The organism is Actinomycetota bacterium (assembly GCA_004297305.1).
In the GTDB taxonomy this organism is placed as follows: domain Bacteria; phylum Actinomycetota; class Actinomycetes; order S36-B12; family FW305-bin1; genus FW305-bin1.
This window is the reverse complement of record SCTR01000010.1, coordinates 1-57,671: the sequence shown is the minus strand read 5'-3', so window position 1 is coordinate 57,671 and position 57,671 is coordinate 1. Positions and strand designations below refer to the sequence as shown.

The following is a 57,671-nucleotide window of genomic DNA, read 5'->3' as shown; positions in this document are numbered from 1 at the left end:
GACACGGACGACCGGGGTCGTGCCGGTGGCACGGACGTACAGCCGCGCAAATCTATTGAGGGAGACCAGTGAGCGAGCATGATGCCCGGGCCTACGGCCCGTACCACGTCGGTTTCAGCGTGCCGTCGTTGGAGGAGTCGATGGCCGAACTCACCACGGCGCTCGGCGTGCAGTGGCGGCCGATCGTGAACGCGAGCTTCCGGTTCCCGGACCTGGACGGCGTCGTCACCACCGTGACGCAGCGGGTTGCCTACTCGTCCGGTCCGGCGCCGGCCATCGAGTTGTTCGAAGGCGCCCCGGGGACCCTGCTCGAGGCCGGCGACCGTCCGCGTTTCCACCACCTCGGCTACTGGGTGGATCACCTCGGCCGGCGGTCCGCCGAGATCGCCGGGTCGGACTGGGCCCTGCTGCGGGGTGCCGACGACGAGACCGACGACATCGCGACGGTACGAGCGGCCTTCCACGAGTTCTCGTTCGGATTCGTCGAAATCGTCGACATGCCACAGGCGAAGATGCCGGAGTTGCTGCCGGAGTGGTACACCCAGCCGAGGTGACCGAACCTGCCCGCGGGACGTCCGGGATCGAGCCGTTCCGCCTCGAGGTCCCCGAGGCGGAACTGGCCGAGCTGCGCGCCCGCATCGCCGCCACGCGCTGGCCCGACGAGATCCCCGGCGTCGGATGGCGCTACGGCGTCCCGGGTGCCTACTTGCGCGAGCTGGCCGACTACTGGCGCGACGGATACGACTGGCGCCGGTTCGAGTCACGCCTCAACGAACTCGGCCAGCACACGACGACGATCGACGGCGCGCGGGTTCATTTCCTGCATCACCGCTCGCCGGAACCGGATGCGCTGCCGTTGATCCTGACCCACGGGTGGCCCGGCTCCGTCGTGGAGTTCCTCGACGTCGTCGAACCGTTGCGAGATCCCCGCGCCCACGGTGGCGACCCGCGCGACGCGTTCCACCTGGTGATCCCGTCGATCCCGGGCTACGGCCTATCCGGTCCGACTCACGAGATCGGCTGGGACGTACGGCGAATCGCCGCGGCGTGGGCCGTCCTGATGCAGCGGCTCGGCTATCCGGCGTACGGCGCGCAGGGTGGCGACTGGGGATCGTGGATCTCCTGGGAACTCGGTCTCACCGACCCCGGTCACGTCGTCGGCGTCCACGTCAACATGCTGGCCACCGGGCCGCTGGAGCCCGGGGAGGTCCCGACGCCGGCCGAACGCGCGGCGATGCAGCGTGCTGCCCACTTCCGCCGGGAGCTGTCCGGCTACCTCAAGGTGCAGGCGACCCGGCCGCAGACGCTGGCCTACGGCCTGGCCGATTCCCCGGTGGGCCAGTTGGCGTGGATCGTCGACCAGTTCCGCGAGTGGACCGACGCCGCCGAAGTCCCGGAGGAGGCCGTCGACCGGGACCTCATGCTGACCAACGTGATGCTCTACTGGCTGACCGGGACGGTCGCGTCGTCGGCGCGGCTCTACCACGAGGTGCGCGGTGCGGGCGGGTTCCGGGCCCATCCGCCGACGACCGTCCCCACCGGTGTCGCGGTCTTCCCGGCCGATGTCGTACAGCCGCTGCGGCGGGTGGCCGAGCGCACCGCCAACATCGTGCGGTGGTCGCAGCTGGACCGCGGCGGTCATTTCGCCGCGATGGAGGAGCCGGACCTGTTCGTCGCGGAGGTCCGCGCGTTCTTCCGACTCGTGCGATCGGGCATTCCAGGGAACGAACCGCGGCGATCAGGTGACCCCGGCCGGTAAGGAAGGTAGCCTCCGGTACGTACGTCGGCGGCCGCGGCCGCGGCGGTACGGGGGTCCGTCGCGACCCCGGCCACCGCCCGGGCCTGCTGCCGACGACACCTGCCGGCAACCGACCGGCCCGGTCGGCGCAGTTCGTCAGCGCTCGTCGAGCGCCCGCTGGTGGCGGGCCCCCAGGCGCGCCAGCCGTTCGTTGTACGCCGCCAACTCCGCGTCCCCGTCCCGGTCGGCCGCCCGATCCAGCCGTCGTGCCAGTCGTTCCTCGCTGCGAGCCCACTGCACGGCGATCGTCACCAGCACGATCATGGTGGGAATCTCGCCGAAACCCCACGCGATCCCGCCGCCGAGGTACGTGTCGGCCAACGGATCGACGAGCCAGTCCGGCCGTACCTGGGCGAACCAGGTATCGCCCAGCGGGGTACTGGACATCATGATCGCGATGGCGAAGAACCCGTGGAACACCATCGCCACCAGGACCAGGATCAGCCTGCCCCAGTAAGGGATATCCCGGGGCCCGGGGTCCACGCCGAGGACGATCCAGTAGAACAGCAGGCCCACCAGCAGGAAATGGCCCTGCATGAGGACGTGGGTGACATGGCCCTGCATCAGCTGGGCGAACAGCGGCGAGAAATACAGCGCGTACAGGCCGGCGGTGAACAGCAACAGCGCCACCACCGGATGCGCCAGCGCCTTGGCCACCGGAGTGTGCACCGCCCACACGATCCACTCCCGGGGACCGCGATCACCCTCCGGTGAGGGCGCTATCGCGCGCAGCGCCAGAGAGATCGGCGCAGCCAGGACCAGCAGGATCGGGACGGCCATCGACAGCACCATGTGCTGCAACATGTGGTAGCCGAGCGACACCTCGGCGTACGTCGCCAGCCCAGAGTTGGTGGCCCACAGCAGCAGGCCCGCCCCCAGCAGCCACGAGACCAGCCGGCCGACCGGCCAGTGGTCGCCACGCAGCCGCAGCCGCAGCCAGCCCCAGCCGTACCCGGCCAGCAACACCGCGGCCACGGCCAGCCAGAGGACCTGCGGCGACCAGCCCAGTGTCACCGACCCGATGGTCGGCGGGCCGGGCATGGCGAAGCCGAGAAGGTTCTCCGCCGGTGTGGCCAGCGGCTCCTCGATCCGGGGGAAAGCAGTGCGGGTCAACGCTTCACCGACGCCGACCGCCGTCGCCAGCAGGACGATCTCCAACGTCGCCCAGCGCAGGAAGTCGCGCCGTGGGGCGCCCGTCGCCAGCGTCGGGGCGATCCGGGTTCGTACCGTGGCTGCCACCAGGACGAGACAGAGCAGCAGGGCCGTCTTCACCACGACCAGCCGGCCGTAGCCGGTGCTCAGCAGTTGACCGGGATCGTCCAGCCGGGTCCAGGCGTTCCCGAGCCCGCTCAGTGCCAGGGCCAGCACGCACCCGGTGGCGAGCCGGCCGAAGCGGCGTACCGACGCGGGCAGGCCCGGATCGCCTCGCCACCCGTGCAGCAGCATCGCCGCGAGCCCCCCGACCCACACGGCCGCGGCCGCGGCGTGGACCACCCCGGACGTCAGCGCCAGGTCGTGCGACCCGTAGCTGGCGGCGTGACCGGCCAGGCCCGTCCCGGCCACACCGAGGAGCGCCAACACCGCCCAGACACCGGCCAGGCCGACCGTCGACGTGGTGACCGCGCCGACGAGGACGATCAGCGCGATGACGGCTCCGGCGGCGCTGGCGACGTTCTCGGTCACCGACCAGCCGTAGGTGGCGAAGGTGTCGCGCGCCAACGCGTCGGACAACCCGACGCCGAGGGCGTCGGCGAGGGTGAGCGGGATGCTGATCACCGCGGCCAGTGCCCAGACGCCGGCGGCCACCGCCGCGCGCACCAGGTCGGCGCGCCCCTGCGGGGAAACCACGCCGTGCCGGCCCTGCGGGGTCAGGACCGCGGCCGACACCAACCAGCCGACGCAGAGCACCGCCGCCAGCAGTGCGATCGCGTCGACCACCGGCAGCGCCCAGCCGACCGCCGCGCCGGCGTCCGGCAGTCCGCCCGGTAATGGGGTGTAGCGACCGCCGCCGACCAGCAGCGCCGCGACCAGGGCCAGCAGCGCGACCGCGCCCAGGCCGAGCGCGAGCCGCGCTCCCGACGGGGGCGTTCCCCCCGAGGCGGGAGTTCCGTCCCGTGGCACCGTCCCGCTCTGGCCGGAGTTTGCGGTCGCTCCGGAACTCGCGCTGGTCACGGGCGGTCCGGCCGGCTCGCAGTACGGCGCCGGGTCCACAGCAGCGCCACGACGACGGCGACCGCCACCACGACCGCGGCCACCGTGACGACGACCCCGCCGGTGTCCGCGCGCAGCGTGCCGCCCGGATCCGACGGGCCTCCCACCGTGAAGCTGATGGCCCCGGTCACCGGATGCCCGTCGGCCGACACCACCCGGTAGGTGATCTGGAAGGTGCCCGTCCCGGCCGTCGCCGGCCACTGCGCGGTGAGGTCGTGGTCGGTGACGCCGACCGCCGTCACCGGGACCGCCCCGGTCGGCCCGGCGGCCACCAGCGAACTGCCTTCCGCGATGAGTCTGTCGGTGAAGGAGAGGGTCAGCGTTTCCGGCGCGGTGGCGAGGACGGCGCCGTCGCCGGGCCGGGAATCGAGCAGCTGGGTATGGGCCGCCGCCGGTGCCGCGGCGAGCACCGTCAGCAGGCCTGTCACGCCGGCCAGCGCGACGCCACCGACCACCGTTGCCCGCATGCCGGCCAGGGTACGTCGGCCCGCCGTACGCCCTGGTCGCCGGTCAGACCCAGGTGGGCAGCCACATCCGCAGGTTCCACTGCGCGTAGGGCAGCAGCTCGCCGGTCCAGATCGGATAGAACCACCAGCCGGCAGCGACCGCGGCCAGCACCACGATCCCGGCCACGAGCGCACCCCAGGTCCGCCGCCGCGGCGTGCCGTCGGCCCGGCCCAGCACCGAGCCGAGCGACATGGTCAGGGCGGCCACGACGAACGGGACGTAGACGACCGCGTAGAACGTGAAGATCGTCCGGTCGGGAAAGATGAGCCACGGCACCCAGCCGGCGAGGACGGCCAGCACGATCGCGCCGGAGCGCCAGTCCCGGTGCGCGAACCAGCGCCAGACCTGGTGCAGCAGGGCTAGCAGGCCCGCCCACCAGATGACCGGGTTCCCCAGGGCAAGGACCTCCGCGGAGCACTTGTCGTCGGTGCAGCCGCCCTGTCCGCGGTCGAAGCCTTCGTAGTAGAACGACGTCGGCCGGCTCTGGAACGGCCAGCTGAACGCGCTGGACTGGTACGAGTGGGCCGAGCTCAACGTGGTGTGGAAGCGCCACGCCTCGGCGTGGTAGTGCCACAGCGAGCGCAAGGCGGCCGGGATGACCGACGAGTCGTCCCCCCACTGCCGGCTGTAGGCGTCATCGGACAGGAACCACCCCGTCCACGACACCAGATACACCGCGACCGCGACCGCCACGAACGACACCGCCGCCGGCACGACGTCGCGTAACGCGGTGGCCCACCAGGGATTCCGTACGCCGACCGCCTTACGGGAACCGATGTCCCAACACAGGCTCAGCAGGGCGAACGCCGCGAGGAACCACAGCCCGCTCCATTTCACGGCGCAGGCCGCGCCCAGGCACGCTCCCGCGGCGATGCGCCACGGCCGCCAGCCCAGGTGCGGTCCGAGGCCGGCACCGATGGCGGCCCCGCGACGTTCGACCAGATCCGCCAGCCGGGACCGGGTACGGTCGCGGTCCAGCAGCAGGCAGCCGAAGGCGGCGAGCACCCAGAACGTCAGGACCATGTCCAGGATTGCGGTGCGGCTCATCACGATCGACAGGCCCTCGACGGCCAGCAGCAACCCGGCGACGGTGCCGAGCAGGTCCGACCGGGTCAGCCGCCGGACGATCCGCGCCGTCATCAGGACCGTCAGCGTGCCGAGCACCGCGACAGCCCATCGCCAACCGAACGGGGTCGCTCCGAACAGCCACTCGCCCACCGCGATCGTCCACTTGCCCAGCGGCGGATGGACGACGTACTCGGGCGTGGTCTGGAAGATGTCCAGCGAGGCGATGTTGCCGTTGCTGCCCAGCAGGATGTCGTTGGCGCCGTCGACGAGGTTGCGCTCGTAGCCGAAGCGCAGCAACGACAGCGCGTCCTTGGCGTAGTAGGTCTCGTCGAAAACCAGGGCGTGCGGTCGGCCGAGATCGACCCACCGCAGGATGCCCCCGATCAGCGTGACGACCAGCGGCCCGAGCCAGCCGATCCACCACCGCGACGGCATCGGGGGCACCAGCCGGGCCCGGATGGTGGCCAACGTGCGCTGCGGGGCGGCCGACGTGGCGGGCACCGGCACCGGGACGGCGACGTCGGGCGCGGCGGACACCGGCACATGGTAGGTGGGGCGGGCGCGCGAAGATGGCCGGCGTGACCGGGGTTGTCGTGCTCGCCGCGACGCCCATCGGCGACCCTGCGGACGCGCCGGCCCGACTGGTCACGCTGCTGCGGACGGCCGACGTCGTCGCGGCCGAAGACACCCGGCGGCTGCGCCGGCTCGCCGATGCGCTCGGGGTGAGTGTCGGCGGCCGGGTCGTGTCGTTCTACGACGCGGTGGAACGAGAGCGGACCGCCGGGCTGGTGGCGCAGGCCGCCGCCGGAGCCACGGTGCTGCTGGTCAGCGACGCCGGCACGCCGGGCGTGTCCGACCCGGGATACCGGCTGGTGACCGCGTGCATCGCCGCCGGTGTACGGGTGACCGCGGTGCCCGGGCCGTCCGCGGTCCTGACCGCCTTGGCCGTGTCCGGCCTGCCGACCGACCGCTTCTGCTTCGAAGGATTCCTGCCACGCACCAGCGGGCCGCGGCGCGCCCGGCTGGCCGAACTGGTCACTGAGCGGCGCACGGTCGTGTACTTCGAGGCCCCGCATCGGCTGGCCGCGATGCTCGGTGACGCCGCCGCGGTGCTCGGCGCGGATCGGTCCGCCGCGGTCTGTCGCGAACTGACCAAGACCTACGAAGAGGTACGACGCGGCCCGCTCGGCGAGCTCGCGGCCTGGGCGGCGACCGGCGTACGCGGTGAGATCACCGTCGTGGTCGCCGGGGCGTCGTCCGACGCTGCCTCCCGCACGCCGGCAGAGCTCGCCGCGGCCGTCGAGGAGCGCGTGGCGGCCGGGGAGGACCGGAAGGCCGCGACCGCGGCCGTCGCGGCGGAAACCGGCGTACCCAAGCGGCAGGTCTTCGACGCGGTGGTGGCCGCCAAGCATGCGCGAGAACCGGAACCCGGCCGACCGTAGGATCACCGCATGCCCGCCCCGGTTCTCACCGCTGTCGCATGGCCGTATGCCAACGGCCCGCGGCACATCGGCCACGTGTCCGGTTTCGGCGTGCCGTCGGACGTGTTCAGCCGCTACCAGCGGATGGTCGGACACGACGTGCTCATGGTCAGCGGTACCGACGAGCACGGCACCCCGATCCAGGTGCAGGCCGACGCCGAGGGCGTCACCGCCCGGGAGCTGGTCGACCGCTACAACCGGGTGATCGTCGAGGACCTGCAGGGCCTCGGGCTGTCGTACGACCTGTTCACCCGGACGTCGACGGTGAACCACCGGGCAGTGGTGCAGGAGATGTTCCGTACCTTGCACCGCAACGGATATGTCGTCCCGCGCACCACGCTCGGCGCGATCTCGCCGTCCACCGGACGGACCCTGCCGGACCGCTACATCGAAGGCACGTGCCCGATCTGCGGGTACGACGGCGCCCGCGGCGACCAGTGTGACAACTGCGGCAATCAGCTCGACCCGACCGATCTGATCAATCCGCGCAGCCGGATCAACGGTGAAGTGCCGGCGTTCGTGGAGGCCGAGCACTTCTTCCTCGACCTGCCGGCCTTCTCCGAGGCGCTCGGTTCGTGGCTGCAGTCGCGGCAGGACTGGCGTCCCAACGTGCTCAAGTTCTCGATGAACCTGCTGGACGACCTGCAGCCGCGCGCGATCACCCGCGACCTGGACTGGGGCGTCCCGGTCCCGCTGGAGGGCTGGCAGGATCGGCCGGACAAGCGGATCTACGTGTGGTTCGACGCCGTCATCGGGTATCTGTCGGCGTCGGTGGAATGGGCCAGGCGCAGCGGCGACCCGGACGCCTGGCGACGCTGGTGGCAGGACCCCGCGGGTGGCGCGTACTACTTCATGGGCAAGGACAACATCGTCTTCCATTCGGTGATCTGGCCGTCGATCCTGCTGGGCTACAACGGAAGCGGCGCGCGAGGCGGCGATCCCGGCAGCCTCGGCACGCTCAGCCTGCCCACCGAGGTCGTCTCCAGCGAGTTCCTCACCATGGAAGGCCGGAAGTTCTCGTCGTCGCGTGGCGTCGTCATCTACGTGCGGGACTTCCTGTCCCGCTACGACGCCGACGCGCTGCGCTACTTCATCGCCGTGGCCGGCCCCGAGAGTCAGGACACCGATTTCACCTGGGCGGAGTTCGTCCGCCGCAACAACGACGAACTGGTGGCCGGCTGGGGGAATCTGGTCAACCGCTCGTTGTCCATGGCGGCCAAGAACATCGGGGCCATCCCGGCGGCCGGGGAGCTGACCGACGCCGACCACGGGCTGCTGCACACGACCCGCGCCGCGTTCGGCACCGTCGGCGAGCTGATCGCCAAGGCGCGGCAGAAGGCCGCGATCAACGAGGCGATGCGGGTAGTGGGGGAGGCCAACAAGTATCTGTCGGACCAGGCGCCGTGGCGGTTGAAGGCAGCCGATCCGCAGCGTATGGCGACGGTGCTGCACGTGGCGCTGCAGGCGGTCAGCGACTGCAACACCCTGCTGGCGCCGTTCCTGCCCAAGGCGGCGCAGGCAGTGCACGAACAACTCGGTGGCGACGGGGTCTTTTCCGCTGCGCCGCAGATCGTCGAGGTGGACGACCTCGACGGCGGCCCGGGCTACCCGGTCATCACCGGCGACTACGCCACCGGCGCCACGTGGGCGTCCAGGCCGCTGACGGCCGGCACTCCATTGGCGGCGCCGAGCCTGGTCTTCCGCAAGCTGGACCCCGACATCGTCGACGACGAGCTCGCCCGGCTGGAGAGCCGCGCGTGACCGAGCACGCCGGCCGCGCTGCCCCACGGGCAGCACAGCAGCCGGCGGTGCACGAGCCGGCAGCGCAGCAGCCGGCTGGGCAGCGGTCAGCGGTCCTGCGGGACCAGGTGCGCCCGGCGCCGCCGGAACCATTGCGCCGGCCCGTGGTGGATACCCACTGCCACTTGGACATCCGCGTCGGTGAGGACTGGTTGCCGGTGCCCGACGCGCTGGCGGCCGCAGCCGCGGTCGGGGTCACGCGGGTGGTACAGGTCGGATGCGACGTGGCCAGTTCGCGGTGGTCGGCGCAGGTGGCGGCCGATCACCCGGCGGTCCGTGCCGCGGTCGCCTTGCACCCCAACGAAACGCCCGGGTTGGTGGCCGACGGGCAACTCGATGCCGCGTTGCAGCAGATCGCCGCACTCGCTGCGCTGCCGCAGGTCGCGGCGGTCGGCGAGACCGGTCTGGACCTCTACCGCACCCCGCCGGAGGGCCTGGCGGCTCAGGAGGAATCGCTACGGGCCCATGCGGAGTTGGCCCGCTCGGTCGGCAAGCCGCTGGTCGTCCACGACCGGGATGCCCACGCGGAGATCCTGCGGGTGCTGGGCGACGCCGCGGCGCCACCGACGGTGGTGTTCCACTGCTTCAGCGGGGACGCGGAGCTGGCCCGGATCGTCGCGGACAATGGGTGGTACCTGTCGTTCGCGGGCGTGGTGACCTTCAAGAACGCCCAGGGTCTGCGTGACGCGCTGGCCGCCGTACCGCTGGATCGGGTCCTGGTCGAGACCGACGCACCGTTCCTCACCCCGACGCCGTTCCGCGGCAAACCCAACGCCTCGTACCTGGTCCCGCTCACCGTGCGCACCATGGCCACCGTCCGCGGCCTGTCGGAAGAGGACATGGCGACTGCGTTGTGGGACAACGCCCAACGGGTCTTCGGGCCGTGGTGAGGATGCACCGGGCGTGAGTGAGGACGGCCTGCTGGGGGCTGCCGACATCCGCCGCATCGCCGAGCGCCTCGGCGTACGGCCGACGAAGACCCTCGGGCAGAACTTCGTCGTCGACGGCAACACGGTCCGGCGGATCGTGCGGGCCGCCGGGATCGGCGCCGACGACGTCGTGGTCGAAGTCGGTCCGGGACTGGGTTCGCTGACCCTCGGGCTGCTGCCGGCGGCGCGCCGCGTCGTCGCGGTCGAGATCGACCCCGTGCTGGGCGAAGCACTCGCCGGCACTGTCGCCGAGCGGATCCCGTCGTACGCCGAACGGCTTGAGGTGATCGTCGCGGACGCCCTGCGGCTGCGAGGACTGCCGGTCGAACCGACCGCGGTCGTGGCGAACCTGCCCTACAACGTCGCGGTGCCCGTGCTGTTGCACCTGCTCGCCACGTTCCCGACGTTGCGTCGCGGACTGGTGATGGTGCAGGCCGAGGTGGCCGACCGGCTCGCCGCCCCTCCCGGCTCGCGGGTGTACGGCGTCCCCAGCGTGAAGGCCCGCTGGTACGGCGAGGTCACTCGCGCCGGCGCCGTCGGCCGGACGGTGTTCTGGCCGCAGCCACGGGTCGACTCCGGCCTGGTCCGGTGGGAACGGCGCCCGCCGCCGGCCTCGCGCGCCGGCCGGGAGGCGGTCTTCGCCGTCGTCGACGCGGCATTCGCGCAGCGCCGCAAGACACTGCGGGCGGCGCTGGCCGGGCTGGCCGGAGGCGCCGACCGGGCCGAGCGGGCCTTGCGAACGGCCGGGGTGGACCCCTCCTCGAGGGGCGAACAGCTGTCGGTGACGGACTTCGCGGCAGTCGCCGACGCCCTAGGCTCAACGGCGTGAGACCACCGGCCTCCATCACGGTGCGGGTGCCCGCCAAGGTCAACCTGCAGCTGTCCGTCGGGCCGGCCGGGCCGGACGGCTATCACGACCTGGTCACCGTGTTCCACGCCGTCTCGCTGTACGACGAGATCACCGCTACGGCGGCGCCGGACGGGGCCGGGATCAGCGTGACCGTGGAGGGCGAGGGCGCCGGAGAACTCCCGGCCGACGACGGCAACCTGGCCGTCGTGGCCGCCCGGTTGCTCGCCGACACGCTGTCCCGGCGTTCCAGTACCTCGCCGGGAGTTCACCTGCACCTGCGCAAGGCCATCCCTGTCGCGGGCGGCATGGCCGGCGGCAGCGCTGACGCCGCAGCCGCACTGGTCGCCTGTGATGCCCTGTGGCAGCTGGGAATGCCCCGCAGCCAGCTGCACACGATGGCAGCCGCGCTCGGCTCCGACGTCCCGTTCGCGTTGCACGGCGGCACCGCAGTCGGCACCGGCCGCGGCGACCGGTTGACCCCGGCCTTGGCTCGGGGGGACTTCCATTGGGTGTTCGCGCTGGCCGCCGGTGGCCTATCGACCCCGGCGGTGTACGACGAACACGACCGGCTCTGCGACAACCGCCCTGCGGCTGGTCCGGAGGTGTCCGAAGAACTCATGCACGCCCTGCGATCCGGGGACGCCGAGGCACTCGGCCGGTCGCTGCGCAACGACCTGCAGCCGGCCGCCCTGTCGCTGCGCCCGTCGTTGCGGCAGGCCCTCGAAGTCGGCATGGACTACGGCGCACTCGGCGGCGTGGTGTCCGGCAGCGGCCCGACCTGCGCCTTCCTGGTCCGCGACGACGCAGCGGCACTCGATCTGGCCGTCACGTTGTCGGCCGCCGGTGTCTGCCGCACCGTGAAACGCGCCCACGGTCCGGTCCCTGGAGCGCGGATCATCGACGGCGGGCATACCGCCGTACCGCACTGACGCCGTACCAGGTGAGCCGCTGGGCGGGGACGGTGACCGGAGAGGCGCCGTACCTCGACCGCCTACCCTGATCCGGCCATGGCACATCTGCTCGGGGCCGAAGCCCTGCACCTGCAATATCCGACCCGCGTGGTCTTCGACGCGGTGACCCTCGGGGTCAACGACGGTGACCGGATCGGCATCGTGGGTCGCAACGGGGACGGCAAGTCGTCGCTGCTGGGAATGCTGGCCGGCACGATCGCACCGGACGCCGGGCGGGTGACCCGACGCGGCGGCGTACGGATGGGTGTGCTCGATCAGTCAGACACCCTCGACGGCGCCACAACGGTCGGTGCCGCGATCGTCGGTGACCGCCCCGAGCACGAGTGGGCCGGCGACCCGAAAACGCGCGACGTCATCGCCGGCCTGGTGCCGGAACTGGCCTGGGATGCGCGGATCGGTTCGCTCAGCGGCGGCCAGCGGCGCCGGGTGGCGTTGGCGGTCCTGCTCGTCGGCGACTGGGACGTGATCGCGCTCGACGAGCCGACCAACCACCTCGACGTCGAGGGCATCACGTGGCTGGCGGCGCACCTGCGGGCACGTTGGGCGAGAAACTCCGGCGGACTGCTGGTCGTCACCCACGATCGCTGGTTCCTCGACGAGGTCGCCACGACGACCTGGGAGGTGCACGACCGGACGGTCGAACCGTTCGACGGCGGGTACGCCGCCTACATCCTGCAGCGCGTCGAGCGGGACCGGCAGGCCGCGGCCAGCGAAGCCAAGCGCCAGAACCTGATGCGCAAGGAGCTCGCCTGGCTGCGGCGGGGCGCTCCGGCGCGGACCTCGAAGCCGAAGTTCCGCATCGACGCGGCGAATCAGCTGATCGCCGACGTGCCACCGCCTCGTGACCGGGTGGAACTGGCGCGGTTGGCCACGGCGCGCCTGGGCAAGGACGTGGTCGACCTGCTCGACGCCGGCGTCAGTTTCGACGGCCGGGAGGTGTTGCGCGACATCGAATGGCGGATCGCGCCGGGGGAGCGGACGGCGATCCTCGGCGCCAACGGGGCCGGCAAGTCCACGCTGCTCGGCCTCGTCGCCGGCACGGTGACGCCCACGGCGGGTCAGGTCAACCGCGGTAAGACCGTCCGAATCGCGGTGCTGGACCAGCAGTTCCGGGAACTGGCGCAGCTGACCGGTGATCGGGTCCGCGACGTACTGGCCCGCACCCGCACCAGCTACGTCGTCGACGGCCGGGAACTCACCCCGGCACAACTGCTGGAGCGGTTGGGCTTCGCCCGTGAACATCTCTCGGCGCGCGTCGGGGAACTGTCCGGCGGCCAGCAGCGGCGACTGCAACTGTTGTTGGTCCTGCTGTCCGAACCCAACGTCCTCATCCTCGACGAACCCTCCAACGACGTCGACACCGACATGCTCGCCGCGATGGAGGACCTGCTCGACAGCTGGCCCGGGACGCTCATCGTCGTCTCGCACGACCGCTACCTGGTCGAACGCGTCACCGACCAGCAGTACGCCATCGTCGACGGCCGGCTGCGGCATCTGCCCGGCGGCGTGGACGAGTATCTGACGCTTCGCGCTGCGGCGCAGCAGCTCGGTGGGGGGATTGCCCCAGGTTCGCCGCGCGAGCCGGATAGCGGGACCGCAATAGCGGTCACCCGTCCGTCAGGGGCAGCGGAGCGGGCCGCGCGCAAGGAACTCAGCGCGACCGAACGGAAACTCGACCGGGTCGGTCAACGGATCGCCGCGATCCACACCCGGATGGCTGAGCACGACCAGTCCGACTACCAGGGCCTCGCCGAGTTGCACGAGCAACTGCGGGAAGCCGAAGCCGAGACAGCCGCGCTGGAAGCTCGCTGGTTCGCCCTGTCCGAGGTTGCCGGCTAGCCGACGATCGCGCCGATCGGACCGCGTCGGCTGGGAACGTCGGACGGCCGGGATCTGACCGCGTCGGCTGGGAACGTTCGAACGGCCCGGATCTGATCGCGTCGGCTAGGAACGGTCGAACGGGCCGTTGAGGGTCCGGAGCGCGTCGGCAAGCTGCCCGTGCTGCTCCGGCGGGATTGCCGCGAGGATCCGCCGTTGCACGGCAAGGAGATCGGCCAGCGCACCGTCCACCCGGATCCGCCCGTTGCCGGTCAGCCGCACCCGCACGCCCCGGCGGTCGCGGGGGTCGGGGGTGCGGGCCACCAGGCCGCGCCGTTCGAGCCGGTCGAGCCGGTTGGTCATCGTGCCGCTGGTGACGAGGGTTTCGGTGACCAGTTGACCGGGCGACAAGGCGTACGGCGGGCCGGCCCGGCGCAACGCGGCGAGGACGTCGAACTCCCATCCGTCGAGCCCGTGCGCGGCGAATGCCTCGTTGCGTGCCCGGTCGAGGTGGCGGGCCAGCCGCGTGACGCGGGAGAGGATCTCCAGCGGCGCGACGTCGAGGTCCGGACGTTCCCGCTGCCAGGCCGCGACGAGGCGATCGACCTCGTCGTACGGCGATCCCGCCGGCGCGGCGTCGACTCCGGACCCAGCGGCGACGACGGTACGAGCTTCCCCGGCCGCCGGCTCCGATGAGGTCACCGGCCCATCCTAGGAAGGCGTCAAGATTCTCGACATCAAGATGCCGAGGCTCGTGCCGTCGGCCGTTGCCGGGTAGGAGCGGTCAGTCCTTGACCGACAGTCGCGGCTTCTGCTCCAGGTGCGCCAGGCCGTTCCAGGCCAGGTTGACCATGTGGGCGACGACCTCGTGCTTCTTCGGCTTGCGGGCGTCCAGCCACCACTGTCCGGTCAGCGCGACCATGCCGACCAGCATCTGGGCGTACATCGGCGCCATCTTGGCGTTGAGTTTGCGGGCGTCGAATTCCTTGGCCAGCAGGTGCTCGACCTGCGAGGCGACCTCACCGAGAAGGCTCGCGAAGTTGCCGGTGCTCAACGACACCGGCGAATCGCGGACCAGGACCCGGAAGCCCTCGCCGTACCGCTCGATGTAGTCGAACAGGGCCAGGCCGGCCTGTTCGAGCATCTGCCGGGGGCGGCCTTCGGAGGCTGACAGCGCGTCGGTCACCATCTGCAGCAGACGGTTGATCTCGCGGTCGACCACGACCGCGTACAGGCCTTCCTTGCCGCCGAAGTGTTCGTACACCACGGGCTTCGAAACCCCGGCCTTGTTGGCGATCTCCTCGACGGTGACGACCTCGAAGCCCTTCTGGGCGAACAGCTTCCGTCCGACGTCCAGCAGCTGCTGGCGGCGTTGCGGACCGGTCATGCGCACGCGTTCGGTCCGTGCTTCACCAGCCTTGGACTCGCTGTCGTCGGCGGCCGGCCCGTCGTCGGCAGGGTGGTCGTCGTCGACGGATCGCGGCTGCGCCGGTACGCCGTGCAGGTGGGGATACGAACTGCTCATCCGGGTACCCGCTTCGCCTCGAGCCGCTCCGGCTGCGGCCACTTGACGTCGGTGGCCCAACCCGCCTTCTCGAACAGGGCGATCGTCCGGGCGGAGATGTCGAGCTGACCGCGTAGGGCCCCGTGCCGGGCCGAGGTCGGCAGCGCGTGGTGCAGGTTGTGCCACGACTCGCCGAACGACGGGATCGCCAGCCACGCGACGTTGCCGGAATGGTCACGGGACCGGAAGGGGTGCTTGCCCCAGACGTGGCAGATCGAGTTGATCGACCAGGTGACGTGGTGCAGCAGCGCGATCCGGACCAGGCCGGCCCAGAAGAACCCGGTCAAGGCGCCCTGCCACGACCAGGTGATCAAACCGCCCAGGACCGCCGGCAGCAGCAGCGTCGCGGCGACCAGGTACGGGAACAGCCGGGAGATCTTCACCAGGTCGGGATCGCGCAGCAGGTCCGGGGCGTACTTGCGCTGCGGCGTCTGCTCGACGTCGAACAGCCAGCCCATGTGGGAGTAGAGAAGACCCTTCGTCAGCGCCCACGGCGAGCTGCCGTATCGCCACGGCGAGTGGGGATCGCCGTCGTCGTCGCTGAACGCGTGGTGCTTGCGGTGGTCGGCGACCCACCGCACGACCGGACCCTGAATCGCCGTCGACCCTGCCACGGCGAGGGCGATGCGCAGGCCGCGGTTGGCCCGGAACGAGCCGTGGGTGAAGTAGCGGTGGAATCCGACGGTGATGCCGAGACCGGCGATCAGGTAGAAGACGGCGAACAGCGCCACATCGGACCAGCCGATGCCCCAACCCCACGCGAACGGGACGGCGAGGACGAGCGCCAGCAGGGGGACGCCGATGAAGACCCCGACGAGGATGCGTTCGGACACCGACTGAACTTCGTCGGAGTTCGACGCCCGCTCCGGAATGGTGCCTGCGGCTGCGTAGGCGTGGCCGGTCAGCGCCAGGTCCTCCGCGGTCACGTCGTCGTTCATCTCGGGCGTCATGGTCATTCGCGGGGCTCCTCGTCGTCTGGCGGGTGTTGCCGGTCGGATGACGGGCGGGCCGAGCACAGTGCTGGTCGAAGCGGTGGAACGGGGCGGTCAGAGTGCCGGTCGAGCGGGGTACGGCACCTCGATCGGGGCCGGCCTTGCGACGCCTACGTAACCGTAACCTACGGTGCCGTAACCTCGCTACCCGGCGAACCGGCATGGCGATGAACATTGCGGGACTCTCGCCACCACGGACCGGTGGCACACTGGCCGCCGCCCGCGTCGTTCCGGGCGCAGTCCGCCGTGGGGTAATGGCAGCCCGCCAGCCTTTGAAGCTGTAGGTCCTGGATCGAGACCAGGCGGCGGAGCCCTGGCGGGCGCGGCTATCGTGGCCCTGCCTTCCCGGCCGACCGCCAGCCGCGCCCGCCCCGGCGCGCGAGCCCGTCCCCCAGGAGACCCTGTCTCGTGAGCGCTCTCCGGCCGTCCGCCGTGGTCATCCTGGCCGCCGGCGAAGGTACGCGCATGCGGTCGGCGACCCCCAAGGTGCTGCACGAGATCGCCGGCCGCAGCCTGCTCGGCCACGTCCTGGCGGCGGTGGCACCGCTGGAAGCCGACACCGTCGCAGTCGTCGTCGGTCACGGCGCCGACGAGGTGGCCGCCCACCTCGAGCGGGTGTCGCCTTCGGCCCGGACCGTGGTGCAAGCGGAACGCGGCGGCACCGGCCATGCCCTCGCCGTCGCGCTGGCCGGCCTGGCCGAGTACGGCTGGTCGGCCGAGACCGCCGGGCCGGTCGTCGTCGTCTGCGGTGACACGCCCCTGCTGCGTCCGGCCACCCTCACCGGGCTGCTCGCGGCGTACGAGGCCGGCACTCCCGCCGCCGTGCTGCTGAGCGCCGACCTGCCCGATCCCACCGGCTACGGCCGGGTCGTCCGGGACGCCGCCGGCGCGGTCGTCGCCATCGTCGAGCAGCGCGACGCCGACGCCGGGCAGCGCGCGATCACCGAGGTGAACGCCGGCATCTACGCCTTCGCGCCCGGGCCGCTGCTGCGGGCGCTGCCGAAACTGGGCACCGCCAACGCCCAAGGCGAGCAGTACCTGACCGACGTCGTCGCGCTGCTGCACGACGGGGGGGACCAGGTCGCCGCGCTGGCCGTCGAGGACGGCGCGGAGATCCTCGGCGTCAACGACCGGGTCCAACTGGCCGCGGCCGGCCGGATCCTGCGCGACCGGATCGTCACGGACTGGATGGTGTCCGGGGTGACCGTGATGGACCCGTCGACGACGTGGATCGACGCGGACGCCGTCATCGAGCCGGACGCGACGCTGCTGCCAGGTGTCTGGTTGCGCGGGCGTACGGCGGTCGCCGCCGGGGCGACCGTCGGGCCGGACTGCACGCTGACCGATACGACGGTGGGTGCCGGCAGCAACGTCGTTCGCACTCAGGCGACCGGCGCCATCATCGGTCCCGGCTGCGAGGTCGGGCCCTTCACCTACCTTCGTCCGGGAGCCATCCTGGCCGAGGGGGCCAAGGCCGGCGCGTACGTCGAGATCAAGGCGTCGCTGGTCGGCCCCGGATCGAAGGTGCCGCATCTGTCGTACGTCGGTGACGCGCAGATCGGCGCCGGTTCCAACATCGGTGCCGCCACCGTGGTGGTCAACTACGACGGTGTCGCCAAGCACAAGACGGTGATCGGCGACCACGTGCGGATCGGGAGCGACACGATGCTGGTGGCTCCGGTGACGGTCGGCGACGGCGCGTACACCGCCGCCGGCTCGGTCATCACCGAGGACGTTCCGGCCGGGTCGATGGCCGTCGCCCGGGGCCGGCAGCGGATCATCCGGGGGTGGGTGAGCCGTCGGCGGGCGGGCAGTCCCGCCGCTGCAGCGGCCGAACGAGCGGCCGCGCGAGACGCTGCGGCACACGAGGAGAGCGAGGACCGGTGACCGGTAGGAAGACCGACCCGCAGAAGAAGCTGATGTTCTTCGCCGGCCGCTCCCATCCTGATCTGACGACCGAGGTGGCCGACGCGCTCGGTGTGGAGCCGACCCCGACGGTCCTGCGCGACTTCGCCAACGGCGAGATCTTCGTGCGTTTCGAGGAGTCGGTGCGTGGTTGCGACGCCTTCGTGATCCAGAGCCACACCGATCCGATCAACACCTGGATCATGGAACAGCTGATCATGGTCGACGCGCTGAAGCGGGCGTCGGCCAAGCGGATCACGGTGATCGCGCCGTTCTACGGCTACGCCCGGCAGGACAAGAAGCACCGCGGCCGGGAGCCGATCTCGGCGCGGCTGATGGCGGATCTGTTCAAGGCCGCCGGCGCCGACCGGCTGATGTCGGTGGACCTGCACACGTCGCAGATCCAGGGCTTCTTCGACGGGCCGGTCGACCACCTCTTCGCCCTGCCGTTGCTGGCTCGCCACGTCGCCTCTCGGGTCGACCGCAGCCGGATCACCGTCGTCTCCCCGGATGCGGGCCGGGTGCGGGTGGCCGAGCGGTGGACCGACGTCCTCGGTTCGCCGTTGGCGATCATCCACAAGCGGCGGGATCCCGACGTCCCCAACGAGGTCCGGGTCCTCGAGGTCGTCGGCGACGTACGCGACCGGATCTGCGTCGTGGTCGACGACATGATCGACACCGGCGGCACGATCGTGAAGGCGTCGGACGTCCTGTTCGACAACGGCGCGGCCGAGGTCATCGTCACGGCGACGCACGGCATCCTCAGCGACCCGGCCGCCGACCGGCTGAAGAACTCGCGCATCTCCGAGGTCGTGGTCACCAACACGTTGCCGATCCCGGCCGAACGCCGGTTCGACAAGCTGACCGTGCTGTCGATCGCCCCGCTGCTGGCCCAGGCCATCACCGAGGTCTTCACCGATGGTTCGGTGACCAGCATGTTCGACGATCCGCCGATCGAGCAGGGCTGACACCACCAGCTGACCGCCGCCGACGCGACCGACCGGACGCGATCGGACGGGACCGGTTCGCGGGGGCCTGTCGCCGGTGGTCGCCGCCTGCGGCCGATGGTCGCAGCCACGGGCCGGCCGGACCTGCGTGGGGGTTTGGGCGCGGCGGCCGTCGGCCGGTAGAGTCCCGAAGGTTTCCTCGGCGAGGGCACCCGGACCGTCGTACGTCGCCGTACGCCGGGTCGGGCAAGCCGTGATCGACGCGGTCGCGTCGGTCGCCTGCGCCTGAGCCGGGGTCCGATCCGCCGACCACGCCAGAGGAGCTGTCCCCGTGACCCAGGTACGTCTGACCGCCGAGCCGCGCGACGAATTCGGCAAGGGTGCCGCTCGCCGGCTCCGCCGCACCGGGAAGGTGCCCGCGGTCATCTACGGCCAGGGTGCCGAGCTCCGGCACGTCGCGCTGCCGGGACACGAACTCGCGCAGGCCCTCCGCAAGCCTCGGGTCGTGCTGGAGATCGACCTGGGCGGTACGACGACGCTCACCGCGCCGCGCGACGTGCAGCGCGACCCGGTGAAACTGTTCCTGGAGCACGTCGACCTGATCGCCCTGACCGCGGCCGAGGCCAAGGCGCGGGCGCAGGAGGGGGAGGCGATCGCCGCGGCCGAGGCCGCCGCAGTCGAGGCCGGGCAGGACCCGGTGGCCGCCGCCGCTGCTGTCGAAGAGGCGATCGCGGCGGGCGAGAGCGCTGAAGACGCTGCAGCACACGCTGTTTCGGACCTCGAGGACATCGCCGAGGCGCGCACGGAGGCCAACGCCGCCGAAGCGGCGGCCGAGGTTTCGGCGGCCACCTCGGAGGAGTCCGCCGGGGAGGCCTGAGCCGTGGCCGTCGCCGACGACGGCCCCTGGCTGGTGGTGGGCCTGGGCAACCCCGGCGCCGAGTACGCCGCGACCCGACACAACGTGGGGGCGATGGTCGTCGATGTCCTCGTCGCGCGTTGTGGCGGCAAGCTGTCCGCGCATCGCCGCGGTCGTGCCGACGTCGCCGAGGAGCGGCTTGCCGGCCGGCGGCTGATCCTGGCCCGGCCTCGGTCGTACATGAACGAATCCGGTGGTCCGGTGCGCGCGCTCGGCGACTTCTACGGCGTACCGGCGCACCGGCTGCTGGTCATCCACGACGAACTGGACATCCCGTACGGCGCGCTCCGCCTGAAGCTGGGCGGGGGCGACAACGGGCACAACGGGTTGCGCAGTGTGCGATCGTCGTTGGGCAGCGGTGACTTCCATCGGCTCCGCGTCGGGGTGGGGCGTCCGCCCGGCCGGCAGGATCCCGCCGAGTTCGTCCTCAAGCCGTTCTCGGCGGTGGAGCGCCGCGAACTCCCGCTGATACTCGACCGCGCTGCGGATGCTGTGGACCAGCTGCTGCGCGACGGTCTCGCGGTGACCCAGAACTCCGTGCACTCCGATCCGGCGTAAGGATGTCGATGTCACCCAGCGATCCGTTGCCATCCCCAGCCGCGCGGTCTGCGGCCGACTCAGCCGCCGCATCGGAGCAGGAGACCGCCGATGCCGTGGTGTCGCAGGCGATAGCCGCCGAAGCCGGCCAGTTGTTGCTGGACCTGCGGGACTCCTTCGGTCCGGTCGACCCGGAGGACCGCGCGCGCGCCGGGCGGTTGCGGGACGAGGCCGACGCGGCCTCGCACCGGCTCATCGTCTCGCGCTTCGCCGAGCAGCGGCCCGGCGACATCGTGCTGAGCGAAGAGGGCGTCGACGACCCGGCTCGCCTTGGCGCCGAACGGGTCTGGATCGTCGATCCGCTGGACGGTACCTGGGAGTACGGCTCGGGCCGGGCGGATTTCGCGGTCCATATCGTGCTGTGGACCAGGTCCGGGCCGGACGGCGCCGGGACCCTCTCGGCCTCGACGGTCGAACTGCCCGCGCAGGGCGCCACGCTCGCCTCCGTGGATCCGCGACGTCCGGCGCCGGAGCTTCCCACCGACCGGCCGCTGCGCCTCGTCGCCTCCCGCAGTCGCGCCCCGAAGACGTTGAGTGCCACCGCCGATCGACTCGGCGAGCGGCTCGACCGCGAGGTCGAGATCGTCGGGGTGGGATCGGTCGGGGCGAAGGTCGCGGAGATCCTGCGCGGCAACGCCGAGGCGTACGTGCACGACACGGGTTTCTACGAATGGGACGTGGCCGCTCCGCTGGCCGTCGTGCACCGGTACGGCTACCACGGGACTCACACCGACGGCGCGGACATCCGGTTCAATCGGCCCTCGCCGTACGTGACGAGCCTCGTCGTCGCGCACCCGGCGATCGCCACCGACCTGTTGCAGGTCGTCGCGCTGTCCTGACTCGGACATGTCACCGGGAGGCACCGCGTCGCCGTTCCGGGCCGGTGCCCCGGACCGCCAGCCGGTGCGGTGAAGTGCAGCGCGGTGCAGTGCAGTGGAGTGCGGTTCTTGCCCAGGGCATTGCGCCGTTGTGGTCGGACGCCCCGTCTGCTCAGGCCGAGTCCGGAGGGAAGGCGCAGAACTCGTTGCCTTCCGGGTCGAGCATGACCCACCAGTCGATGTCCGCGTCCGGGTCCCGAACGATGCGTGCGCCGGCGGACACCAACCGCATCGGAGTGGCGTCGACCATCGTCACGTCCCAGTGGCACCTGTTCTTGACCGTCTTCGGCTCCCGAACGGGGTTGAACACCCACAGCGGAAAGGGCAGGCCGGGCACGTCGCTCACGCCGGCGGCCGCCATCCCCGGGTCCTGACCGAAATCGCCACCGGTGACGCTGGCCCACCAACTGGCGATCGCCGCGGGGTCCACCGCGTCGACGACGAGGTCGATGGGGGCCGGCGGGAGGGCAACAGGGTTCGCACCCTGCGGCCGCGCAGGCCAGTCCGGCGAGACGGGCCATTCGGGCGAGACGGGCAGTGCGGACTCGGGCCGTTCGGATGAGGCCGGCTGCGGCGACGAGGCAGGCTGCGGCGACGAGGCCCGCGTCATCGGCGGGGTCGCGCAGAACTCGTTGCCCTCCGGGTCGGCCAGCACCCACCAAGGGAGTTCTGCTGTCGGTTCGCGGACGACGCGCGCGCCGGCGGCCAGCAACGGCCCGGGGTCGGCCGCCGCAAGCCGGAGGTCGAGGTGGACACGAGTTCGCACCGTTCGTGGCTCCGGGACCGGATCGACCCACAGCGTGACGCCGCCGAGCAGCCCGACCCGGTAGCCACCGGCGTCGTCGGCCGCCTCGACGGGCCGGTCGAGTACGCGGCCCCAGAACGCGGCGAGCGCGGCGGCGTCGTTTGCGTCGAGGCAGAGGTCCCGGAACCGGCACAGCACATCGCTCATGTCGCCCATCGTGCCGCGCGCACGGCCGCGGTACCGCTCGACGCCGGCCCCTCGGCCGGCCCCTTTCACCCCTCGGCCGGCCCATCGGCCTGCCCCTTGCGGGCTCTTTCGCCCCGGTGCCACCGCAAGGGCGGGGAACGAAGCCGGGTTGGCCGCCCTTGCGGTGGCACGGCGGCCCAGACGGGCACGCGAAGCGAACGAGGTACGCCGCGGGTGCCGGGTGCCGGGTGGAGGTACGCCGGGGTGCCGGGGTGCCTGGGCGCCCCGGGGTACGGCGGACGCCGGTCGGCGCGGGCCGCCGTAGGGTGGGTCCGCCCGCGCCCGACGGAAGGTGCACCACCGAAATGACCCTGCACGGCCTCCTCGGCGCCGTCGTCGTCGACCCGGTCGTGGCCCGTGCGGTGCAGCGCGCCCGTGCGACCGGCGGCAGCACGGCGGTCGGTGGTGCTACGGCGATCACCGCCCCGGCTGCATTGCGCCCGTTGCTGGTCGCCGCGCTGGCGGCCGCGGGTCCGGCGACCGGGGACCGGCCCGTCCTGGCGGTCACGGCGACCAGTCGGGAGGCCGAGGATCTCGCGGCGGCACTCAGCTGCCTGCTCCCGCCGGACGAGGTCGCACTCTTCCCGTCCTGGGAGACCCTGCCGCACGAGCGGCTGTCCCCGTCCTCGGACGCGGTCGGCACTCGGCTGGCCGTGCTGCGCCGGCTGGCCCATCCCAGCGCCGACGATCCGACGATCGGTCCCGTCCGGGCGCTGGTCGCACCCATTCGCGCTGTGCTGCAACCGATTGTCGCCGGACTCGGCGACCTGGAACCGGTCCGGCTGACGGCCGGCGACGATCGGCCACTGGAGGACGTGGTCCGGGCGCTCGCGGCGGCGGCGTACACCCGAACCGATCTGGTCGAGAAGCGCGGCGAATTCGCCGTGCGGGGCGGAATCCTCGACGTCTTCCCGCCCACCGAGGAGCATCCGGTCCGCATCGAGTTCTGGGGCGACACGGTCGAGGAGGTTCGCTGGTTCAAGGTCGCCGACCAGCGCTCGCTCGAAGTCGCCCCGCACGGCCTCTGGGCGGCACCGTGCCGGGAACTGCTGCTCACCGACGCCGTCCGCGCCCGTGCGGCGGCTCTCGCGCAGCAGTACTCGGACCTTGCCGAGCTGTTGGGGCGACTCGCCGAAGGCATTGCGGTGGAAGGGATGGAGGCGCTGTCGCCGGTCCTGGCCGACGGCATGCAACTGCTGCTGGACGTGCTGCCGGAGCGCAGCCTGGTGGTCGTCTGCGATCCCGAGCGGGTCCGTACCCGTTCCGGTGATCTGGTTCGTACCTCCCAGGAGTTCCTGGCCGCCTCCTGGCACAACGCCGCTGCCGGCAACGCGACACCGATCGATCTGGGTGCTGCGGCGTACCGCTCGATCACGGAGATCCGTGACCATGCCGCCGGACTCGGCCTGCCGTGGTGGACGATCTCGCCGTTCGCCGATCTCCCGGCGGACGCCGCGGCTGGTCAGTCGTGGACCGGTGAGCCGTCGGCCGAGGAGCCCGACGACTCCCTGATCGTCGCGGCGCGCGCCGCCGACGCCTACCGCGGGGACACCGAGCGGGCCCTGACCGACATCCGGGCCTGGGTGAGCGGCGGTGCCCGGGTCCTGCTGGTCACCGAAGGACACGGTCCGGCGGAACGGCTCGTCGAACAGCTGGCCGCCGCCGATCTGCCGGCCCGGCTGCATCCGGACCTCGTCGACGAACCGACCCCTGGCCTGGTCCACGTCGCGACCGGCCGGCTGGACACCGGATTCGCGCTGCCGGCCGTCGATCTGGTCGTCCTCACCGAGACGGACCTGGTCGGTCAGCGGTCGACCACCAAGGACATGCGCCGGCTGCCGTCGCGGCGGCGTAACACCGTCGAGGCGTTGGCGCTGCGGCCCGGCGATCTGGTGGTGCACACCCAGCACGGCGTCGGGCGGTACGTCGAGATGGTGCAGCGCACCGTCGCGGGGGCGACGCGGGAGTACATCGTGCTGGAGTACGCCGCATCCCGGCGCGGGCAGCCCGCTGACCGATTGTTCGTCCCGTCCGACGCGCTCGACCAGGTCACGCGGTACGTCGGCGGCGAAGCGCCTGCGCTGCACCGGCTCGGCGGTGCGGACTGGCAGAAGGCGAAGGGGCGCGCCCGCAAGGCAGTTCGCGAGATTGCCGCTGAACTGGTGCGGCTGTACGCCGCTCGGGCCGCCACGGTCGGGCACGCCTTCGGCGCCGACACCCCGTGGCAGCGGGAACTGGAGGATGCGTTCCCCTACATCGAGACGCCCGACCAGCTAGCCAGTATCGATGAGGTCAAGGCCGACATGGAGAAGTCCATGCCGATGGACCGGCTGATCTGCGGCGACGTGGGCTACGGCAAGACCGAGATCGCCGTACGGGCCGCCTTCAAGGCCGTCCAGGACGGCAAGCAGGTCGCGGTCCTGGTACCGACGACACTGCTGGTGCAGCAACACTTCTCGACGTTCGCCGAACGCTATGCCCCGTTCCCGGTACGGGTTGCCGCGTTGTCCCGCTTCCAGACCGACGCCGAGGCGTCGGCGGTGGTGGCCGGCATCGCCGACGGCACGGTCGACGTGGTCATCGGGACCCACCGGCTGTTGACCGCTGGCGTGCGCTTCAAGGATCTCGGCCTGGTCGTGGTCGACGAGGAGCAGCGCTTCGGGGTGGAGCATAAGGAGCACCTGAAGGCGTTGCGCGCCAGCGTCGACGTCCTCACCATGTCGGCCACACCGATCCCGCGAACACTGGAAATGGCGGTCACCGGCATCCGCGAGATGTCGACCATCCAGACCCCGCCGGAGGAGCGCCATCCGGTGCTCACGTTCGTCGGGCCGTACGACGACAAGCAGATCGCTGCCGCGATCCGCCGGGAACTGTTGCGCGACGGCCAGGTCTTCTTCGTCCACAACCGGGTGTCGTCGATCGACCGGGTGGCGGTTCACTTGCGTGAGCTGGTACCGGAGGCGCGGGTCGCCGTAGCGCACGGCCAAATGAACGAACACACGCTGGAGCAGGTGATCGTCGACTTCTGGGAGAAGAAGGTCGACGTGTTGCTGTCGACGACCATCGTCGAGTCCGGCATCGACATCGCCAACGCGAACACCCTCATCGTCGACCGGGCCGACACCTTCGGGTTGTCCCAGCTGCACCAGCTTCGTGGCCGGGTCGGCCGAAGCCGGGAACGGGGCTACGCCTACTTCCTCTACCCGCCCGAACGACCGCTGTCCGAGACCGCTCACGAGCGGCTCGCGACGATCGCCGCGCACACCGATCTCGGGTCGGGCATGCAGGTGGCGATGAAGGACCTGGAGATTCGTGGCTCCGGCAATCTGCTCGGCGGAGAGCAGAGCGGCCACATCGCCGAGGTCGGGTTCGACCTGTACGTCCGGCTGGTCGGGGAAGCCCTGGCGCAGGCCAAGGGCGAGGGCCCGGCCGAGGAGCTGGCCGACATGAAGGTGGAGCTCGCCGTCGACGCGCACCTGCCGCACGACTACATCCCCGACGAGCGGCTGCGGCTGGAGGCGTACCGCCGGCTGGCGGCCGCCGCGACCGACGAGGAGATCGCCGCGGCCCGCGAGGAGTTGCAGGACCGCTACGGTCCCGTGCCGACGCCCGTCGAGCACCTGCTCGCGGTCGCGTCGTTGCGGGTGGTGGCCCGCGCCGCCGGGCTCACCGAAATCGTGACCGCGGGGAACCGGCTGCGGTTGCATCCGGTCTCACTGCCGGAGTCGCGGAGCCTGCGCCTCAACCGGCTCTACCCTGGCAGCCTGCTGAAGCCCGCGGTCCGTACCATCCTCGTGCCGGCGCCGACGACGGCCCGGGTCGGAGGCCAGCCGTTGCGGGACGCCGCTCTGCTGGACTGGATCCGGACGCTGATCGGCGACGTCCTGCTCGATACCCCCGTCCCCGCACCCGCCTGAACCGGAGCGACCGTGATCTGGACTCTGCGCGAGCAGCGCCGTACCGCCCGCCTGGCCGGCCTCGCCGGCGGTGCCGGTCTGGCGGTGGCCGTCCTGGCCGGATGCGGTCCGCTGCAGGCCGGGTCGGCGGCGATCATCGGCGACAAGGTCGTCGCGGAGTCGACCATCGCCGACCAGGTCGCCGAGGTGAACACGTTGTCGGGCGCGGCTCCCGGGGCGGCGAACCTCGCCGCGACCGCGACGACGGTCAGCGACGCCGTGGTGCTGTCGCTGCTGGACCTCGCGGCCGCGCGACGGGGCGTCGTGGTCACCCAGACCCAGGTCGACCTGCAGGTGGCGCAGGCAGTCGCGGCAGCCGGCGGCGAGCAGGCGATGAACGATCGGCTGGTGCAGACCGGCGTCCCGCCGTCGTTGTTCCCGAGCATCGCCCGCGGCCAGTTGCAGATCAGTGCGATCGGTGGGCAGCTGTTGCCGGCCGGTACGCCGCAGGAACAGGGCGCCGCGACCCGCGTCGAGCTGATCGCGCTGTCGCGTGAGGTCGGTGTCGAGGTCAACCCGCGGTACGGCACCTGGGACGAGGAAGCGCTGAACCTCGGACCGTTGTCGACCCAGCTGGCCGCGCCGCCGGAGGCGTTCTCGCCCAGCGCATCGCCGTCGGCGAGTCCCAGCTCGTCGTGACCGGGGCGGGCGGCGCGGCCGATCCGGGCGGACCGGCAGCTCCGCCCGGCGCCCGCCTGCTCGACCTGGTCGCCGTACTCGACCGTCTGCGCTCGCCGGGTGGCTGCCCGTGGGATGCGCGGCAATCGCACGAGTCGCTGGTGGAGTATCTGGTCGAGGAGACCTACGAGGTCGTCGAGGCGATCGAGTTGGGGGACCGCGACGGACTGCGCGAGGAACTGGGCGATCTGCTCCTGCAGATCGTGTTCCATGCCCGGATCGCCGAAGAGGACCCCGTCGATCCCTGGACCATCGACGACGTCGCGGCCGGCATCGTGGCGAAACTCGTCCGCCGTCACCCGCACGTCTTCGGCGACGCCGACGCGCGTACCGCCGCCGAGGTGGAGGCCGGCTGGCACGCACTGAAGGCGGCCGAGAAGGGCCGGGAGTCCATCACCGACGGGATCCCCCTGGCACTTCCGGCGCTGGTCCTCGCCAGCAAGGTGCTGGCCCGGGCCGACCGGGGCCGGCCGGACGTCGTCGCCGGCTCCGCAGCGGCCCGGAATGCCGCCGCCGCGGTTGACCTGGCCGATACCGACGCCTGGGGCGAATTCCTGCTGGCGCTGGTAGCGCGCAGTCGTCGCGACGGGGTGGACGCCGAGGCTGCGCTTCGCGCGGCGGTACGCCGACACCGAGCCGCCATCCGATCCGCGGAGGGGCTCGATCGGGCCGATTCCGGCGAGCCCGGTGACGGAGCCCGACGGTGACCGGCGGCCCGCCGTCCGACGTACCGTTCGATATGCCGTCTCCCGGCGTCCCTGCTTCGGCCGTGCCGTCGCCGGCGGACCGCGCCTTCGTCGAGTTGGCGACCGCGGCCGTGGACGACCTGCTGGCCCGGGATCCGGTGCTGGCCACCGATCTCGGCGATCACCGATTCGACGATTGGCTGCCCGATCTGACACCGGACGCTGCCGCCGACGAGCTGGTCGGGCTCGACCGGACCCTCAGTGCCCTGGACGCGGTGGACGATCTCGCGCTGGGTGAGGCCAACGCCGTCGACCTGGAGATCCTGCGATCCCGGCTGACCGCACGGGCGTTCGCGTTGAACGAACTCGCCCGGCCGACCTGGGATCCGCTGGTGTGGAATCCGGGGACGGCCTGTCACCAGCTGCTGGTGCGGGATTTCGCGCCGCTGCCGGACCGGCTCGGGTCGCTCGCGGCTCGGCTGGCCGCGATCCCGAACCACCTGCAGGCGGCCCGCGAGACGTTGGGCACGATGCCGAGGGTCCACGTCGAGACGGCGCTGGTCCAACTCGACGGCACCCTGGCGTTGCTGTCCGTCGACGTGGACCGGGCGCTCGACGCCGCGCCGCGGTCACGCCACGTCGTTGCGCCGGTGCGCGACGCGGCGTGCGAGGCGATCACGGCGTTCCGGGAGTGGCTGTCCGCCGGGCTCGCCGACGCGACCCGCAGTCCCCGGTTGGGTGCGCAGCGGTATGCCGCCGCGCTGTGGCACACCCTGGATGCCGAACTCGGTCCCGACGACGTCCTGCGCCGAGCGGAGGCCGATCTCGAGCTGATCAGTGCCGAGATCGAGGAGGTGGCCGCCGAGTTGACCGGCGGCCGCGGGACGGACGCCGTACGCCGGGCGCTGGCCGAGGTCGCCGCCAGTGGCCCGGTGACCGATGCCACGGTCTTGCCTTGGTGCACCACGGCATTGGCCCGTACCACGCAGTTCGTGAACGAGACCCAGTTGGTGACGCTGCCGGAACTCGACATCGACATCGTCGAGATGCCGGAGATTCACCGAGGCGTCGCGGTCGCCTACTGCGATGCCCCCGGACCGTTCGAGACCGATTCGCTTGCCATGCGTTTCGCGGTCGCGCCGCCACCGGCGGATTGGGATCAGGGCCGGGTGGCGTCGTTCTTCCGTGAATACAACGTCCACATGCTGCACGACCTGACCGTCCACGAGGCCATGCCCGGGCATGTCGTCCAGCTCGCTCATGCCCGGCAGCTGCGGGCACCGACGCCGGTGCGGGCGGCGTTCGCCAGCGGGCCGTTCATCGAGGGTTGGGCGGTGTACGCCGAACACCTCATGGTTGACCGCGGCTTCGACGGTGACGGCGGCAGGCGGGGTGCGCTCGCGCTTCGGCTGCAGCAGTTGAAGATGGCGCTGCGCATGACCATCAACGCCATCCTCGACGTCCGCGTGCATTCCCGCGGGATGACCGAAGACGAGGCGATGTGGCTGATGCGGGGCCGCGGCTTCCAGGAGGAGGGCGAGGCGGCGGGCAAGTGGCGGCGTGCCCAGCTCACCGCAGGACAACTCGCCACCTACTACGTCGGCTGGCTCGGAGTTTCCGAGATCGTGCACGATCTGCGCGTGCTGCATCCGGACTGGTCCGACCGGCACCTGCACGACACGGTGCTGGGCCAAGGTTCGCCGCCACCTCGTCACCTGCGGCAGCTGGTCGGCCTGCCCTAACGGGGTACCGGTGGGCGAGTGGGCATCGCCGCGCGGCTCGTGGCCGACTTTGACGGTAACGGCGTGTCGGCATTGCGCTGCCAACCTGAGGAACGCCTAAGGTCGTCCGGTACCACCCGCACGGGGCGGGGTTGGTTCTGAATGGGGGCGGCCATGGCCGGTCGGGCGGGTGATCGGCCATTCACGCTTCGCCGGCCCGGCTGCATTCCCGCCGCGGTGGTGCCAGTAACCGCGTGGCGGCTGACGCGGGAAGCGATGCTGCTGGTTCTACGTGAGCCTGGCGGCATTGAAAGGCGAGCGATGTTGCGAGGCGTTGGGAGCTTGTTGTGGGCATAGCCGCTAGCACAGCCCTCCGATGCGTGGCGGTCGCCGCTCTCGGCGGTACCCTCTCCGCCTGTGCCGGAGAGGAAGTCAGGGTAGTCAGCAATCAGCCGACAGAACACCTGGCGGTTCCACACGGCGTCGCGACGAGTCTCGATGCCATCTGTGATGCCGTTCGCTCCAATCTTCCGGGAGTGACCACCGCCGCTTACGTGCCCGTCCCCAAATGGTCGAACGGCTTCGCCTACTGCAGCTTCGCGGATGTGGCAGGCGGAGTAGTCCTCGTGACCGTCGGATCTGAACAGACCATTCGTGGTTCAGGGCAGTTTTCGGGTGTCCAGGACTACTGGGACAGGGGGCTGATGGTTTCAGGTGCGTCGCCAACCGCTGCGGCTGGTGGGCAAGTGCTCATACAGCCAACAGGAATCGGACTGGAAGCCCTTGTCGCTGGCCAGGTCGTCACTGTTTCGAACCGGAACTCTCTTGACGGTGCGGCCGAGGTGAACTCGGTGGCCGAACTAGCACGGTCCTTGCCTCTATTGTCGCCCAGCTGACAACAGGCGCCGCGGAAAGCTGCGTCAATCTAGTTCGATACGGCCTCTAGCTGAGGAGACGTACCGACCGTTCGGCCGTAGACGCCGGTCTCGACGGTGGCCGCCGTCAAGGGACACGCCAATCATCTGGAGCGAGCTCGTTGCCGCCCCCTTGACGGCGGAACCTCACATGCCTAGGGTCGGTCTCAACTCGGTCAGCTCGCTAGCGGGGCATCGGCCGCAGTCCTAACGAGGGGAAATTGATGCAACGGGCAGCTCTGATTGCATGAATTCGGTAAGCAAAGTTGAGTATGTGGGCTGGATCAACAACGAGGACGCTTCGTCGGTCCTCGTATACGGCAACTCTGCCGCATGCAACTGAGTTCGTATGCCTGCATTGCTCGAACCGGCATCCTAGTCAGGTGTCGGCGACGCCTCTCGACGGTGCTCATTGTGGTCTGCTTTGCCTTGCCGATCTGCTTGGCTGCCGCAGTGAGCACCGTTGATGGGCAATCGGACCCATCGGGCCCCCAGCGCGTCGCTGCGCGCCTCGGTGACGGTGCCGGAGAACTTGTCCAGCGCCAGTTCCCACAGGTGAATCTGGACGAGGCAGTGCGTGCGCGATCCGAGACAGCGTCGATGGGCCGCAGCATAGATCCGGTCGCCCGTATGTCGATGTCCTCTCGGAGTGTTTCAGTGTCGGCTGGAAGCTCTACGGTGGTAGCTAGTCTGCTTGCCCGTCCGTGGACCGACACAGAGTTGGGTCTTGGCGCCTACTCGTTGACGGCCGGCCGAGCTCCGCGAGCGCCTCATGAGGTCGCGTTGTCGCCAAGTCTGGCTGGACAGCTCGGTGCAGACATCGGCGACACTGTGGCTTCGATGGGTGTCGCTTGGACGGTTGTTGGCACTATGGTTGACGCGCTGCGTCTTCAATTGCCGGTCGTCTTCACTGACCCAGGGGCCGCGGCTGAGTTGGCTCCATGGGACACGGACATTAGATGGATTCTGACCGTATTGCCGTCTAGCGACTGGAGCAACAGCAACTACTTCGTCAACGATCGAGAGCAAATCCTGCAGTCGGGATCGAGCTACTTGAGTCGTATGCCGTGGCCCATCGTAGCTGGCTGTCTCATGTTGTTGGTATTGATAGTGCTCATGGTTAGATTGATCGACCGCGATTCCTCTCTTCGCCGCCTAGCCTTGCTTTCTCGACTTGGTGCGCGACGGGCGCAGCTGATGGTTCTGGGCCCGGGAGAAACTCTTGCTGTCGTGGTGTTTGGGACAGTGCTAGCGGTCGCTGTAGTGGCAGCAGCCTGTTGGTACTTCCACCAGCGAGTCTGGTGGGATGGCGAGCGAGTGCCGCCAGCGCTGGACGTCCCGTGGAGCCAACTGGCCGTGATATGGCTCTTGACTGTCGGCACGCTGGTACTGGGCTCGATGCTGTCAACGCGGAGCGGCCGAAGGCATCCTTCCTCGCCGACAGCGCCGACAGCGCCGACAGCGCCGACAGCGCCGACAGCGCCGACAGCGCCGACAGCGCCGACCGAGCTGGCGGCAATCCGCGCGCTGAGACGGTGGTCAGCCATTGCGGCACGGGGCAGCAGCGGTAGGGCGGGAGCGTGGAGCGTTGTCACCGCCGCCGCATTGGTCACGATGGCGTTCGCGTTGGCAATCGCCACGCAGACCATGCGAGCCGGAGATAGCCGTACGGTGCTGCAACCTGGCCAGTCGTGGGTTTGGCTGGACCGCGGGAAGGCCGTCTCCCCGGACACGCTAGACGAGATGGCGAAAGTTACAGGATTGCCTGTCGCGACTGGTGACGAACTCATTCTTCGGAATGCATTTGGCAGCTTCGTCAACTTCCAGATCCGCTCTGCCGGAGGAGGCCCGCAGACCGGTACAGGATTTCGGGCTATTCACAGTGATCGTGACTTCGAGTGGTTGACCGGGCGCCCCCTCACAGATGAAGAGCGCTCGTATCTGGCCGGTGGGGGCGTTCTTCTTCTGGCCGACTATGGGCCACAGGACACGACGTCTGTCGACGTGGTACTTCAAGATGCCGAGACCGAAGAAGTTGTGTTGCTTGCTAGCGGTCTTCCGGCGAGGAAGGTTGCCCCTAGCGAGACGACTCGCGTGCAGTCAGGGGCTGCGATCGGCGCTGAGTTCCTCACACGTCTTGGCGCCCATGGGATCGAAGCCGTAGCTAGCCCGGCCACCATACTGACGGCTCCCGGCAGTCCGAGCGATTCGTCTACCTTGGCCAGACTACGGAACGTCTTGGCTACTCATGGAATCCCACCCGAAAGACTACGCGTTCAGCAGGGCATTGCGGACGCGATTGGCGACGGTGGTCGCACGATCTTGGTCATCATCGCGATGGGCGGCATCCTCACAGCAGCGCTGGCGTCCGCTGCGGCGGCGCTGTTGGGCTCTGACAGAGACAGAACACTGCGCCGTATGGGTGCCCGAAGGGCTTTGCGGATCAGGCTAAGCGTGATGACGCCGGCGCGAATACAGGCTAGCCGCGCTGCGATCGGATCGTTGGCAGGCCTCGTTGTCGCGACTGCCTTCCATGCTCCTCTCGGTCTTCGGGTCGGGATTGAACCCGCGCCCGCGCTATACGTCATTGGGGCCTGCCTTCTCGTCTCCGTGGCCAGCGCAGGTGCGACTTGGACGACAGCCACAAGGCGGGAGGCTTCCGGATGAGAAGCAAGGCGAAAGCGATTGGTCAGCGTGCGCCCGTATCCAATTCTGCTGGTGACGTCTGGGTCGAATTCTCCAATGTCTCGAAGAGCTTCCATTCCGACGGACGGCATGTTGCTGCTCTGCGAGACTTGAGCTTCGCAGCGTGCCAGGGCGAAGTGGTCGCGCTCGCCGGGCGCTCAGGCTCCGGCAAGACCACGGCGCTCAACCTCGCCTGCGGGCTGCACGTGCCTGATTCGGGGACTATTCGGTTGAACGGTCGTGACCTCGCAGGCCTGAGGCCGGGCGACCTGGCCACCCTTCGTCGTGACGGCATCGGCAGGGTCTTTCAGGACTTCGACCTGATCGACGAACTGACCGCCGAGCAGAATGTCGCTTTGCCGTTGGAGCTGCGAGGCGGCAGATCGGCCGATGCTCGTGCGGCAGCGCGGCAGGCGTTGCGCAGGCTTGGCCTTGATGGTCATTTCTCAGCAAGACCCCGCCGCCTGTCTGGAGGAGAGCAGCAACGCGTGGCGATTGCTCGAGCGATCGCTGCTCAGTCAGCCATGATCCTTGCTGACGAGCCCACAGCGAATCTTGACGAGGCGAATGCGATCGAGGTCGCCGACGCCCTCCGGCACGCTGCGCTCGGCGGTTCCTGCGTGGTCGTCGCGACGCACGACGAAGTTGTGATGCGGCACGCTGACCGGGTGATCCGAGTCGACCCCGACGACATCTGATGACGTCGTCGGACCCTCGGGATGCAGTGGAGCAGTTCGCCGATTCTCGGACGGTTGCTTGACCAGGCTGGTGACTGGTGCGAGGCGGAGAGGTCGACGCCCGCAAGGGCAAGGCTTCGGACACAAGGTCTTGCAACAGCGTCGGCGCCGAGTCGGACTGAGGGACAGGTGCGCGATTGGCTGCAGTGCGGGCGTTGCGGAGGTCGATGGCATCCCTGGGCTTGTGGCTGGGCCGGCTAGCCGCAGATGTCGTCCGCGGCGGTCGAGGTGGCCGGGTTGGCCAGGCTCGGTGCTGGCGTCGTGGGAGTGGACGACGAGGTCGGCGCCTGCACCTTGACCGATGAGACGCCGGTGTACGACGAACCCACGATGACCTGGAACGTCTTACCCAAACCCTTGACCGCCTTGGTCTGGGCGCCGGGGAGGGCTGCTTGCAGCGTCTTCAATGAGGTGTCGTAGCGCGGGTCATACTGGATCGTCGTGGTCTGGTAGTCCGTCCGCGTGGCGTTCTTCGGCTGCCCGGAGACGGCGTAACCCGCGGCGGTGAAATCCTCCGCAGCGGTCTTGGCGAACCCGGCGGTGGTGGTCCCGTTGAGCACCGCAACCCCGATGTCCTTGGGCGCCACCGAGACCGTCGCCACGTCGGTGTCGTTCTGCTTCGTGATCGGCTTGTCGTCGCGCAGCGCGGCGAACAGCGCGGCGGACTTCGCGCTGTCCCACAGCACGGTGCTCTGTCCGTTGAACGTGTAGTTGCCGTCGGCCACTGGGACAGTGGTGAAGTCGACCTTCTTCATGTCGATGGACGACAGCCGGCCGGCGAGGTTGAGGATCTCGTCGCGACCCAGTGTCTCGTCGACCGTCAGGCTCTTCAACGCGGCGTCGATGAAGCCGTTGAGCGAGAGGGGGTTGAGCAGGGTTCCCTTGCTGGTGACCTTCTGCAGCATGGCGGTCAGGAACTTCTGCTGGCGCTGGATGCGGCCGAAGTCGGAGTCGATGTACCGCACCCGGACGAAGGCCAGCGCCTGTGCGCCGGCGACGACCTGCCGCCCGGCCTTGAGGTTCAGGCCGGAGTCGCTGTCCTTCACCGCCTTCGGCAGGCAGACCTCGACGCCGCCGACGGCGTCGACCATGGCCAGGAAGCCCTGGAAGTTGACCTCGACGTAGTGGTCGATGCGCACGCCGGTGGCCTTCTCGACCGTGGCGACCGTGCAGGCCGGACCGCCGAGGCTGTACGCGGAGTTGATCTTGGTCCGGGTGGGGTTGGTCTTCTTGCCCTTGCTGTCGGTGCACGCCGGGATGGTCACCAGCGAGTCGCGGGGGATGCCCACCACGGTGACGTGGTTCGCGTCCGCGCCGATGTGCATGATCATGATGGTGTCGGAGTGGCGGCCGTAGTCCTCGACGCCGACGTGCAGTTCTTCGGCCTTCTTGTTGCTGATGCCGGTGCGGTCGTCCGAGCCGACGATGAGGATGTTCATCGCATCGACGCCCTCGGCCGACTCGGCCGGGCGATCGGCCTGAATCAGGCCGCCGAAGACGTCCGCGGAGTTGATCTCGCCGAGGTAGCGCTGCGACGCCGCCCAGCCGACTGTGCTGGTGAGCAGGACGCCGACGGAGACCGCCGCCGCGACGATACGACCGACGCGACGCCGACTGCCGCCGCGAGGATTCAAGTACGGCGGCAACGTCCCGCCAGGGGACCCGGCGCCGGACGGGCCGGGCCGGGCGCCGCTGGGCGGCATCGGGTCGGGCACGGGTGCAGTCCTCCAGCGCAGTAGGCCGCAAGCAGGCGTCGAAGGGGTGGGACGCGTCAGGGACCGGGTTGGTGCCCCCGCGAGGGTGTGACGTCGAGGGTAGGCCCGTCGGGGTCGCGACCCGGCCAGTCCGACCGGATCGCGGGCGTGTCGGGGCGGTGCCTGGCCCGCGGTAGCGTCGGCACGCCATGACGACCGACGCAGAGCCGGGGCCCGACGCCAGCGCCCCGGCGGAGCCGCCGGGGGTCAGCGTGGTCATCCCGGTACTGGACGAGGAGCGGCACCTCGCCGAAGCCGTGGCGCGGGTGCTGGCGCAGCAGTACGCCGGGCCCCTCGAGGTCGTCCTCGCCCTCGGGCCGTCCCGGGACCGCACCGACGAGGTCGCCGCCGAGCTCGCTGCGGCCGATCACCGGGTGCGCGCCGTCGACAACCCCAGCGGCCGGACGCCGCACGGCCTGAACGCCGCGGTCCGCGCGGCGTCGTACGACGTCGTCGTCCGCGTCGACGGACACGCCCTGATCCCGCACGACTACGTCGCGGTGGCCGTCGAGACGCTGGCGCGGACCGGTGCGGACAATGTCGGCGGCGTGATGGCTGCGGAGGGTGTCACCCCGTTCGAACGCGCGGTCGCCCGCGCCATGACGACCCGCCTCGGCGTGGGCGGGGTCGCCTTCCACGTCGGCGGCCAGGAGGGTCCAGCTCCCACGGTGTATCTCGGCGCGTTCCGGCGCAGCGCGATCGAGCAGGCCGGCGGGTACGACGAATCGATGCTGCGCGCACAGGACTGGGAGCTGAACCACCGCATCCGCGCCGCGGGGGGCACGGTGTGGTTCACGCCGCGGATGCGCGTGACGTACCGGCCGCGCGGCACCGTGCGCTCGCTGGCCCGGCAGTACTTCCACTACGGCCGGTGGCGGCGCGAGGTGGCACGGCGGCATCCGGACACCCTCAGCCCGCGGTACCTGGCCGCCCCCGTCGCGGTCGTCGGGGTCGGCGCGGGGATCGCGGCGGGAGTGACCGGAGCGCTGCTGGGGTCCCGGCTGCTGCGGGCCGGGTGGCTGGCGCCGGCGGCGTACGTCGCACTGGTGGTCGGCGGTGCCGCGCTCAATGCACGCGGCCTGCCGCCGGCGGTGGCGGCGCGGCTGCCGGTGGTCTACGCGGTGATGCACGGGGCGTGGGGCGTCGGGTTCCTTACCTCGCCGCCCGACCTCGCGCAGCGGGACCGCTGACCGACGCAGCACCGGCAGTGTCGGCAGCGGGGGCTTCGGTGGCAGGGTCGGTGGCAGGTCGCCGTAGCCCGGCCAGCAGTTCGAAGGACCGTCGCCGGTCGGCCGGGTCGTGCACCATCGTCGTGGCCATGATCTCGTCGGCACCGGTCGCGGCGATCAGGTCGCTCAGCGCAGCCGCGACCGTGGCCGGGCTGCCGATCGCCTGGCCCTCACGCCGTTGCGCGGCCGCGCCGAGTTCGGCCGTCGTCCACGGATAGGCCGCAGCCTCCTCCGGAGTGGGCAGCCGGCCCGGCCGGCCGCGCCGCAGGCGCAGGAACGACAGCGCCGCGGGCCCGGCCAGCCAGTGCGCCCGCTCGTCGTCGTCGGCCACGATGACCTGGACGGCGACCATCGCGTACGGCTCCGCCAGCTGCGCGGACGGCTGGAACGACCGGCGGTACAGCTGCAGCGCGGGGACGGTGTTCACGGCGCTGAAGTGATGCGCGAAGGCGAACGGCAATCCGAGTTGGCCGGCCAGCTGCGCGCTGAAGCCGCTGGAGCCCAGCAGCCACACCGGCGGCGGTTGCGACGGTGTCGGCGAGCAGTGGATCGCGGCGTACGGGTGGCCGGGCGGGAAGCCGCCGTCGAGGAACGCCATGGTCTCGGCGAGGTGCTGCGGGAAGTCGTCGGCGCCCAGGTCCGCGCCCGGTCCGCGCAGGGCCAGTGCGGTGGCCGGGTCGGTCCCCGGAGCCCGGCCGATGCCCAGATCGATCCGGTCCGGGTGCAGACCGGCCAGTGTCCCGATCTGTTCGGCGACGGCCAGCGGGGCGTGGTTGGGCAGCATGATCCCGCCGGAGCCCACCCGGATCGTCTCGGTCGCCGCGGCGATCGCCGCCATGAGGACGGTCGGCGCGGCGCTGGCGATCCCCGGCATGTTGTGGTGCTCGGCGACCCAGAAGCGCCGGTAGCCGAGCTGCTCGGTCAGCCGGGCCAGCTGCAGCGTCGCGTGCAGCGCCGCGGTGGTCGACGAGCCCTCGCCGACGGTGGCGAGGTCGAGCGCGGACAGCGGGACATCGGGCAGGCGTACGCCGGCAGCTACGGTCACGCCGGTCCAACTCGGTGGCCGCCGAGATCCTTCCGGCCGCTCCGGCCCCGACGATGACGCCGAGTCCGCGGCCGGTCGGCCCCCGGTGTCAGCGGCGGGCCTCGTCGAGCAGGCCGATCAGGTAGTCGCCGTACCCGCTCTTGCGCAACGGTTCGGCGATTGCCGCGAGCGCACTGTCGTCGATGAAGCCCTCGCGCCAGGCGATCTCCTCGATACAGCCGATCTTCAGCCCCTGGCGCTGCTCGACGACCTGCACGAACTCGCCGGCCGCCATCAGCGTGTCGACGGTCCCGGTGTCCAGCCACGCGGTGCCACGGTCCAGCACGGTGACGGTGAGCGCGCCGCGGCGCAGGTACTCGTCGTTGACCGCGGTGATCTCCAGTTCGCCCCGGTCCGACGGGGTGATCGTCCGGGCGATCCCGACCACATCGTTGTCGTAGAAATACAGTCCGGGGACCGCGTAGCTGGACCGCGGCTTGGCCGGCTTCTCCTCGATCGACAGCACCCGCCCGTCGTCGGAGAACTCCACGACGCCGTACGCCGTCGGATCCGCGACGTGATAGGCGAAGACGTGGCCGCCGACGACGTCGGTGTTGCGGCGCAACGACGTCCCCAGGCCGGCGCCGTAGAAGATGTTGTCGCCCAGCACAAGGCAGACGGGCTGGTCGCCGATGAAGTCCGCGCCGATGAGGAACGCCTGCGCGAGGCCCTCGGGTCGCGGTTGTACGGCGTAGGAGATCTCGATACCGATCCGCGACCCGTCGCCGAGCAGCCGGACGAACTGGTCGTGGTCGTCCGGAGTCGTGATCACCAGGACCTCGCGGATCCCGGCCATCATCAGCAGCGAGAGCGGGTAGTAGATCATCGGCTTGTCGTAGACCGGCAGCAGCTGCTTGCTGACGCCGCGGGTGATCGGGTGCAGCCGGGTGCCGGAGCCGCCCGCCAGGATGATGCCTCGCATGGGCGGACCCTACCGTCGGGCTGCGGCGGGCCCAGGCGCCTAGACTCGCGCCCGCCGTCGCGGGGACGGCCTGCCGGCCCGGCAGCGGCGGGCCTACCGCCGAACCCAACCAACCGCCGACAAGGGGCAGCGATGCGCATCGTGGTCACCGGAGGTGCCGGCTTCATCGGCTCGCATTTCGTGCGGACGGTGCTGCAGGGCGGCTACCCGGCACTGGCCGGCGCGTCGGTCGTGGTGCTGGACAAGCTCACGTACGCCGGCAACCTGGCCAATCTCGACCCGGTGGCCAGCAACCCGGACCTGACCTTCGTGCAGGGCGACATCCTGGACCGGCCGTTGCTGGACGACGTGCTGCCCGGTGCCGACGCGGTGGTCCACTTCGCCGCGGAGTCCCACGTCGACCGGTCGATCACCGGGGCGGCCGATTTCGTGGTGACCAACGTGGTCGGGACGCAGACCATGCTCGACGCCAGCCTGCACGCGGGGGTCGGGCGGTTCCTGCACGTGTCGACCGACGAGGTCTACGGCTCGATCGACGAAGGATCCTGGCCCGAAACGCACCCGCTGGAGCCGAACTCGCCGTACTCGGCGAGCAAGGCCGGCAGCGACCTCATCGCGCGGGCGTACGCCCGGACCCACGGCTACGACGTCGTGATCACCCGCTGCTCCAACAACTACGGGCCGTACCAGTTCCCCGAGAAGGTCATTCCGCTGTTCGTCACCAATCTCATCGACGGCGCGACGGTGCCGTTGTACGGCGACGGCGGCAACGTCCGGGACTGGTTGCACGTCGACGACCATTGCCGGGGGATCGCGCTGGTCCTCGTCGGTGGGCGCGCCGGGGAGGTCTACAACATCGGCGGCGGTACGGAACTGTCGAACCGGGAACTCACCGGGCTGTTGCTGGACGCCACCGGCACCGACTGGCAGCGGGTGGTCCCGGTGACCGACCGCAAGGGTCACGACCGGCGTTACTCGGTCGACATCACCAAGATCAGCGAGGAGCTCGGCTACGCCCCGGCGGTCCCGTTCGAGCAGGGACTGGCCGACACCGTCGCCTGGTACCGCGAGAACCGGTCGTGGTGGGAGCCGCTCAAGGCCCGCGCGGCGCTGGTCTGATGGCAGCGGTCCCCGGGCCCGCGCAGCGCTGGCTCGTCGTCGGCCATCTGGGCATGCTCGGCCACGACGTGATGGCGGTGCTGACCGGCCGCGACGTCGTCGGGGTGGACCGCGACGAGATCGACATCGTGGACCCCGGCTCGGTCGACGGCGTCGTCGACGGCTACGACGTCGTGGTGAACTGCGCAGCCTGGACGGCCGTGGACGCCGCGGAGGAGCAGGAGGCCGCTGCCTTCGCGGTCAACGCCGTCGGGCCCGCCAATCTGGCACGCGCGTGCGCCCGGACCGGTGCCCGTCTGGTGCAGATCTCCACCGACTACGTGTTCGCCGGTGACGCGGCGTCGCCGTACGCCGAGGATGCCGCGCCGGCGCCGCGCTCGGCGTACGGCCGGACGAAGGCCGCCGGCGAGTGGGCGGTGCAGGCGGCCAATCCCGGCCGCAGCTACCTGGTGCGCACCGCCTGGCTGTACGGCGAGCACGGCCCGAACTTCCCCGCGACCATGGCCCGGCTGCAGCAGGAGAAGGACACCCTCGACGTCGTCGACGACCAGCGGGGGCAGCCGACGTGGTCGCGCGACCTGGCAGCGCAGCTGGTCCGCCTCGTCGACGCCGGCGCACCGGCGGGGACGTACCACGGCACCGCGTCCGGAGAGGCGACCTGGTACGACCTGGCGCGGGCAGTGTTCGCACTCGTGGGCGCCGATCCCGGCCGGGTGCGGCCGACGACCAGTGCCGCTTTCGTCCGGCCGGCGCCGCGTCCGTCGTACTCGGTGCTGGGTCACGACGGCTGGGCCCGGGCGGGGCTCGCGCCGATGCGGGACTGGCGCGAGGCCCTGCAGGAGGCCGCGCCGACGGTGCTGCCAGGATTCGGCCGACCTGAGGGCGAACCTGCTCGTCGTTGACCCGGTCACCCACCGGGTGCCTCGCAGGGGGAGGGCGTCACGAGTGTCGGCAACTCGCGCCGGTCGAGTTCGCGCGGCCGCCCTGGTGGCTGCGGTGTATCTGGTGCTCACCGGTACGGTCGCGGCCTGCACCGGGGCCTGGGAGAACAACGACGAGGCCGACCACGTGGTGCACGCGCAGCAGGTGCTGCGGACCGGTCTGCCCGCCACGATTACGCCGGGCAACGGGGTGGAGGCACAGCAGGGTCCGCTCTACTACTACCTGCTGGCCGGATGGCAGGCGGCACTGCGCATTCCGGCGTTCCGGCCTGATCCCCGGCCCGGTCCCGCCGAGGGCCCGCTGGAAGGCCGTCCGCAGCTGCTCGACCACACCTACAACGCCCGGCAGCAGCGGCAGGCGGAATGGCTGCGGCAGTTGCGGATCCTCTCGGTGGCGTGCGGGCTGGTCGCCGTGCTCGCCGCCTTCGGCACGGCGCTCCTGCTGACCGGCCGCACGGCGGCCGCGGTCGCCGTCGGATTGACGGTCGGACTGTGGCCGAAATTCGTGGTGGTCAACGCCGCGGTGACCAACAGCGCGCTGGTCGAGGCTCTCGTCGCCGTCGGCGTCCTGCTGTGGGTCCGCTGGGCACGCGCACCCGGGCTGGGCCGCGCTGCGGCAGTCGGCGCCGCGCTCGGTTGCGCGGTCCTGGCCCAGGTCACCGCCCTGCCGATCGCGATCCTGCTGCTGGGCGCGATGGCGTGGCGCAGCCTGCGCGCCCGGCAGTGGTGGCCGCCGGTCCTCGCCGCCGGTGTCGCGGTCGCGGTGTGCGGCTGGTGGTTCGTCCGCAACGTGGTGCTGTACGGCGACCTGCTGGCCACGCGTGCCGCGACGGAGAACTTCATCGCCCTGATCGGTCCGGGTCTGGTGCGGAATCCACCGGAGTTGTCCGTGACCGTGATGCAGCAGGCACTGCCGGTGCTCTACCACAGCACCTGGTACCGCGGCGGCTGGAACCAACTGGGCCTGCCCGACGGGCTCGACCTCGCGCTGTGGCTCCTGGCGGCGGTGAGCCTGGTCGGGCTGCTGCGGTACCGGCTGCGCGGTGGACTCCCGATCGTGCTGGCGGCGCTGGGGAGCCTGATCAGCTGGACCCTGCTGGTCCGGCAGTACACCCAGTCCGAAGGCCGATACCTGCTGGTCGCGGTCAGCGCGTGGGCGATGCTGCTGGTGTGGGGCACCTGGCGGCTGATCCCGTGGCGATCCGTCGGGCTGTGGCTGTGGCCGGTTGCCCTGCTCGCCGCGGACGTCGTGGTGCTGGCGACGTGGGTGATCCCGCATCGCACCCTGTGACCGTCCGTCCTGAGGAGCCGGCGCTGTCGGTTCGCCGTACGCCGCCGTCGTGCCGGCTGTCGCGCCGCTGCCGCGGTACTGCCCAGCGGCCGATCCCGCAGCTAGGTTGACGCCGTGGCGAACACCTCGGTGCGCGGTCGCGCACGGCAGCGCCTTCGGCGGAGCCGGTTCGGCCGGACCGGGTGGGCCCGGTGGGTGATACGGCAGACCGGCCCGCGGCGTTCCGCTGCAGCCGCGGTCAAGGCCGGCGCAGTGACGGCCGGCGGGGCTGGCGCGCCGCCCGCGCCGAACCGGATCGACCTGATCACCGCGTCCCTGGAACTCGCCGGGCTGGGCTTGGAGATCGGCCCGAGCCACAACCCGATCCTGCCCAAGCGGGACGGCTACAACGTCCGGGTGGTCGACCACCTGGAAACCAGCCGGCTGATCGCGAAGTACCAGCAACTCGGCGTCGATACCGCCAAGGTCGAGGACGTCGACTACGTCGTGGAGGGCGAACGGCTGTCCGACGTGATCGACGCCTCTTTCGACTACATCGTCGCGTCGCACGTGATGGAGCACACGCCCTGCCTGATCTCGTTCCTGCAGGACTGCTCGTCGCTGTTGGAACCCGGTGGTTCGCTCAGTCTTGCGTTGCCGGACAAGCGATACTGCTTCGACCACTTCCGGGAACGGTCCTCGCTCGGCCGGGTCATCGACACGTACGAGCGCGAGGTGCTGATCCACTCGCCGGGGTCGGTTGCGGATTTCGCGATGAACGCCGTGAACCGGGATCAGCAGATCACCTGGTCGCGCGGCTGCGACGTGCCGTTCAGCCGCATTCACGATCTCGACGGCGTGCGGGCGATGATGGCCGTGGCAGGTGCGGGGACGTACGTGGACATCCACAACTGGGTGCTGACGCCGTACCACACCCGGCTGTTGTTGGACGACCTCTACCACCTGGGCTATATCGATCTGCGGGAGCGTTCGTTCCACGACACCGTGGGTTTCGAGTTCTTCCTGACGCTGTCGAAGGCCGGCCCCGGTCCTGATCTCAGCCGGGCGGAACTGTCCGAACGGGCCTACGCCGAACTCGCCGCCGGCTAGTTGCGCGCGCTCGTCCGGTAGACCGGCGTCATCGCGCGAGCACCCAGCACGGCACCGTGACCGACCAGCTGCCGCCGGGGGCGATGTTGATCGTCCCGGTCCCGCGCTGGTCGACCGCGCAGGTCGCCTGGGCCGTGCGCACCTCGGCCACCCAGGCCGGCCCGGCGACCCGGTACGGCTCGATGGGGAACCGCACGAGCCATGCCACCACGAGGACCGTGGCAACGCCGACGCCGAGCGCTCGACGGGCACCGCCGGCTCGTATCAGGCAGGCGACCCCCATCACGACCGCGAGTGCCACGAACACGCTCGCGGCGTAGAAGTAGCGCGACGCGTGGCCGTTGGCCGCGACCGTGACGACGTACGTGGCCAGCGACGTGAGCAGCGCCGACACGGCCACGATCCGCTGCGCCGGATCGCAGCCGGCGACCAGCAGCGGCGCGAGGGACAGCGCCACCACGGCGACGGCGGCCACGATCGTCACCCCGGTCACCCAGCCGACGGGGTCGGGATGATCCGTCCACGCCACCGCGGCCGCCAGCGCGCCGCGGAAGTCGGTGAGCAGCCCCCATCCCTCGGGCGGCATCGGGGGGATCGTCCGTTCGCCGCGATGCAGCAGGAACACGCTGGCCTGGATCGTCACCGCGACCAGCAGCCCGAGCGCGGGAGCGGCGCGCTGCAGCCGCTGGGTGGCAGGGCTGTGCCGGACCCGCACGATCCGCGCCAGTGCCACCGGTACGGTCGCGATCGTTAGGGGGCTGCCGACGGCAGCGAGCGCGGCCACAACGGTGTCGAGCGCAGCGCGGGAGCGCGACGGTCCGTCCCGCCAGACCGGGACGACCGCCCAGAACGCGGCGTACGGCAGGAACCACTGGATGTTGGCCAGTGACAGCGCCACCTCGCCGCGGAACCCGGGGATGACCGCCGGCAGCAGTCCGGCCGTGACAGCGACCGCGGTCGGCAGGCCGGCTCGCAGCGCCTGCCGAGCGGCGAAGCCGCCGACCAGGCCGACGGCGACCGCGGTCAGCGCGGCCAGCGCGATACCCGCCCGGCTCGGATCGACCCAGCTCGCGGGGACCGCGAGCAGCCGCGCTGTCACGTTCAGGTAGCCCTGCACCCGCTCGGTAAGACAGCCGCCCAGGCCCTCCTGCCACTGGCAGTGCAGGAACAGCGAACCGTCTTCGGCCCACACGGTGCGGCCGGGTGGCGCGGTCAGCGCGAACCGGATCAGGGCCAGCCCGGCGGTCAACCCCGACACGATCGCGACGACGACGGCCACGTCGGTACGCCGAGCGGCCACGTCGGTACGGCGAGCGGCCGCGGTGGCCGTGCCGGCCGGCGCGCTCAACTGGGGCATGTGCGGAACTCCAGGGGCGGGATGACTCCAGAGTGGCCGGTGTGGACCCGCCCTCGGTCGCTGGCTCGAACGGGACCGTACACCGCCGCGTCGCGGTCGGGATGCGGCGCGCTCGCCGGTAGTCTGTGCACCCGTTCGGGGCCGGGACAGGACGGCGAAGCCGTAGCGCAGACGAGGGGTGCCGCATGCTCGACGTGGTCGTCGTGGGCGGAGGTGGTCACGTCGGACTGCCGCTGGCCCTGGCCTTCGCTGATCGCGGGCTGCGCACCGTGTCCTACGACATCAACGCGGACACGGTGGCGCGAGTGTCCGCGGGGCAGATGCCGTTCAGCGAGGACGGTGCCGAACCGGTGCTGGCTCGGGTGTTGGCCGACAACCGGTTCTCGATCACCGCGGATCCCTCGGTCATCGCCGACGCCGACACCGTCGTGGTGGTCGTCGGCACCCCGGTGGACGAGCACCTCAACCCCGACCCGGACGCGGTCATCGCGGCGGTCCGGCAACTGGTCCCCTCGCTGCGGCCGAACCAGCTACTGGTCCTTCGCAGCACCGTCTACCCCGGCGTGACGCGCCAGGTGATCAAGTTCCTCGACGAGGAAGTGCCGGGGATCCAGGTCGCGTTCTGCCCCGAGCGCATCGCGCAGGGCCGGGCGATGACCGAGTTGTTCACGCTGCCGCAGATCGTCGGCAGCGACGACGACGCGACCGCGGAACGGGCCGGGGCGCTGTTCAAGGTTCTTTCACCGAGCATCGTGGTCACGTCGCCCGAAGAAGCCGAACTCGCCAAACTGTTCACCAACGTCTGGCGGTACGTGAAGTTTGCCGCTGCCAACCAGTTCTACATGATGGCCAACGATGTCGGCGTCGACTTCGACCGGGTCCGCCAGGCGCTGGCCCAGGACTACCCGCGCGCGTCCGACATGCCGGGGGCCGGTTTCGCCGCGGGCCCGTGCCTGCTCAAGGACACGTTGCAGTTGGCGGCGTTCGAGGACAACCGCTTCGCGCTGGGCCACGCCGCCATGATGGTGAACGAGGGACTGCCGCTCTACCTGGTGAAGCGGCTGGAACGGATGGTCGATCTGCGGTCGACCACCGTGGGCATTCTCGGTATGTCGTTCAAGCCGGGCACCGACGACCCGCGCGCGAGCCTGTCGTACAAGCTCCGCAAGATCCTGGCCTTCCGCGCCGCAGCCGTGCTGTGTACGGATCCGCTGGTCGACGACGACCGGTTGGTGCCGCTGGAGCGCGTGCTGGCCGAGTCCGACGTCCTCATCATCGGGACGCCGCACGAGGAGTACCGCGACCTGGCGGTGTCCGTGCCGGTCGTCGACGTGTGGAATCTGCGCGGCGAGGGCGTCCGGGTATGAGCGGGGCGCCTCGGGTCACCGTCGTCGTGCCCGCCTACATGGAGGGCGACGCCGTCGAGCCGATCCTGGCGCGGTTCGCCGAATCGGTGGAACTGCCGTTCGAATGCCTGGTCGTCGTCGACGATCCGGCGGACTCGACGGTGCCGGTGGTGGAGAAGCTGTCGCTGGACGACCCGCGATTCCAGGTCGTGGTCAACACGTATGGCCGTGGCCCGGCCAACGCCATCCGGTTCGGTATCGACCGGGCCAGCGCGCCGGTCGCCGTGGTCACCATGGCCGACGGGTCCGACGATCCTCGCCAGATCGACGAACTGGTGCGCCTGGTCGAGCGCGGCGTCGTGATCGCCGCCGCGTCCCGGTACATGCCCGGTGGCCAGCAGGTCGGCGGGCCGTTCGTCAAGAGTCTGCTGTCGCGGGGCGCGGGAATGAGCCTGCGGTTGCTTGCCGGGGTCGGGACCCGGGACGCGACGAACTCGTTCAAGGCCTATTCGACCCAGTTCGTCCGCGACGTCGGGATCGATTCCCGTGACGGGTTCGAGATCGGGATCGAATTGACCGCGAAGGCCCGGCGGCTGGGTCTGCCGGTGGCGGAGATTCCCACGATCTGGCTGGAACGCCACGCCGGTGAGTCGAACTTCAAGACCGTCGAGTGGATCCCGCGCTACCTGCGCTGGTACCGGTTCTCGTTCGGACCGCGGCTCACGCTGGCCGAACTGAAGGCGCGGACCGCCCCGATCGAGTAGTCCGTTTCGTACCCCCCCGTCTGCAGTCCCCGTCCTCGAAGATCGTCACCCTGGAGAAGCTCACTCATGGCAAAGGTACTCATCACCGGCTCGGCTGGCTTCATCGGCGGTTACGTGGTCGAGGAACTGCTGAACCGCGGCCACCAGGTCGTCGGCGTGGACAACTACAGCAAGTACGGGCCGGTCGCGCGAAGCTACGACAGCCACCCTGACTACCAGTTCGTCGAGGGCGACGCACGCGACGTCGACCTCATGACGAAGTTGCTCAGCGACTGCGACCATCTGATCGCCGGCGCGGCGCTCATCGGTGGGATCTCGTACTTCCACACCTACGCCTACGACCTGCTGGCCACCAACGAGCGCATCATCGCCTCGACGTGCGACGCCGCCATCGCCGCGCACCGCGACGGCAATCTGCAGAAGGTCACCTACCTGTCCTCCTCGATGGTCTTCGAGTCCACCGAGCGCTGGCCGTCGGTCGAAGGCGACGAGCGGGCGGTCCCGCCGCCGCTGTCCTCGTACGGTTTCCAGAAGCTGGCCGTCGAGTACTTCGCGCACGCGGCGTGGGACCAGTACCACCTGCCGTTCACCATCGTGCGGCCGTTCAACTGTGTCGGTGTCGGGGAGCGCCGCGCGCTCGGGGATGTCGAGATCAAGTCCGGCAACGTCGAACTCGCGATGAGCCACGTGGTGCCGGACCTGGTCCAGAAGGTCCTCAAGGGTCAGGACCCGCTGCACATCCTGGGCGACGGCAGCCAGATCCGCTGCTACACCTACGGCGGCGACCTCGCGCGCGGCATCGTCACCGCGATGGAGCACCCGGCGGCCGAGAACAACGACTTCAACCTGTCGACCCCGGTCGCCACCGACGTGCGGGAACTCGCCGAGGTGATCTGGCGCAAGATCAAGGGCCCGGACGTGCCGCTGCGGCTCACCAGCGACGAGCCGTTCACCTACGACGTGGCCAAGCGGATCCCGGCCACGGACAAGGCACGCGACGTGCTCGGCTTCGAGGCCACGACGACTCTCGACCAGATGCTGGACGAGGTCATCCCGTGGATCGAGCAGGCCGTCGCCGACGGCACCATCTGACCGGCCGGTGGCTGCCGCGGTCAGCGCCGACACCCGATCGGTTCGAGCGCCGTACGGCTATCGGCCCACCGTCATCGGGCTGTTCGCCGTCGCCGCGGTGGTCCACCTGGTCCTGCTGTCGAAGCAGTGGTTCTTCTACGACGAATGGGCCTACCTGGATCCTGACGTCGAGGCGCCGGGCCGATCGTTCCTGACGTGGTTGTTCACGCCGCACAACGAGCACACCATCGTGTGGACCAGGCTGTGGTTCCAGGGTGTGCTGCACGTCGACGGGATGAACCACTACGTGCTGTACGGGCTCCCAGTCGTCGTACTGAATCTCGTGGTGGCCGCCTCCGTCCTGGTGATCGCGCGGCGAGTGACCAGGCGGCCGTGGCTGGCTGCGTTGTGCGCCGTCCCGATCCTGTTCATGGGTGCCGGCACCGAGAACCTCATGTGGGCGGGGCAGTCGCAGTTCATCCTGCCGGTCGCGCTGGTCCTGGGCTGGATCGCGCTGACCGACAGTTCCCGGCTGCCCGGTTCGGTCCTGGCGCGGACACTGCTGGCCGCCGGATTCGCCGTGGTCGGCGCGCTGAGTTCGCTGGTCTACCTCCCCCTCGCGGTGGCGCTGGCCGTGTACATGGTGCTGCGCCGGCAGTGGTGGCCGGCGGCGGTGACGATCGCGATCCCGGTGCTGCAGTGGGGGATCGCCCGGGTCGTCTTCGATCCGGTCCATGCCCGGCTGTACAGCGCGAAGAACATCTGGGACTACCTCGAGCACGTACCGCAGTACGTCTGGGCCGGTTTCTCCGCACCGCTGCGCAGTACGTTGCACAGTCCCGAACTCGGCTACGTGGTCCTCGGTGTCACCGTGGTCGGCGTTCTCGTGCTGGCCACCCGGCGGCGGGCCGCGTCACTGGCCTGGACGCTGCTGGGCGCCATCGTCCTGTTCTTCCTGGTGACCGGGTACGGCCGGCTCGCACTCGGTCCGGCGCAAGCGGAATCGGGTCGCTACGCCTATATCGCGATGGCCCTGATCGCCCCGGTCTGGGCGCTGCTGCTGGCCGGCGTACTGGACCGGGCGCGCCGGGCGGACCTGCGCCCGGTCACGCCGGGAAAGTGGAGCGCGGCGGTGCTGGTGGGGACGTTCGCCGTGCTCGGCGCGACCTTGCTGCTGACGCAGGCGCGGGCGGATGCCCGGCTGAAATCGGCGACCGAGGACGTCGTGCGTGCGGCGGCGGCCGAAGTGGGTACCGCGGTCGCGGCCGGCACGGGTCGGCCGGAACCGGCGTACGCCCCCGACCTGACCGCAACTGCGCTGGCCCGCTACGTCGCAGCCGGTTACCTGTCCACCGCGCCGGTCCGCAACGACGCCCGCGCCCAGGCCCGGGTCAACCTTGGCTGGGCTGCGTCGCCGGCGCCGTCGCCGAATCCCGCCTCGCGCGACTGCGCATCGGTCACCCCCAGCGGTTCCCGCCCGCTCGACCCGTCTATTCGCTACCTGGTCACCGGACCCAGCGGCGCCACCGTGCAGCTGGCACCGGTGGGTTCGGCGGCCGGGCCGACACGGGTCGTGACGTTGACCGGCGCCACCGTTGTGGCACCGGTCCGGCCCGGTGTTCCGCCCGCGGAACTCCGGAACTCCAGCACAGCCGCGGTTACCGTGTGCGCCACCGGCTGAGAACCCGTGCGGACTAGGCTGCTCCCGTGATGACCGCGCGGCCACTGCCACGGTCGGGCTCGTCCCGGCGGGCGTCCGGGTGACGCGCGAGAGCCAGGCGATCTTCGCCCACTTCGATCCGGACGGCCTGGTGGCGCCGCACGTTCGCCGGCACCTCGCCGAACTCGCCGCCACCGTGGACCACGTCGTGATCGTGTCGACCGCACCGCTGACCGCACGCAGCCACCGGCGATTGGCGCAGTACGGGCAGGTGATCACCCGGCGCAACGAGGGTTACGACTTCGCCAGCTGGCGCGAAGGGATCCTGCGCACGGTCGACTGGTCCGCGCCGCCCCGGCTGGTGATCGGCAACGACAGCACGATCGGCCCGTTGCGTCCGTTGCGGTCCATGATCGCGAGCATGGACGCCAAGGGCGCCGACGTCTGGGGTGCCACGGTTTCCTACCAGTACGAGCGGCACCTGCAGTCGTTCTACCTGGTGTGCGATCCGAAGGTGGTGGCCGACTCGGCGTTCCGGGCGTTCTGGGAGTCGATGACGCCGATCTCCAAGCGCATGTTCGTGATCGAGCGCTACGAATTGGGCTTCTCCCGGCTGATGCGCGTCAAGGGATACTCGTTGGCCGGCTATTTCGAGCCCACGCCCCGGGAGCAGTTCCTCTGCGACCTTCGCCACCGACGGGCCATGGTGGGCAACAAGGGATGGGACAAGCTGCGCCGGCCATGGGAACTGTGGCGGGACACCACTCGCATCCCCGGCGCCGGCAGCAATCCGATGGTGGGGCTGTGGGACCGCGCGATTCCCGACGGGCGCCTGCCGTTCGTGAAGTTCGACTCCATCCGTGACGATCCGTACCACCTCGGCAGCGAGCAGATGATCGCCCGCTGCGAGAAGGCATTCCCACGGATGTTCGACGGGGTGAGGGAGTACATCGACCGTACTCGTGCGGCCTACGCACTGCTGCGCGCGTGAGCGCCGCGGGCGCCCTGCGCCGCCGGCTCCGCACGACCACCCGCCGGGTCCCGGTCGTGGGAAGCCGGCTGCGGCAACATGATCACGCTGCTGCGATCCGGAAGATCCAGCGGTCGGGGATCTTCGATCGCGAGTGGTACGAGGTGCAACGGGGCCGCCGTTTCCCGGACGAGCCGCAGGCCATCGCGGACTACCTCGGCCGGGGCCGTGAGGCCGGGCTCTCGCCGTCGCCGCTGTTCGAACCCGCGTGGTTCGCCCCCAAGAGCTGGCGTCGCGCCGCGGTCGATCCGCTGCTGTCCTATCTGGCTCGGGGCGCCGGGAAGCATGGCATCCATCCGCTGTTCGACGACGCGGCGTACCTGCGCCGATACCCGGCAGCGGCACGGCACCCGGGACGGGCGCTCGGGCATTTCCTCACTCGTCCCGACGGCGACGATCGACTGCTCGGCCGCCGGCGCCGCTACCGCGAGGTGCGACCAGCATTGCTGGCCGCGCAATTGACGTGGCGGGAACAGAACCAGAACGTCCGGCGCGCCCGCCGCCACGGCCCGGTGCTCGACGAGTGGGACGCGTCGCTGCTTCACACCCTGCCGGCCGGCCACCGCCCGCTGGTCAGCGTGCTGATGCCGGTGCGCGATCAGGCCACCCAGCTGGTGGCAGCGGTGGCGTCGGTGCAGGCGCAGTCCTGGTCGCACTGGGAACTGATCGTCGTCGACGACGGCTCGTCGGACGCCACGGCCGAGGTCGCGACGTTGCTGGCCGCCTCCGATCCGCGGATCCGCGTCGTGTCGACGCCGCCGCGAGGCGTGGCGGCGGCCCGCAACCGGGCGCTGCAGGAGGCGACGGGGACCTACGTGGCGTTCCTGGATTCGGACAATATCTGGACCCCGCACCAGCTGGCGGCCGCCGTGGTCGCGCTGGCGGATGGCCGAGCGATAGCGACCCACGCGACCGCGGCCCGCCGGATCGGCATCGACCGGCACGATCTCACCTTCCCCACGGATATCACTGTCCTGCAAGAAGTTCCGCGAGTCGATCTCAACGCTCTCGTGGTGACCCGGACCGCCGTCGGCCAGGTCGGCGGTTTCGCGGAGGACCTGGCCCGGTACGAGGACTGGGACTTCGTCCTGCGGCTGACGAAACTGGGCCAGATCATCCCGCTTCCCCTGGTCGGGTCCTGGGCGCATCAGGACCTGTCGATCACGACTCGGGCCAGCGACGTCGAACCACCCGAATGGGCCGAGGTGGTGCTGGGTCGTCATCAGCGGCCGTGGGATCAGGTACGAGACGAACTGCCGGGCCGCTTCCACGAAGTGTCCGTGCTGGTGCCCGCCATCGGCCGGTGGACCGACACCGTGACCACGGTTCGTACGGCACTGGCGTCCGCCGCCAACCTCGACGTCGAAGTCGTCGTCGTGCAAGGCGGCGGCACACGTTTCTCCTGGACGATGATCGTGGCGAACCTGTTCCACGAGAAGCGGATCCGCTTCCGCCGGACCGGCCAGCCGCGCAGCATCGCCTACCTGGCCAACGTCGCCTTCCTCGCCAGTCGCGGTCGTACCGTCGTCATCCTGCCCGGTGGTGCGACCGTGGTGGCCGGATCGGTCGTCGAGCTGGCCCGCGCCGCCACCCGCGAAGGGGCCGTGGCGGCACAGCCGTTGGTGGTGGACAGCCGGGGCGGTCTGTGGCCCCCGGGTCGTCTCGGCAGCCAGGACGACTCCGGCTGGGGGGCGCCGCCGTTGCTGTCACTGGTCGGTTCGGCGGTCGTGGCCACCGCGCTGGCCGCGGTCGACGGCCTGGATCCGCGGTGTTCGCCCGGGGGGGAGATGTCCGACCTGGTGTTGCGGCTGGCCGCCGGACCCGAGGCAGTCGTGGTCGTCGAGTCGTCGGTGCGGGTCGAGGTCAACGACGCGCTCGAGTCGCTCGGACGACCCGACCCGGAGCTGACGGACCGGTTGGCCGAACGCTGGGATGCCGGCGTACGGCTGCGGTTCGACGACGCCGGACGCAAGCTCGGGCTCGCCCTGGGCCGGCGCTGATACGGCCCGCGCGCGCCTGCCCGGCCGTATCGGCGCCTTCTCTAGGATGGGCCCGCGCCGAGCAGGCCCGACCCGGACGGAAGAGGTCACATGAGTAGCCCGATCACCGAGTCCGCGGGATCCTCCGGCGCGGGTGGCGACGGCACCACCACGACGGCCGACGATTACGGGGCGCACTACTACCGCCACCACCTCGGTCCGCCGTACGAGCCGGGGCATCCTCACTGGACCGCCTTCTTCGACGCCGTCGCCGAGCGCATCGTCACGACGTTCCGGCCGGCGACCGTGCTGGATGCCGGCTGCGCCAAGGGCATCCTGGTCGGGTCGCTGGTCGGGCTCGGCGTGGACGCGTCGGGCGTGGACGTCTCCGACTACGCCATCGCCGACGGCGATCCGCGGGCGGCGGGACGGCTTCGGGTCGGTTCCCTGGTCGAGCCGATCGAGGGCCGATTCGATCTGATCACCTGCATCGAGGTGATCGAGCACATGGCTCAGGCCGATGCCGAGCTGGCGCTGGACAACATTTGCGCGGCGACAGACGTGCTGTTGTTGTCCACCACCCCGTTCGACCTGAACGACACCACCCACGTCAACGTGCGCATGCCGGCTCATTGGGCCTCCATGCTGGCCGACCGCGGTTTCTATCGGCGGTTCGACCTCGATCTGAGCTGGCTGACGCCTTGGGCCGCGGCGTATCAGCGCCAGCCACTGAGCGTCCGGGAGATCGTCCACGGCTACGAGGACCGGATGCCGTGGCTGCAGATCGAGGTCAACGAGAAGCGCGCCCACGCGCTGGGCCTTTCGCACGAGCTCGGTGAGCAGGAACAGCAGGCCGAGCAACTGCGCCACGAACTGCTCCGGCAGCGCGACCTCGTGCTGGGGCTGCAGGCCGAAGCTGCTCGCGCCCAATGGGAAGCGGAGGATGCCACCGACCGCCTCGAGCAAGCCGAACAGTTGCTCACTCGTTCGCGCGCTCGTGCCCGGGAGCTGGAGAACCGGTTGCGGACGTTGTCCTCTTCCCGGGCGCTGCGGGTCGGCCAAGCCGTGCTGCGGCCGGCTGTGACGCTGCGCCGCAAGCTGCGATGACGCCGCCCCGGGTCGTCGTCGTCGAACGTGGGCCGGGTCCCGACGCGACACTGCGCAGTGCGGTCGCCGGTTCTGATGTCGCGGTACTTCTGCCGTCGGGGGCACAACTGGACGACGAGCAGCTCGATCGTCTGGTCGGTGCCGTCGCGGCTCCGGACGGTGCCGACGTCGCGTACGGGGACCTCCGGCTGCGCACCGGAGACCAGGAGGCGACCGTCGTCGCGCCGGCCTGGTCACCGTTACGGCTGCTGGGTGAGGACTACCTGCGTGGCCCGGTCGCCTGTCGTACCGAGCTGCTGGAGTCCGCAACCGACGAGGCCGACCCGGCTGCCTGGCTCGCGGTGTGGTTGCGGCTGGCCGAGTCCGGGGCCCGGTTCGCTCACGTCGACGCCACTGCCGAGGCCGCCGGTGATTCGGCCGACGCTGCGGCCGACGTGGACACCGTCGGCTCTCAGGCCGGCCTCGACGAGCGGATCCGGATCGTGTCGGAACAGCTGGCGCGCAGCGGACGTGACGCGGTCGTCACGGCGGCCACGGATCCGCGGTTCCTGCGGGTACGGCTGCGCCCGCCGGCAGGGGCGCGCGCCTCGCTCATCGTGCCGACCAGGGGAGGCCGCGGCGAGGCCTTCGGCAAGCAGCGCACCTTCGTCACGGAGTTCGTCCGCGACGTCGCCGCCCGGCAGTACCGCACCGACTACGAATGGGTGATCGTCGCCGACACCGACGGGCCCCGGGGATACCTGGACGAGCTACAGGCGATTGCCGGCCGCCGGCTGCGCGTCGTCGACTACGACCAACCGTTCAACTTCGCGGAGAAGTGCAACCTCGGCGCGCTGGCGGCGACCGGCGACTACGTGGTCTTCCTCAACGACGACATGGGCGTGATCACCGACGACTGGCTGGACGCCCTGGTCGGTTTGGCCGCTGACAGCGACGTCGGCGCGGTGGGCTGCAAACTCCGATTCGACGACGGTTCGTTGCAGCACGCCGGCCACGTCTACGACCGCAATCACGCCTACCACGCCTATCGCGCGATGGGCGACGACGACGGCATCGGTAGCGAACTGGTCGTCGACCGCGAGGTGTCCGGCGTGACCGGGGCGACCGTGGCGCAACGTCGTGAGGCGTGGGAGGCGGTCGGCGGTTTCTCCGAGAAGTTCCCGAACAACTACAACGACGTCGACTACTGCCTCAAGCTGCGGCTGCTGGGACTGCGGGTCATCCAGGCGAACTCCGTGGAGCTCTACCACTTCGAGACGAAGACCCGCGTCAACACCGTCCGGTCAAACGAAGGTGAACTCATGCGGCGACGGTGGCGGCACGAATTGGAACGCGAGCGCTACACCGTGTTCCGCGGCTGACTCCAGCGAGACGATGTTCGGCGGCCGGCCTGAGGCGTGTTCGACGGCTGGCCCGAGCGACACACGATCGGCCGCCGAGCCCCGCCGGGCTCGGTGTTCGATCGCTGGTTCAGGCGCCGAATCCGGCGACGCTGCTCGCGCCGTACGCCGAGCATCCCGGGTCGAAGCTGGCGGGGAAGCCGCCCGATCCGCCGGTGGCGAATGCCGGTGCCGGGCCGAGCTGACGCTTGCCCACCTTGACCTTCGCGGTGCGGTCGTACTTCACGAACGTCTTGACTCCGAAGGCGTAGTTGCCCGTGATCGACGAGCCCGCCTTCTTCGACACCATGTGCACGTGTACGGCGGTCGTGCCCGACCGGAACTTGAACGACGAGTTGCCGAGCAGGTTGCCGTCCACCTTCAGTTTGCGGACGTCGCCGTGCAGCGTGATCTGCTTGCTGCCGCCGACGATGGTGTTGCCGGAGACGGTCACGCCCCACGGGCCCCGGGCGCCGCGCTGTCCGCCGTGGCCGAGTTTGATACCGGAGCCGTCCGGATGGTCGAACACGACGTTGCCGGTGATGGCGCCGCTGGTGTGCTTGTTGCCGGGGAAGCCGACGTAGATGTTGTGCCACTTCTCACCGGAGCCACCCGGCCGGCCGGCGCCGTGCACGCAGTTGCCGGCGAAGACGAAACCCTGCGGGAATGCGCCCTGGCCGTCCAGCTGGACGTTCGACAGCGAACCGGTCTGCGCGGCACCGAAGATCTCCGAATCCGTGACGCGCCAGCCGGCCCCGCCTTCGATGCGAAGGCCGGGACGATTGCTGACCGTGCCCTGGATGCGCAGGTGCGACAACCACCAGTAGCTCGGGTTGCTCTCGTAGACCGCGTTGTCGCGGCCCTTGCGGATCTCGGCGTTCGGAGTTCCCAGCGACAGCGATCCGCGGATCAGCGGCGGATCGGCGGGGTTGAGGGCGGTGACCTGGATCGGGGCGTCAGCGCGGCCGGGGCGGATGACCGGGTTCGCTGTCCCGGGCGTGCCGATCGTGTAGGTGCCGGGAGCCAGTTGGAGCACGTCGCCGGGGCACAACGAGCGCAACAGGGTCTGCAGGTCGTTGGGACCGCTGACGGCGGCCGGGCCCACCACGAGGGTCTGCGGAGCCCCGCAGGCCGCGCCGTACGGCGCCGCGGCGGACGCCGGTGCTGCACCCAGGCCCGCGGCAGCGGCAGCCACGAGGGCGGTCGTCAACGTGACCGCCGTGGCGCGCGCGGGCAAGGATGTCGCGATGATCCGGGCCATGCAGCTGCTCCTCGCCGGGGTCGGGGTCGTGCCGGGCGGTCCGGTCCGGCGCGCGGTGGCGCGTCGGGCGTTACTGGCTGCTTCGGCTTCTCGCGGCGGGCGCCGTACCCCCGAACGTGTGAGTCGGCCCCGCCCGCCGGGCGCCTACACTCGCCCGGCCATGGCCTCGACGTCGACCGGGCGTCCGGAACGCGGGCCGTCCGGCGGCCTGCCGGCCGGCCGCCGGTCAGGGCATCGGGGCGGCCAGGGGCAGCCGATGACGGCTGGGGACACGCCATGACACGGGGACGGCCAATGACACCGGGGCGCCGATGACGGCCAGGAGCAGACCGTGACGGTCCGGACGGGCCCACGGGTGGTGGCGGTCGTCCTGCACTACGGGGATCCGGACGACACCGTGGCCGCCGTGCGCTCGATCGCCGCCGGTAGCTGGCTGGACGCCACTGTCGCCGTGGTGGACAACGACGAGGAGCCGGACCCCGACGCGCTGCGGCGACGGCTCGACCCGACCGTCCGATACCTGCCTGCCGGCGGCAATCTCGGATACGCCGGCGGCAACAACCTCGGGCTGCAGCTCGCACGGGAGCTGGGCGCGGACTACGCGTGGCTGGTCAACCCCGATGCCCGGGCCGGCGTCGACGCACTCGCCGAACTCGTGGCGGCCGCGGATGCGACGCCGACGGCAGCGCTCGTCGGCTCGCGGCTGGTCGCCGGCACACCGGCCCGAATCCGGTACGACGGGGCCGAGATCGACGTCCGGTCGGGGGAGACCCGGCTGCTGCGGGAAGGCATGCCCGCCGACGAGGCGCCAGCCGGCGCGGCGATCGACACCGACTACGCCCACGGGGCTTCCGTGCTGGTGCGGACTGCGCGGCTGCCTCTGCTGGGGCTCATCCCCGAGCAGTACTTCCTCTACTTCGAGGAGACCGACTGGGCGTTGCGCGCCCGGGCGCTGGGTCTGCGGGTGTTGGTCGCCCCCCGATCCGTGGTCGTCCACGAGCGGCGCTCGGCGCGCCGGATTCCCTCCGCCGGCTACGTCTACTACATGGTGCGCAATCGTGAGATCTTCGCTGCGACTTGGGGTTTCGACATCGACGGGGCGCGTGGGGTGACCGACCAGTTCGTGAGTGGGTGGCGCCGCCGGCTGGCGCAAGCCCGGCCGGACCTGCTCGACCGGTACGACGCGCTGGTGGCCGCAGCGCGTGCCGACGGTGCCGCCGGGGTCGTCGGCCGCAGCGACGTCCCTGATCGCCTGGCGATGCGGTGACCGCGCCCGACCCTGCCGCCGCTGGGCCCGACCCCGCCGCTGCCGCTGGGCGCGAGGGTGTCGATACGTCGGTCGCCGCTGAGCGCGAGGCATTCCTCGGGCGGCAGCAACCGCCGCGACCTGTGACCCCGAGGGGCCGGCCGTTGGCGGGCCGGCGGCCCCTCGCCGCCGGGTCGCCGGGCCTCGGCCCGGAGTCGGCGGCGGCATCGGCCGGGCGGCTCCGCCGCGCGGCTCGCCGGCTGGCCCGGGTACGTCGTCGTACGGCGCTGGAGTCGTCGGCGTCCCCAGCGGAGGTCCCGGCCACAGCAGCCGACCCCAGCCCACCGGCGGGCCTGCTCGCGGCGCTGGCGGCCCCGTCGCTGGCCGCCGGCCCGGGGCCCGGTGTGGTCGTCGTCGTACCCGATCCCACAGGCCCGGG

General features: G+C 70.8%; 44 protein-coding genes, 1 tRNA gene and 2 pseudogenes. 35 read left to right on the top strand and 12 right to left on the bottom strand.

The genetic code is table 11. From position 1 onward, the window contains the following. Window positions 1–68 precede the first annotated feature (68 nt). Together EPO13_10045 and EPO13_10040 are read left to right on the top strand one after the other, a co-directional pair. Entirely contained in the window at window positions 69–554 is a 486-nt protein-coding gene (locus EPO13_10045) for a hypothetical protein (protein ID TAK68451.1), read from the top strand. Continuing rightward, entirely contained in the window at window positions 551–1,759 is a 1,209-nt protein-coding gene (locus EPO13_10040; GenBank protein ID TAK68450.1) for an epoxide hydrolase, read from the top strand. The genes EPO13_10045 and EPO13_10040 overlap by 4 nt, the downstream gene beginning before the upstream one ends. Before the next feature lie 135 nt (window positions 1,760–1,894). Here EPO13_10040 and EPO13_10035 read toward each other — a convergent pair whose 3' ends face one another. From EPO13_10035 to EPO13_10025, 3 genes are read right to left on the bottom strand one after another with little or no spacing between them, the layout of a single operon-like run. After that, complete coding sequence (locus EPO13_10035) at window positions 1,895–3,970, bottom strand: copper resistance protein CopD (protein ID TAK68449.1); 2,076 nt, start codon at window positions 3,968–3,970, stop codon at window positions 1,895–1,897. Then, complete coding sequence (locus EPO13_10030) at window positions 3,967–4,476, bottom strand: copper resistance protein CopC (GenBank protein ID TAK68448.1); 510 nt, start codon at window positions 4,474–4,476, stop codon at window positions 3,967–3,969. Before EPO13_10030 ends, EPO13_10035 begins: the two co-directional genes overlap by 4 nt. Window positions 4,477–4,519: 43 nt before the next feature. Beyond that, window positions 4,520–6,121 (bottom strand): phospholipid carrier-dependent glycosyltransferase, encoded by a 1,602-nt coding sequence (locus EPO13_10025; protein ID TAK68447.1) that lies wholly within the window; start codon window positions 6,119–6,121, stop codon window positions 4,520–4,522. Between the two features lie 32 nt (window positions 6,122–6,153). On the opposite strand from EPO13_10025, the gene rsmI reads away from it, so the two are divergent. From rsmI to EPO13_09995, 6 genes are all read left to right on the top strand, one after another. After that, window positions 6,154–7,026: a 16S rRNA (cytidine(1402)-2'-O)-methyltransferase gene (gene rsmI, locus EPO13_10020; GenBank protein TAK68446.1), complete on the top strand. Its 873-nt coding sequence runs from the start codon at window positions 6,154–6,156 to the stop codon at window positions 7,024–7,026. 9 nt (window positions 7,027–7,035) lie between these two features. Further along, a complete protein-coding gene (locus EPO13_10015; GenBank protein TAK68445.1) occupies window positions 7,036–8,826 on the top strand; it encodes a methionine--tRNA ligase in 1,791 nt (596 codons plus the stop codon). A gap of 95 nt (window positions 8,827–8,921) precedes the next feature. Next, the gene (locus EPO13_10010; protein ID TAK68693.1) at window positions 8,922–9,755 is read left to right on the top strand and encodes a TatD family deoxyribonuclease; all 834 of its coding nucleotides are present in this window, start codon (window positions 8,922–8,924) and stop codon (window positions 9,753–9,755) included. 13 nt (window positions 9,756–9,768) lie between these two features. Continuing rightward, entirely contained in the window at window positions 9,769–10,623 is an 855-nt protein-coding gene (gene rsmA, locus EPO13_10005) for a 16S rRNA (adenine(1518)-N(6)/adenine(1519)-N(6))-dimethyltransferase RsmA (GenBank protein ID TAK68444.1), read from the top strand. Further along, window positions 10,620–11,573 (top strand): 4-(cytidine 5'-diphospho)-2-C-methyl-D-erythritol kinase, encoded by a 954-nt coding sequence (locus tag EPO13_10000; protein ID TAK68443.1) that lies wholly within the window; start codon window positions 10,620–10,622, stop codon window positions 11,571–11,573. The genes rsmA and EPO13_10000 overlap by 4 nt, the downstream gene beginning before the upstream one ends. 78 nt (window positions 11,574–11,651) lie before the next feature. Further along, entirely contained in the window at window positions 11,652–13,454 is a 1,803-nt protein-coding gene (locus EPO13_09995) for an ABC transporter ATP-binding protein (protein ID TAK68442.1), read from the top strand. A gap of 105 nt (window positions 13,455–13,559) precedes the next feature. Here the strand turns inward: EPO13_09995 and EPO13_09990 are convergent, their stop codons facing one another. From EPO13_09990 to EPO13_09980, 3 genes are all read right to left on the bottom strand, one after another. Beyond that, window positions 13,560–14,135, bottom strand: coding sequence for a MarR family transcriptional regulator (locus EPO13_09990; protein TAK68441.1), 576 nt, complete (start codon window positions 14,133–14,135; stop codon window positions 13,560–13,562). Window positions 14,136–14,217: 82 nt separating this feature from the next. Continuing rightward, entirely contained in the window at window positions 14,218–14,958 is a 741-nt protein-coding gene (locus tag EPO13_09985; GenBank protein TAK68440.1) for a TetR/AcrR family transcriptional regulator, read from the bottom strand. Then, entirely contained in the window at window positions 14,955–15,953 is a 999-nt protein-coding gene (locus tag EPO13_09980; protein ID TAK68439.1) for an acyl-CoA desaturase, read from the bottom strand. The genes EPO13_09985 and EPO13_09980 overlap by 4 nt, the downstream gene beginning before the upstream one ends. A gap of 276 nt (window positions 15,954–16,229) precedes the next feature. On the opposite strand from EPO13_09980, the gene EPO13_09975 reads away from it, so the two are divergent. The 6 genes from EPO13_09975 (at window position 16,230) to EPO13_09950 (ending at window position 21,193) form a co-directional block, all read left to right on the top strand. Then, window positions 16,230–16,303 (top strand) — tRNA-Gln (locus EPO13_09975). Window positions 16,304–16,397: 94 nt separating this feature from the next. Beyond that, a complete protein-coding gene (gene glmU / locus EPO13_09970; GenBank protein TAK68438.1) occupies window positions 16,398–17,876 on the top strand; it encodes a bifunctional UDP-N-acetylglucosamine diphosphorylase/glucosamine-1-phosphate N-acetyltransferase GlmU in 1,479 nt (492 codons plus the stop codon). Continuing rightward, the gene (locus EPO13_09965) at window positions 17,873–18,862 is read left to right on the top strand and encodes a ribose-phosphate diphosphokinase (protein ID TAK68437.1); all 990 of its coding nucleotides are present in this window, start codon (window positions 17,873–17,875) and stop codon (window positions 18,860–18,862) included. The genes glmU and EPO13_09965 overlap by 4 nt, the downstream gene beginning before the upstream one ends. Window positions 18,863–19,172: 310 nt before the next feature. Further along, window positions 19,173–19,718, top strand: coding sequence for a 50S ribosomal protein L25 (locus EPO13_09960; GenBank protein TAK68436.1), 546 nt, complete (start codon window positions 19,173–19,175; stop codon window positions 19,716–19,718). Between the two features lie 3 nt (window positions 19,719–19,721). Then, window positions 19,722–20,315: an aminoacyl-tRNA hydrolase gene (locus EPO13_09955; GenBank protein ID TAK68435.1), complete on the top strand. Its 594-nt coding sequence runs from the start codon at window positions 19,722–19,724 to the stop codon at window positions 20,313–20,315. Window positions 20,316–20,317: 2 nt separating this feature from the next. After that, on the top strand, window positions 20,318–21,193 hold the full coding sequence (locus EPO13_09950) for a 3'(2'),5'-bisphosphate nucleotidase CysQ (protein TAK68434.1): 876 nt from the start codon (window positions 20,318–20,320) through the stop codon (window positions 21,191–21,193). A 643-nt stretch (window positions 21,194–21,836) separates the two neighbouring features. Here EPO13_09950 and EPO13_09945 read toward each other — a convergent pair. After that, a pseudogene (locus EPO13_09945) lies at window positions 21,837–22,184 on the bottom strand (VOC family protein). A 344-nt stretch (window positions 22,185–22,528) separates the two neighbouring features. On the opposite strand from EPO13_09945, the gene mfd reads away from it, so the two are divergent. The 6 genes and pseudogenes from mfd to EPO13_09915 all read left to right on the top strand — a co-directional run bounded on the left by mfd (window position 22,529) and on the right by EPO13_09915 (window position 33,564). Next, window positions 22,529–26,143: a transcription-repair coupling factor gene (gene mfd, locus EPO13_09940; protein ID TAK68433.1), complete on the top strand. Its 3,615-nt coding sequence runs from the start codon at window positions 22,529–22,531 to the stop codon at window positions 26,141–26,143. A gap of 12 nt (window positions 26,144–26,155) precedes the next feature. Then, complete coding sequence (locus tag EPO13_09935) at window positions 26,156–26,821, top strand: hypothetical protein (protein TAK68432.1); 666 nt, start codon at window positions 26,156–26,158, stop codon at window positions 26,819–26,821. Next, complete coding sequence (locus EPO13_09930) at window positions 26,713–27,567, top strand: MazG family protein (GenBank protein ID TAK68431.1); 855 nt, start codon at window positions 26,713–26,715, stop codon at window positions 27,565–27,567. The genes EPO13_09935 and EPO13_09930 overlap by 109 nt, the downstream gene beginning before the upstream one ends. Window positions 27,568–27,599: 32 nt before the next feature. Continuing rightward, window positions 27,600–29,288 (top strand): DUF885 domain-containing protein, encoded by a 1,689-nt coding sequence (locus EPO13_09925; protein ID TAK68692.1) that lies wholly within the window; start codon window positions 27,600–27,602, stop codon window positions 29,286–29,288. Between the two features lie 1,985 nt (window positions 29,289–31,273). Next, window positions 31,274–31,687: pseudogene (locus EPO13_09920) on the top strand (FtsX-like permease family protein). A 1,157-nt stretch (window positions 31,688–32,844) separates the two neighbouring features. Next, on the top strand, window positions 32,845–33,564 hold the full coding sequence (locus EPO13_09915) for an ATP-binding cassette domain-containing protein (GenBank protein ID TAK68430.1): 720 nt from the start codon (window positions 32,845–32,847) through the stop codon (window positions 33,562–33,564). Window positions 33,565–33,800: 236 nt separating this feature from the next. On the opposite strand, the gene EPO13_09910 is transcribed toward EPO13_09915, so the two are convergent. Next, window positions 33,801–35,318, bottom strand: a complete 1,518-nt coding sequence (locus EPO13_09910; protein TAK68429.1) for a LytR family transcriptional regulator — start codon at window positions 35,316–35,318, stop codon at window positions 33,801–33,803. Between the two features lie 188 nt (window positions 35,319–35,506). Here EPO13_09910 and EPO13_09905 point away from each other — a divergent pair, with 188 nt between their 5' ends. Further along, the gene (locus EPO13_09905) at window positions 35,507–36,547 is read left to right on the top strand and encodes a glycosyltransferase family 2 protein (GenBank protein ID TAK68428.1); all 1,041 of its coding nucleotides are present in this window, start codon (window positions 35,507–35,509) and stop codon (window positions 36,545–36,547) included. Here the strand turns inward: EPO13_09905 and EPO13_09900 are convergent. Both EPO13_09900 and rfbA read right to left on the bottom strand, forming a co-directional pair. Continuing rightward, entirely contained in the window at window positions 36,510–37,607 is a 1,098-nt protein-coding gene (locus tag EPO13_09900) for an LLM class flavin-dependent oxidoreductase (GenBank protein TAK68691.1), read from the bottom strand. The genes EPO13_09905 and EPO13_09900 overlap by 38 nt on opposite strands. A 112-nt stretch (window positions 37,608–37,719) precedes the next feature. Then, complete coding sequence (rfbA, locus tag EPO13_09895; protein TAK68427.1) at window positions 37,720–38,592, bottom strand: glucose-1-phosphate thymidylyltransferase; 873 nt, start codon at window positions 38,590–38,592, stop codon at window positions 37,720–37,722. Window positions 38,593–38,724: 132 nt separating this feature from the next. Between rfbA and rfbB the strand changes: the two genes are divergently transcribed. The 4 genes from rfbB to EPO13_09875 all read left to right on the top strand — a co-directional run bounded on the left by rfbB (window position 38,725) and on the right by EPO13_09875 (window position 43,032). Beyond that, window positions 38,725–39,711: a dTDP-glucose 4,6-dehydratase gene (gene rfbB, locus EPO13_09890; protein ID TAK68426.1), complete on the top strand. Its 987-nt coding sequence runs from the start codon at window positions 38,725–38,727 to the stop codon at window positions 39,709–39,711. Then, window positions 39,711–40,613: a dTDP-4-dehydrorhamnose reductase gene (gene rfbD / locus EPO13_09885; GenBank protein TAK68425.1), complete on the top strand. Its 903-nt coding sequence runs from the start codon at window positions 39,711–39,713 to the stop codon at window positions 40,611–40,613. Before rfbB ends, rfbD begins: the two co-directional genes overlap by 1 nt. A gap of 43 nt (window positions 40,614–40,656) precedes the next feature. Continuing rightward, the gene (locus EPO13_09880; GenBank protein ID TAK68424.1) at window positions 40,657–41,943 is read left to right on the top strand and encodes a hypothetical protein; all 1,287 of its coding nucleotides are present in this window, start codon (window positions 40,657–40,659) and stop codon (window positions 41,941–41,943) included. A gap of 114 nt (window positions 41,944–42,057) precedes the next feature. Then, on the top strand, window positions 42,058–43,032 hold the full coding sequence (locus EPO13_09875) for a methyltransferase domain-containing protein (protein ID TAK68423.1): 975 nt from the start codon (window positions 42,058–42,060) through the stop codon (window positions 43,030–43,032). Window positions 43,033–43,060: 28 nt separating this feature from the next. Here the strand turns inward: EPO13_09875 and EPO13_09870 are convergent, their stop codons facing one another. Beyond that, entirely contained in the window at window positions 43,061–44,389 is a 1,329-nt protein-coding gene (locus tag EPO13_09870) for a hypothetical protein (protein TAK68422.1), read from the bottom strand. Window positions 44,390–44,574: 185 nt separating this feature from the next. On the opposite strand from EPO13_09870, the gene EPO13_09865 reads away from it, so the two are divergent. From EPO13_09865 to EPO13_09830, 8 genes are all read left to right on the top strand, one after another. Continuing rightward, window positions 44,575–45,756 (top strand): nucleotide sugar dehydrogenase, encoded by a 1,182-nt coding sequence (locus EPO13_09865; GenBank protein TAK68421.1) that lies wholly within the window; start codon window positions 44,575–44,577, stop codon window positions 45,754–45,756. Next, entirely contained in the window at window positions 45,753–46,499 is a 747-nt protein-coding gene (locus EPO13_09860) for a glycosyltransferase (GenBank protein ID TAK68420.1), read from the top strand. Before EPO13_09865 ends, EPO13_09860 begins: the two co-directional genes overlap by 4 nt. A 66-nt stretch (window positions 46,500–46,565) precedes the next feature. Next, window positions 46,566–47,591 (top strand): NAD(P)-dependent oxidoreductase, encoded by a 1,026-nt coding sequence (locus EPO13_09855; protein TAK68419.1) that lies wholly within the window; start codon window positions 46,566–46,568, stop codon window positions 47,589–47,591. A gap of 7 nt (window positions 47,592–47,598) precedes the next feature. Next, on the top strand, window positions 47,599–49,251 hold the full coding sequence (locus EPO13_09850) for a hypothetical protein (protein ID TAK68418.1): 1,653 nt from the start codon (window positions 47,599–47,601) through the stop codon (window positions 49,249–49,251). Further along, entirely contained in the window at window positions 49,166–50,221 is a 1,056-nt protein-coding gene (locus EPO13_09845; protein TAK68417.1) for a hypothetical protein, read from the top strand. Before EPO13_09850 ends, EPO13_09845 begins: the two co-directional genes overlap by 86 nt. Next, window positions 50,218–52,260: a glycosyltransferase gene (locus tag EPO13_09840; GenBank protein TAK68416.1), complete on the top strand. Its 2,043-nt coding sequence runs from the start codon at window positions 50,218–50,220 to the stop codon at window positions 52,258–52,260. The genes EPO13_09845 and EPO13_09840 overlap by 4 nt, the downstream gene beginning before the upstream one ends. 90 nt (window positions 52,261–52,350) lie before the next feature. Further along, window positions 52,351–53,346 carry a methyltransferase domain-containing protein gene (locus EPO13_09835; protein TAK68415.1) on the top strand — a complete coding sequence of 332 codons (996 nt, stop codon included), beginning with the start codon at window positions 52,351–52,353 and terminating at the stop codon, window positions 53,344–53,346. Then, window positions 53,169–54,707: a glycosyltransferase gene (locus EPO13_09830; protein ID TAK68414.1), complete on the top strand. Its 1,539-nt coding sequence runs from the start codon at window positions 53,169–53,171 to the stop codon at window positions 54,705–54,707. The genes EPO13_09835 and EPO13_09830 overlap by 178 nt, the downstream gene beginning before the upstream one ends. Before the next feature lie 109 nt (window positions 54,708–54,816). Here the strand turns inward: EPO13_09830 and EPO13_09825 are convergent, their stop codons facing one another. Then, window positions 54,817–55,986 (bottom strand): hypothetical protein, encoded by a 1,170-nt coding sequence (locus EPO13_09825; protein ID TAK68413.1) that lies wholly within the window; start codon window positions 55,984–55,986, stop codon window positions 54,817–54,819. Between the two features lie 331 nt (window positions 55,987–56,317). On the opposite strand from EPO13_09825, the gene EPO13_09820 reads away from it, so the two are divergent. Next, window positions 56,318–57,253 carry a glycosyltransferase family 2 protein gene (locus EPO13_09820; GenBank protein TAK68412.1) on the top strand — a complete coding sequence of 312 codons (936 nt, stop codon included), beginning with the start codon at window positions 56,318–56,320 and terminating at the stop codon, window positions 57,251–57,253. Continuing rightward, window positions 57,250–57,671 (top strand): hypothetical protein (locus EPO13_09815; GenBank protein TAK68411.1); only part of this gene is annotated, 422 nt, incomplete at its 3' end. The genes EPO13_09820 and EPO13_09815, both read left to right, overlap by 4 nt.

Excerpts from the sequence above, each read along its gene's own strand:
- EPO13_09860 (TAK68420.1), top strand. The coding sequence starts at position 45,753 with ATGAGCGGGGCGCCTCGGGTCACCGTCGTCGTGCCCGCCTACATGGAG.
- EPO13_09830 (TAK68414.1), top strand. The coding sequence starts at position 53,169 with ATGGGAAGCGGAGGATGCCACCGACCGCCTCGAGCAAGCCGAACAGTT.
- EPO13_10030 (TAK68448.1), bottom strand. The coding sequence starts at position 4,476 with ATGCGGGCAACGGTGGTCGGTGGCGTCGCGCTGGCCGGCGTGACAGGC.
- EPO13_10015 (TAK68445.1), top strand. The coding sequence starts at position 7,036 with ATGCCCGCCCCGGTTCTCACCGCTGTCGCATGGCCGTATGCCAACGGC.
- EPO13_09925 (TAK68692.1), top strand. The coding sequence starts at position 27,600 with ATGCCGTCTCCCGGCGTCCCTGCTTCGGCCGTGCCGTCGCCGGCGGAC.
- rsmI (TAK68446.1), top strand. The coding sequence starts at position 6,154 with ATGGCCGGCGTGACCGGGGTTGTCGTGCTCGCCGCGACGCCCATCGGC.
- EPO13_09835 (TAK68415.1), top strand. The coding sequence starts at position 52,351 with ATGAGTAGCCCGATCACCGAGTCCGCGGGATCCTCCGGCGCGGGTGGC.
- EPO13_09865 (TAK68421.1), top strand. The coding sequence starts at position 44,575 with ATGCTCGACGTGGTCGTCGTGGGCGGAGGTGGTCACGTCGGACTGCCG.
- EPO13_09855 (TAK68419.1), top strand. The coding sequence starts at position 46,566 with ATGGCAAAGGTACTCATCACCGGCTCGGCTGGCTTCATCGGCGGTTAC.
- EPO13_09980 (TAK68439.1), bottom strand. The coding sequence starts at position 15,953 with ATGACCATGACGCCCGAGATGAACGACGACGTGACCGCGGAGGACCTG.
- rfbA (TAK68427.1), bottom strand. The coding sequence starts at position 38,592 with ATGCGAGGCATCATCCTGGCGGGCGGCTCCGGCACCCGGCTGCACCCG.
- EPO13_09905 (TAK68428.1), top strand. The coding sequence starts at position 35,507 with ATGACGACCGACGCAGAGCCGGGGCCCGACGCCAGCGCCCCGGCGGAG.
- EPO13_09825 (TAK68413.1), bottom strand. The coding sequence starts at position 55,986 with ATGGCCCGGATCATCGCGACATCCTTGCCCGCGCGCGCCACGGCGGTC.
- rfbB (TAK68426.1), top strand. The coding sequence starts at position 38,725 with ATGCGCATCGTGGTCACCGGAGGTGCCGGCTTCATCGGCTCGCATTTC.
- EPO13_09985 (TAK68440.1), bottom strand. The coding sequence starts at position 14,958 with ATGAGCAGTTCGTATCCCCACCTGCACGGCGTACCGGCGCAGCCGCGA.
- rfbD (TAK68425.1), top strand. The coding sequence starts at position 39,711 with ATGGCAGCGGTCCCCGGGCCCGCGCAGCGCTGGCTCGTCGTCGGCCAT.
- EPO13_09915 (TAK68430.1), top strand. The coding sequence starts at position 32,845 with ATGAGAAGCAAGGCGAAAGCGATTGGTCAGCGTGCGCCCGTATCCAAT.
- EPO13_09950 (TAK68434.1), top strand. The coding sequence starts at position 20,318 with ATGTCGATGTCACCCAGCGATCCGTTGCCATCCCCAGCCGCGCGGTCT.
- EPO13_09870 (TAK68422.1), bottom strand. The coding sequence starts at position 44,389 with ATGCCCCAGTTGAGCGCGCCGGCCGGCACGGCCACCGCGGCCGCTCGC.
- EPO13_09995 (TAK68442.1), top strand. The coding sequence starts at position 11,652 with ATGGCACATCTGCTCGGGGCCGAAGCCCTGCACCTGCAATATCCGACC.
- mfd (TAK68433.1), top strand. The coding sequence starts at position 22,529 with ATGACCCTGCACGGCCTCCTCGGCGCCGTCGTCGTCGACCCGGTCGTG.